The organism is Paenarthrobacter sp. E2MeOHC11, assembly GCF_058744955.1.
In genome coordinates this window covers 1,892,400-1,947,529 of the sequence record NZ_CP196673.1, presented here as the reverse complement: position 1 = coordinate 1,947,529, position 55,130 = coordinate 1,892,400, and the positions used below count along the sequence as shown (strand labels likewise).

Here is a 55,130-nt window from a genome sequence, read left to right as displayed (position 1 = left end):
GACTCCGACGACCGCCCCCACCCAGGCGCCGACTCCCACCATGCCTGCGGCGGCCACCACCGCACCCGTGGTACCACCGGTTCAGGTGCCGACGAGTCAGACATTCACCTTCCCGGACGGCCACCTTTCCTTCACGTACTCGGTCGGTTGGAGCGTCAAAACGGAACCGGGGCCATACGCGACGGAGGCGGACAAGGCTGCGTCCACCATCGCCAAGGTCTTGGACAGCTCTGGCACTGAGGTCGCCGTGATATTCAACGGCAATTATGGCGATGGTACCGGGGGGTTGGTGGACCGAACCATCCTCGACAGGGCAGTGGTTCCCGGTGTTCGCGCCACCTCAGGTGAGCTGGTGGAGTTCGGTTTCTCCTCGTACCAGTCGCAGTACGTTCCGTACGAAGGTCCCCCTTACGAGGGAATGCCCTCACCACAAACGGGACCGGTCGACGGTCCTCCGACGTACATCATGGATGCGCGGCTCTCGTCGGAACTCAAGGCCGGTCTCAGCTCCTCCGGGACTAACCAGGTCCGGGTTCCCAACGGCATCATGAGCGCCTACGTTCAGTTTGATGCCACCAAGAACCCCGCCTTCGCTACCCCTGCAGCCGCCAAGTCCTGGATGGGCACCACGCAGTACGCCCAACTGAAGAGCTTGCTCCTGAGCCTCAGCTACAAGTAGTCCACATAGGTGACAGTAAACGGCGCACTGACGGTTCAGAGCGACGTTTGCTGTCACCTACTTGGGTTAGCGGGGAAATGCCACTGTGCTGATGCATGGCGCTGCGCGAAAATGTTATGCATCCGTCCATAACAAAGCCGTTGTCACTTGCATAGGGTTGAAGAGATCTGCTTCACACCACGAATTGCCCCGATCTATCCCCAAGGATGAGTTTCAACGATGAAGAGCATCGCCCTCCTGCGCGAACGAGCCACCCGCACCATGCCAACCGGGTCCCACTGCCCGGCGTCGGGCCTGTGGAGCCCGGACTCCGATCCGGACGCTGTCCAGGTGTTCCCGGAAGGCCACGTGCTTCCTGCCCACAACGGAGTGGCAACTGTCTGGCGGCGCCGCACTGCCGCTGAAGTGTCAGCGTGACTAGCTCCATCCTGAACCGGCCCGCCGACTACCGGCACGTCCCGGCCGCGGAGTGGTCCGAGCTCAGCTCCGGGGATCCTGTGTGGATCTACGACGTCGCGTGGGGTGCCGGCACCGGCCGCGTTGACGACGTTTCCAAGCACCAGGAACTGCTGTGGGTTGTCATGGAACCCACGGGCCGCAAGTTGATCTGTGGCACGGACGACGTCCAGGTCTGGTCCGTCTAAAAAGACTCGCCGGGACGGCAAATAATGACAATGTCTGAGCGGATGATTGTCACTAAATGCCGTCTCGGCGGCATTTAACCGGCGGGAACCAGCACGCTGGGTGAGCCCGTCTCCACCCGGCTGAAGGGTCCGTCCGGCAGCCCGGTTGCGGGGTCGAGTTTGAAGCTCACGACGTCGTTGGACCGCTCATGCGCGATGTACAGCCAGTCTTCGCGGACGAGGTGGTGGCGTGGCCAGTCGCCGCCGCACGGGACGTCGGCGAGGGGCTCGAGTTCCTTCCCGTCGTGGGTCACCTTCAGCACGCAGATCCGGTTGGAGCCCCGGACGCCTACGTAGGCGAAGCGACCGTCCGGCGACAGTGCGATCTCCGCCGCTGAGTCGCCGTCGAACGGCTTGTTGATGCTGGCCGGAACCATTGCAGTGAGTTCGTAGGTGCCGTCCGGCTCCATCCGAACCGCTGCCACCTCCACAGAGTATTCCGTGTCCACGAACACCGTTCCGCTGCGGTGGCGCGCCATGTGCCGCGGTCCCGAGCCCTTGGGCAGCACCACCTGATGGTCAGGCTGCAGGCCCCCGCCCGGCACGTACTTCCACAAGCGAACCAAGTCATGCCCCAGGTCGGTTGTCATGACCCTTCCGTCGGGAAGCACCAGGCTCGAATGGGCCCGGCTGGGCCGCTCGTGGTCGGTGGGAGCAGTGAAGTGGGGATCGACGGCGGCTGCCGCGCTTGTGCGCGAGGCAATGGCGCCGTCGTCGTCCAGTTCGTAGAGGATGACCTGGCCATCGCCCCAGCACGTGGCCACGACAAAGCGGGCTTGGGGATCCACCGCAACGTGGCAGGTGGCGTCCCCTGCCGGCCAGGGTTCGCCGAACGCCTCCAGTTCGGCGTCGCCTTTCCGCCGATAGGCGCGCACTGTCCTGCCTTCTTCGGCGACGGCGTAGACCACCGGGAGCGTGGGGTGCAGGGCGAGGAACGACGGTGAATTGGCCTCGATGGCCAAGCCAGCGGTCGTCAGCTTGCCGTCCTCATCAGCCGAGAGCGCAGCGATTCCCTTTCCGTGGCCGTTTCTGTCGTCCGTGTAGCAGCCCACCCAGATCAGTGTTCCTTTATCTGTTGCCGCCATACGTCAGTGCCCCTGAACATCCGAGTCGACGCCTGCGTCCGGGCCGGCGTCGAGCGTCTGCAGTTTGCTGAGATCGTCCTGGTCCAGTTCAAAGTCGAAGACGTCCAGGTTCTCCTTCATCCGTTGCGGGTTGGCGGTCTTGGGAATCGCGACGAGTCCTTGTTGGACGTGCCAGCGAAGAACCACCTGGCCAGGCGTCTTTCCGTACTTTTCGCCGATACCAGCCAGAACTGGAGCATTCAGGAGATCGCTGCTGGCACCCAGAGGGCTGTAGGACTCCGTGACGATGCCGTGCTGCTCGTTGAAGGCCCGGGCGACCGACCGGGGGATGGAAGGGCTGACCTGGATCTGGTTGACGGCCGGAATGACGTCTGTTTCCCGGAACAACCGGTCAAGGTGCGCCGGTTTGAAGTTGGAGACGCCGATGGAGCGCGCCTTGCCCGAAGCCTGAAGTTCCTCGAAGGTCTTCCATGTGGACACAAACTCGTCGCGGCGGGGGAGCGGCCAATGGATCAGGAGCAGGTCAACGTAGTCCAGCCCCAGACGTTCCAATGAGCCGTCCAGCCCGGCGACAGCCTTTCCCGAACCCTGGAACCCGCCGTCCAGTTTGGTGTTGATGAAGAGTTCCGCGCGATCCACCCCGCAGTCGCGGATGCCGTTGCCCACACCCTTCTCGTTGCCGTACTTCACCGCAGTATCGATGTGCCGGTAACCGTGGGATACCGCCTCCACCACGGCCTCGGCAACTTCGGCATCGTTCAAAGGCCACGTGCCCAACCCGAGCTGGGGGATGTGGTTGCCGTCGTTCAGTTCGATGAGTGGGGCGCGTGTCATGGGCGTAGGTTCCTTTCATAAAGCCGGTCGCTGAGCTCCATAAAGTCTTCCTTCACCACTTGCAGCTCAGGATGCTGATCATGCCACGCCACGATCTCCCTGGCACCGTCCGCGAACGGAATCGTGGCCCGGTAATCAGGAACCAGCGCTTTGATCTTGGCGTTGTCGAACACCACGGAGTGCGAGCGGTCGCCCAGCAGGTTGGGGCCGAGTTCCGGACTGTGGGCTGCGATGGTCTCTGAGGAAACGTGGAACAGCTCGGGTTCAGGTACACCGGCCGCACGGGCAAACAAGCGGTAAATCTGGTTCCACGGGAGGAACTCGTCGGAGGTGATCGTGTAGCTCTCGCCCACGGCTTGCGGCCTGCCCAGGAGGCCAACGAAGGCCTTGGCGAAGTCACGGCTATGTGTCAGCGTCCACAGTGAAGTCCCATCCCCATGGACCATGATCGGCATCCCGGCGCGCATGCGGTGGATGTCGGTCCAACCGCCCACCATCGCGATCTTGGTGCGGTCATACGTATGGGACGGCCGCACCACAGTCACCGGAAAGTCCTCCTCCCGGTACGCCTCGAACAGGAGTTCCTCGCAGGCGATCTTGTCCCGCGAGTACTGCCAGAACGGATTCTTCAGCGGTGTCGATTCCCGGATCGGCAGCGTTGTTGGCGGCTTTTGGTACGCCGAAGCGGAGCTGATGAAGACGTACTGCCATGTTCGACCTCGAAACATTTCCAAGCCGGCCACCGCCTGGTCCGGTGTGAAGGAGATGAAGTCCGCAACGGCGTCGAACTCCCTTCCTTGCAGTACCCCGCGCACCGCCTCGGCGTCCCGGATGTCAGCGTGGAGGACCTCGGCGCCGTCCGGAACCGGCCGCCCGGCCGACCGTCCCCTGGTGAGGATGGTCAGCCGGTGGCCCAGCGCGACGGCGCGTTCAGCCGCCGCCGCACTGATGACCCCGGTCCCGCCAATGAACAAGATGTTCCGCGGCGAGACAGTGTCCGCCTGCGGCAGGAGGCTGCCCTCGATGAGGGTGCTCACCAGGCGTAATCCTCGGGAGCAGGACGGTGGCCCGGGAAGATGTCGTCGAGCCGCTTGAGGGCGTCCTCGTTCAGGGTGACGTCCAAGGCCCGGATAGCTGCGTCCAGTTGCTCCTGCGTGCGTGGCCCAACGATGGGGGCCGTCACCGCAGGCTGGTGAAGCAGCCATGCCAACGCGACATCACCGGGTGCGTGGCCGAGTTCGTCCGCAAAATCCTCGTACTGGCGGATCTGGTTCTCGTGCTTTTTGAGGGTTTCCAGTGCCCGGCCCTCGGCGCGGCGCACGCCCTGCTCTTCCTTCTTCAGCACGCCGCCCAGCAGCCCGCCCTGCAGCGGCGACCAGGGAATCAAGCCCAGACCGTACTGCTGGGCGGCGGGAATGACCTCAAGCTCCAGCTCACGCCTGAAGAGGTTGTAGATGGACTGCTCGCTGACCAGTCCGGTGTAGTTCCGCCTGCGGGCCGCTTCCTGTGCCTGGGCGATGTGCCAGCCGGCAAAGTTGCTGCTGCCCGAGTACAGGATCTTGCCCTGTTGAACGGCAACCTCGATTGCCTGCCAGATCTCGTCCCAAGGGGTATCGCGGTCAATGTGGTGGAACTGGTAGATATCGATGTAGTCCGTCTGCAGCCGCTTCAGGCTCGCGTCCAGGGCGCGGCGGATGTTCAGGGCCGACAACTTGGACTCGTTTGGACGGTCTGTCATGGTGCCGTACAGCTTGGTGGCCAGAACGGTCCGCTCCCGGCGCTCGCCGCCCTTCGCGAACCAGCGGCCGATGATTTCCTCGGTCCAGCCACGGTGCTCGACTCCGCCGTAAACGTTGGCGGTGTCAAAGAAGTTGATGCCGGAATCCAGTGCGGAATCCATGATCGAGTGGGCTGTTGCCTCGTCCGTCTGCGGGCCGAAGTTCATGGTGCCCAGGCAGAGACGTGAAACTTTCAGGCCGGAGCGGCCAAGGTGGGTGTACTGCATGTTTGTCCTTTACTGTTGTTCGGGAGCTTAGAGCTGCGTGAAAGCAGCGACGGCGGGATCGGAACCGATGCGGGCACCCGCCTCCAGTGCCGTGATGGCTGCCAGTTCGGAATCGGTGAGGCTGAGGTCGGCTGCCCCGAAGTTCTCGCGCATGCGGGTGGAGTCTGCGGACTTGGGGATCACGATGGTTCCCTGGGCGAGGTGCCAGGCCAGGATCACCTGTGCAGGGCTGGTGCCGTGGGCAGCTGCAACGAGTGCCACCTGTTCGGCATTCAGGTCCTTGCCCTGGCCGAGCGGGCTGTACGCTTCAACAGCGATTCCCAGATCACGGCACTTGCTGGCCAGTTCGCCCTGCTGGAAAGTCGGGTGGACTTCGATCTGGTTCACGGCAGGCACCACCTCTGCCTCCTTGAGAAGCGTGTCCACGTGGTCGGAGAGGAAGTTGGAGATGCCGATGGCCCGGATCTGCTTGTCCTGGTACAGCTTCTCCATCTCCTTCCAGGCCTGCGTGAAGAGGCCCTGCGATGGTACGGGCCAGTGGATCAAGTAGAGGTCGATGACCTCAAGGCCCAAGGCGTCCCGGCTGCGCTGGAAGGCATCATGCGCGTCGCCTTGCTCGCCGTTGCGGAGTTTGGTGGTGATGAAAAGTTCTTCGCGGGGAATTCCCGAGGCCGCGACGGCGGCGCCAACACCGGCTTCGTTTCGGTAGGCGGCCGCGGTGTCGATGTGACGGTAGCCGGCTTCCAAAGCATCTTCCACGACCTTCTGCGTTTCGTCGGCAGGTACTTGGAAGACACCAAATCCGAGCTGGGGGATGGTGACGCCGTTATTCAATGTCAGCTCTGGCATGACAGTCTCCTTCGACGGGATGGCTATGGCGGTGACACTCCGTCTTCCTGGTTTCCAGAAAGCGTTTTCGGAGGCTCTGTACTGAGCCTATGCAGTTTTGGCGGCAGAGTCAGCAATCCAACCTGATCCTGTTTTTCCTAGGTCTGGCAGTCCTACCCACAATGATGGTCTTTCACACACCTGCAACGGCAGAATAGACGGATGGGTCAAAGCGCCGAGTTCGGAAAATTCCTCAAAGTCATGCGTGCCCGCCTCTCACCCGAAGACGCCGGAGCACAGGAGTCCAGCGGCTCCCGGCGCGTGCCCGGACTCCGCCGCGAAGAGGTGGCACGCCTGTCCGGCGTGAGCACCGACTACTACACGCGCCTTGAACAGGGCCGCAACATCCACCCCTCCAAGGCAGTCCTGGATTCCGTGGCACGGGCATTGCGCCTGGACGCGGGGGAGCAGGCACACATGATGGACCTGCTGGAACACTGCGCCAGTTCTGCGGGCAACCCCGGACCCGTTCAAAAGGTGAGGCCGGCGTTGCGGCAGTTGCTGGACGCCGTCGGAGATGTTCCTGCCATGGTCTTGGGCCGGCGGGCGGATGTCCTGGCCGGAAACCGGCTGGCCTATTTGCTCTTTACCGATTTCACGGCGTTGCCTGCGCCCGAGCGGAACCTGACACGCTGGATCATCCTGGATCCCTCGGCCGGGGCGCTGTTCAGGGATTGGAAGACCGTTGCAGCCGAGGCCGTTGGCGCGCTGCGCATGGACGTGGGCCGGCACCCCAACGATCCCCAAACCAACCAGTTGGTGGGCGAACTCGCCGTCCACAGCGAACATTTCCGTCAGTGGTGGGCCGGGCACAGGGTAGCCACGCGTTCCGCGGGGACAGTCCGGCTGCACCACCCGGTGGTGGGCGACCTGGAACTGAACTTTGAAACCCTGAGTCTCCCGGACGACCCCGACCAGCTCCTCCGGGTCTATTCCGCGAAGGCCGGTTCGCCGTCGTCGGACGCTTTGACGCTGCTCAGCTTCGGTGAGGTTGGGGCCGACGCGCAGGCCCCCGAACCCGCTCGCCGAGATGGCACTTAATGCCAATGTTCGCGCGGCAAAGTCATAGGGTCGTTGCAACGCTCTGATTGATGGAGCGTTTCATGGTCAAGTTGTTTCCTTCGGGTGCGCGTGCCGAGTTTGTTGATTTGGTGTGTGCGGGGGTCTCGGTTCTTGAGGCTTCCCGGCGTGTCGGGGCGGTGCACGCGACCGGGGGAAACTGGTGGGCTCAGTCTGGCCTGATGATGACGTTGAACCGTGGCGCTGTCGGGGGTCTTGCCGATCCTGCGCCTTCGGCAGAGGGACCTGGCCGGGCCTTGGGTCTGGGCGAGCGGGGGATGATCCAGATGGGTGTTCTGCTGGGGCTCAGTTACGCCAAGATCGGTGAATTGATTGGCCGGGATAAGTCCGTGGTCTGGCGGGAGGTGAAGCGGCACAGAAGCGCGGACGGGAAGTATTACGCCTCGGTCGCCCACGCCAAAGCGCACCAGGACAGGCGCCGGCCCAAACCGTTCAAACTCGTCCAGGACGAGGACCTCTGCCGGCTGATCGGTGTGTGGATGGATGACGGGTGGAGCCCGAAATTGATCTCCTCAATGTTGGCGCACTACTTCGTCGACGATCAGACTATGCAGGTGAGCCACGAGACGATCTATCAAGCGCTGTATGTCCAAACCCGCGGGAACCTGCGGGCTGACCTGGCCGAAAAGCTCAGCCTGAAACGCAAGCAACGCGTTCCGCACACCAGTGACCGCCGTAAGAACAGCCCTTACGGTGAGGCATTCAAAATCAGCCAACGCCCGCCCGAGGTCCAAGACCGGGCAGTGCCTGGCCACTGGGAAGGGGACCTCATCATCGGGACCGACGGGACCGCGATCGGCACGTTGGTGGAACGCTCGACCCGGTTCACGATCCTGCTGCACCTGCCCGGGGACCACACCGCGGAGACCGTTGCCGCTGCGATGATCCGGGAGATGGCTTCCCTCCCGGATCACCTGCGACTCTCGATCACTTGGGACCGCGGAACCGAACTGGCCGACTACGCGAAGATCCAAACCGCACTCGAAACGACCCTGTATTTCTGCGACCCGCACTCACCCTGGCAACGCGGCACCAACGAGAACACCAACAGGCTCCTGAGGTTCTGGTTCGAGAAAGGCACCGACCTTTCAGTGCACACCCCCGAGGACCTCCGCCTGGTCGCAGCGAAACTCAACCGCCGACCCAGACCAACCCTGAACCTCGAAACACCAGCCAACCGACTAAACCAGCTGCTACAAGCGGCCTAACCCCCAGCGTTGCTCCCACCAGTTGACTTTGCCCGCGGAACATCCGCATTAAATGCCATCCCGCGTAGAGGGATTCAGCGCTCCAGGCGGAACCCAAGCTTGATGGTCACTTGCCAGTCGGCAACTGCGCCGTCTTCGAGGTGGCCACGGATCTCCTTGACCTCAAACCAGTCCAGGTTCCGGAGGGTTTGGGAGGCTGTCGCGATGCCGTTCTTGATCGCGTCGTCAACGCCTTCGGTGGAAGTTCCTACAATTTCGGAAACGCTATATGTGTGGCCAGCCATGGTGCTCCTCATCATCGGTCCCTGAATCTCTGGAAACCGGCCCGCAGGGCAGGCCGTCCATGCAGATTAGCCCACTGATGTCCGTGCGGCCAGAGTCCCGTTGGCCCGGCTTTCGCCCCAGTCCTTGCTGGTGAGTGTAGATTTCTTGCAGCAGCACCCAGCGAATCCCCACAACCAGGAGTACTCATGTCAGAAGTTATTGTCGTCGGCGTCGACAACAGTGAGACTGCCAAGCGCGCAGCAGTTGCAGCAGCGAAGCTCGCCACGGCTCTCGGTGCCGAGCTGCACGTGATCAGCGGCTTCTCCGATGACCGCATCGAAGAATTCGGCAGCGGCAGCGACCGCATCACCGTCTCGTCGGCCGACTCCGCAGAATACGTCGCCCGCAAGGTTTCCGAAGAGCTGGACGTCCCCGGTGGCAGCGTCAAGTACTTCGCGGCCCGCGGCACGCCTGCCAACGCCCTGATCAACTACGCAGAGACCAACAATGCCTCGCTGATCGTGGTGGGGAACAAGCGCATGAAGGGCCTGGGCCGTGTCCTGGGCAGCATCGCCAACAGCGTGGCACACGGTGCCCCGTGCGACGTTTACATCGTCAACACGGACGTGGACGCGTAGCCCACTCCCGGGAGGTAGCAGCAGGCGCCCTTTGAGCCTTCAAAAGGGCGCCTGCTGCTGCTCTGTTGGGCTCCACGGCACTTAGTGGCCCTGGAACGCCTCAGCCAGCCACCACGAGCCGCCGTCGGAAGCGATCTTGGCGTCGATCACCAAGGGGCGGTCCTGCGATCCGGCTTCGTAGGCGGCGATCCACGGGCGTACTGCTTCGAGGTCGGCTACGGTCCGGACTGTCAGCCCTTCGGCTCCGAATCCGCGGGCTATGGCGGCGATGTCTGTTTCCGGGAACACGACGCTGGAGAGTTCGGCATCCGAGTGCTCCGACGCGAAATGGTGGACCTCGGCCCCGTACGCTGCGTCGTTGTAGACGATGCACACCAGCGGCAGTTTCAGCCGGGCGGCCGTCTCCAACTCGCTGATGCCCATAAGGAATCCGCCGTCGCCCGCGCCGAGGACCGGCAACCGGTGCGGCTGGGCAAGCGCGGCGCCAATGGCCGTGTAAAGTCCCAGCCCGATCGCCTGGAACGCTTGGGTGAAGCAGAAACCGAACTCGTCCGGCACGGCGAGGTACTGGCTGGGATAGCCCATGAAGTTTCCCGAATCGACGGACACGATCCGCTCCGCGGGGAGCATGGAGTCGAGTTCGCGGCTGAGGACGCGCGGATCGATGGACGTGGCCGTGGACAAGTCTTCTGTCTCAACGTCCCGCCAGCGTGAGCCCTGCTTGATGGCCAGGGCGTTGGTTTCGGTGCGGTACTTCCCGGCGGGCTCCGGCTGCACGGCGCGCAAGGCGTCCAACGCGTCGGCGGCCGTCAGCGCCGAGTCACCCAGGAGCCCGAGGGTGATGGGCCGGTTGGCGCCCAACGCGGAATCCTCGACGTCGATCTGCACCACGTTCGCGTCGGCGGATATCAGCCGCCCATGCCGCATGGTCCACATATTCAGGGTGCAGCCCCACCCCACAATGAGGTCCGCGTCGCTGATCAGCCCGGCGGTCAGCGGGGAGGAGAAACCTCCGGAGATACCGAGGTTGTGGGAGTCGCCGTTGAACAGCCCGTTTGCCACCGCGGACGTTGCCACCAGCGCCCCCGCATGCTGCGCCAGCTCCAGGATTTCGTCCCGGGCGCCCCGTCCGCCGCGACCTGCCACGAAGACCGGCCGTTCCGCTTGCGCAATCATGGCGACCAGCTGCTCTACGGCGGCAGCGTCGGGGCGCACTTTCAGGGGTTGAGGCACGACGACGGCACTCACGTCGTCCGCGGCGGTGGCACTTTGGACGTCCAACGGCAGGCTCAGGACAACAGTGCGGCGCTCATTCACGGCGGTCCGGAAGGCCCTGACGGTGTCCGCGACAGCTGTGGCGGGGGAATGGATCCGTTCCGCGACGGCGCCGACGCTGCGGGCCAAGGCATCCTGGTCGATCTTGAAATTGGACCTGATCGCGGCAGCCTGGGTGTCGGCGGTCAGGACGATCATGGGCGTGCGGCTCTTCGCTGCCTCCCCGATTCCCGTGATGGCGTTGCTCAGCCCGCAGCCTTGGTGCGTGGTGACCACGCCAACCTTTCCTGACATCCGGGAGTAGGCGTCGGCCATGGTCGCCGCGCCGCCCTCGTGCCGCGTGGCGGTGAAAGGGATGCCCTCGGCCATGAGGGTGCCGGTGACGTCGAAATTGCCGCTGCCCACCACCCCGAAAACATGCCCGACGCCGAGCTTCGCCAGCGTCCTGCCCACCAGGGTGGAAACCCTCATCTGTTCACTCATGCTGTTTCCGCCGCGGACTTCTCCACCAGCGCGTACACGCGGCTCGGGCTGCCCGTGCCGCCGACGATCGGCAAGGGAGCAACCACCAGCGTGGCGCCCGTGGTGGGAAGCCGGTCCACGTTCCGCAGCGAGGTGACGCCGTACTTGTCCGCCCCGAGGAGGAATGAGTGGACGGGGAACATCGGGTCCAAGCCGCCCGCCTGGCCGGCGTCGATGCCCACGGTTTCAACACCGAAACCGCTGATCGAGGCGTTGCCGGCGAGCCACTTGGCACCTGCCGCGGAGACCCCCGGTGTGTGGGGTCCGGCGTCGTCCGCGTTGACGAAAGCCGCGGCGTCAGTGCCGCGGGCCGCCCAACCGGTCCGGAAGATGATCCAGCAGTTCCCAGGGAGGGCGCCGTGTTCTTCCTGCCACTGTTCGAAGTGCTCCGGTTCGAGCAGGAAATCCGGGTCCGCGGCAACTTCTGCTGTCTTGTCGATCACGACAACGGGACCAACCAAGCGCTGTGGCTCGATCTGGTCCACGGACTTGCCGTCCTTGCCCGTGATCCAGTGCACCGGAGCGTCCAGGTGTGTCCCGGCATGTTCGCCCACGGTGACGTCGTTCCACGCCCAAGCCGGTCCGGCGTCGTCGAAATTGCTCACCGGTGAGACGGACAATCCCACCGTGTTCGCGAACGGCTGCGGCAGGGTCAGGATGGGGGTTTCGGAACTCAGGGGAGTGGTGAGGTCGATGATCTCCACCGAACCGCTCGAAAGGGCTGCAGTGAGCCCGGCCAGAACAGACATTGTTCTCCTATCGCTTGCTTGGTTTCAGTGCTGCTTGAAAACGGGAAAATCGTGAGGGTTGCGCGGTCAGTTTTTGGGCCACCAGGTGCCCGGAACCGCCTGACAGTCCGGGGCCGGGGTGGGTTGAGGCGCCGATATGCCAGAGCCCCTGGATGGCAGTCCGGTGCCCCGCGGCCTGCGGGAAGGGCCGCCAGAGCAGGTTCTGGAACAGCTCCGCGGAGCCTCCGTAGGGGTCGCCGTTGACGGCATTGGGATTGGCGGCGGCCAAGTCCGTGGGAGCGATGATGTCCGAGGCCAGGACTGTAGCCCGGGTGCCAGGGGCGAACTGCTCCAGTCGGGCGAGGACCCGATCCAGATAGCCTTGTTTCAGCTCCTCGGTCCAGCCTTCCTGCACTGTCAGTTCGCCGGCCGCATCGCCCACGGGAGAGAACGGAACTTCCTGCAGTTGCAGCCACAGCGTGGCCTTGCCCTCTGGAGCGCGGGACGGATCCAGGACGCATTGCTGGCCCACCACCACCGTGGGCTCGCTGGGCAACAGGCCGGCCTCGGCCTGTGCGCACGCAATGCCTGTGCTGTCCGAGCCGTTGCTGATGTGAACCAGCGGAACCCGGTTGAGTCGGGGATCGAGCCACTCCACGGGCTTATCCAAGGCGAGGTGGATCTGCATCGCACCACGGCCGTTCTGGTAGCGTTTGGCAGCCGCGGCGGTTCCGGCCGGCGGCTGGCTGAGAAGGTGTCCGTAGAGTGCTTGGGGCGAGACATTCGCAAGCACGGTGCCTGCTGAAAGACTGCCCTGCGAGGTCCGGACGCCCGTGACAGTTGTGCCCGAAACCAGGATCTCCTCCGCTTCAGCGCCCAGCAGGATCCGCACCCCGTTGTCCCGCAGCAGTGACTCAAAGGCAGCCACGAACTTCGACGCCCCGCCCTTCACCACCGGGAGCCCGAAGCCGTGCATGCTCATGGCCATCACAGGCAACATCACCCCGCCTGTCGCCTGGTCAGGGCCCAGCCCTGCATGCAAGAGCCAAGGGGACCAGAGCTGGTCAGCTTCCCAGCCATCGAAGCGGCTCCGCACGTAGTTCCGTCCGCTCATCACCGAGTCACGGACAAAAGCCTCTGTCCCGGAGAAACGCCCTCGTCGGACGGCCCCGAAGGCAATTTTCGCGACCTCCCCAAACGATCGAAGTTCTGCCCCGAACGCCCCGAAAACCGTGCCGGAGTTCCGGCCCAGATCGTCAAGCATGGCCAGATAGGCCTCTTGGTCGCCAGGAATCTTCAACGAGGCGGCTGTTTGGGCCGGGTCCCGGTGCGCGATGACCACGCGTTGGGCTCCCGTGATCGGATCAGCACCAACGCTCGCCGTCACCTCGCTGGTGGTGTTGCAGTATTCCAGCCCCCTGGCATGAAGCTCCTTGCCCAGCGCCGAGTACGCACCGCCTGACACGAACAGAGGATGCCAGGAAGAGAAGGAGTCGTGGACAAAGCCCGGCAGGGTCCGCTCCGAGGAGTGGATGAAACCTCCCAGCCGGTCCGCGCGCTCGATGATGCACACCCGCTTCCCGTCCAGTGCCAGCTCGGCTGCCGCTACCAGGGAATTGATGCCCGAGCCAATGATCACGACGTCAACGGAATCGTCCATCTCCACTCCTTTCAAAATTAGAAGTCCGGGTGGCTGGCGGTTGCGTGGTATTTACCGCCGTGGAACACCAGGGGAGCGCCGCCGTCGTAGTTGTAACTCTCCACTTCACCCACGTAGATGACGTGGTCGCCGGCGTCATGCCGGGAGACCGTGCGGCACTGGAAAGTGGCCACGGCGCCGTCCAACAACGGGACGCCGGCGATGCCCTCGGTTGTCTCCGTCCCGGCGAATTTGTCCGTTGCCGGCGTTGCGAACTGGCGGGACAAGACGTGCTGGTCGCTGGCCAGGATGTTGATGGCGAAGTGCGTGGCGTCCTCGAAGTCACCCAGGCTGGGGGACCGTTTGCTGGGGCACCACAGCACCAGCGGCGGTTCCATGGAGACGGACGTGAACGAGTTCGCGGTCATGCCCACCTTTCGGCCGTCGGCGGCAACAGTGGTCACCACGGTAACGCCCGTGGCGAACTGGCCCAACGCGCCCCTGAAGTCCCGGAGGTCGAAAGCCGCGGTGTCGTCTTCTTTGCGGGCCTGCATGAAGTCCGCCGCAGCAGTGGGGTCGAACCACCAAGGGTACGACGTCCGCGGATCATCGAACCCGCCCACAATGCTTGCTGCCAAAGCCGGATGCTCCGCAGCCTCGCGCAGCAGTGTCTTCTGGTGGTCCCTGCGCGGCTTGAGGAGATCGTTGGTCCATTCAACCGCCCACTGACCCCAACCCCGCCAGAACTCGTCGAAGGTCCGCTCCATCCAGGCACGGTCAAAAGGCTGCTCGCCACGGCGAACGATCGAATCAAGGTAATACTTGGCAGCCAGCGTCGCGTTGTTGGAACCCTGTCCGGTAAGGGGATCGTTGAGGACCACGGCATCGCCCAGGCCGAACACCAGGGTCCCGTTGCCGAGTTCCCCGACGGCGGACCTCACCGTGGGGGTGATGCGCCCCAGGAGCGTGGCGCCGTCGTCTGTCAGTTCGGCGCCGGCAAAGTTCGCTGCTTCGTGGGGGAAATGCTCGCGCAGGATCTCCAGCGAACGCTTGAGCTGCTCTTCAGGGGTCCCGACGTCGGTCCAACGGTCCATGGGGCCGCCCACCACGCCTTCGAACACCATCATGCGGCACGGGCCGGAGACGGTCAGGCCCGGGAACGTAAAGAACTCGCCGACGCCGGGCGCCATGGACATGCGGATGGCGTCGCCGCCGCTGGTGTTGCTGTCGGGTGACGTGCCGGTCGCCGGTCCGGCGGCAGCGCCGCCGTCGGGCTTGACGTAGTTCAGTGCCAAGACCCGCTGCGGCCGGTCGAAGGGAGACTTTGCCTTGTCCCGCGGGAAGATTTGCCCGATTTCGCCCTTACCGGTGCTGACGATGACCAGTTCATAGTCGTGGGTGAGTTCTTCGAGCATGCGCGGGGTGACCTTCTCGATCCGGAAGTCGCCGCCGTTGGACACGAACGTCTCGATCCAGAGGGCACTCTTGATCCGCTGGTCGATGGAACGGGCGGGCCCGTCCAAGGGAGCCTGCCATTCGATGGGTTCGTCGGCTTCTACGCGCAACCGGATGGTGCCGATCTCCGGTACTGATCCGGACCCGTAGAATTCCGTGAGCGCTGTCCCCAATTGGGCTTCGGCGTCGAGGGCTGTGGAGAACATGCACTGGCTGGACATGACCTTGCCGGTGCGGATCTGGGCCGCGGAGCGGTCGGACAAGAGCGTTACCGCGTAGCCGTCCCGTTGCAGGCCCAACGCCAGCTGGGCACCGGATTCGCCGGCCCCCACGATTGCTATCTTTCGCATGATTGAGTCCTTATTAGCAGGGTTGTGCTACGAAACCTTGGCGGCAGAAAGGCTCGCAAGATAGTCGGCGGCTTTGTCCGGGTACATGAACCATTCCTGGAATTCCGGTGGATGGTTGAAGCCGTTGGCAAAGCGGTGCGCGATGTCCGGCTCGCTGTTCGCGGCGCCCAGGAGTTCAAGGACGTGGGGCGGCGGCGGGGCCAGGAGGGCATTCGTCCAGTGTGCAACGTGCTGCGCGTAATCCCAATAGCGCTCGAACGTCGCCTGCATGAAGCTTGCATCGAAAACACCGCCGTGCTGGATGATGCTGTCCAGATACGACGCCGCGCACTTGCTCGCGTTGTTGGACCCCTGTCCGGTGATGGGATCGTTCAAGACCACGACGTCGGCCAGGCCCAGCACCTGCCGGCCGCTCGGCAGCGTGGCAATCGGGTGGCGGACGGTCGGCGCGAACCTGCCTTGGAGAACGCCGTTGGCATCGGTCAGTTCCACGTCCGTGGCGCGCTCGGCTTCCCATGGCAGGAAGGTCTTCAGGATGTTCTTGGAATTCTCCAGGTGCTCTTCCGGGGTGAGGCCCTTCCACGAGTCCATTGGGCCGCCGGGCACGCCCTCGAAGACCATGATTTCGCACGGTCCGGTGGTGGTGAGCGCTGGGAAAACGAAGTACTCGCCAACGCCGGGGATGAGGTTGAAGGAGACCGCCGAGTAGTCTTCGCGAGGCTTGAGGCCCTTCACGTAGGTCAAAGCCAGGGCGCGTTGCGGGGCGTCGTAAGTGCTGCGTTCGGCGTCGCGGGTGAAGAGTTGCGCGATCTCGCCCTTACCGGCTGCCACGACGACCAGGTCCGAGTTCTGCGTGTACTTTTCCAGCTCTTCGACACCTGCGTCTTCGAAGACCAGCTCGCCGCCCCGCGCGGTGAACTCCTCCATGAACTTGGGGAACTTCACCCGCTGATCGATGGACTTGGCGTGGTGGTCCAAGCGGGAGGCCCAGCTGATGGCCTTCTCGCCGGGGAGCTCGGGATGGGGGATGGTGAACGAGATGCCGTCCACAGTGGGAGCGTCAGGCCAGAAGTCCAGCCCCAGCGCGCGCTCGTGCTCCAGCGCGTTGTGGAAGATGCACTGGCTGGAGGCAACTTTGCCTTCGCGGATTTCTTCCGGCGTGCGGTTGGAGATAGTGGTGACCTGGAATCCGGCGTCCAGCAGGCCGATGCCCAGCTGCAGCCCGGACTGGCCGGCCCCGACGATGGTGATGTGGCGTTGCGTCATGGTGTTGCCCTATTCTCTTGGTCTGTCGGTGGTTGTCAGTTGGCGGCCAGCAGCGGAATGGTTTCTTCGGCGCGTTCCGGACCCAAGGCGGAGTAGCCGCCGTCGACCGCCCAATCCGCTCCGGTAACGAAGCTGGCTTGGTCGCTCGCCAGGAACGCGACGACGTCACCCACCTCGTGTGGCCGGCCTACGCGCTTGAGGGCGTGGAAAGGGGCCGCGACGGCGTCGGTCTTTTCGAGGCTTCCGTTGCTGAGGGTGTCCATGATGTTGCTCCACACCCAGCCTGGGCTCACGGAATTGACCCGGATGCCGTCCGCGGCGAAGTCCACGGCCATGCTGCGCGTGATCTGGACCAGGGCAGCCTTGCTGGCCGGGTATAACCAGCGGCCGGTTTGGGCGATCGAGCTGGAGATCGAGGTGAAGTTGATGATGGCTCCGTGCCCCGATGCCTCGAGGTGGGGGCGGGCCGCGTTGGCCGCCATTACGGCGCTCACCAGGTTGACGTTGAGGGCTTCGAGCCAGTCCGCCCTACCGGAGGATGCGCCGTCGTCCTTGTAGGTGCAAGCGAGATTGACCAGGATGTCCAGGCCGCCATGCTGGGTTACGGTCTGGCCCACGAGTGCGTTCACGGCGGCATCGTCGGTGATGTCTGTGTGGGAGTAGTGGATTCCTTCGCCCAACCCGGCGGCGAGTGATTCGCCGTCGGGGTCTATGTCCGCCACCACCACTGTGGCTCCGGCGTCCCGCAGCGCGGTGACCACGCCTTGGCCCACCTTGGTTGCCCCGCCAGTGACGATTGCTGTCCTGCCTTCGAGTGCTGACATAACCAGACCCTTTCATTGCGGATTAGCTGTTACGAGAATATGACGTGCGTCACGCTTGTCTTATGGATGACTCTAGGCAGTCCCTGGAATCCGGACTATCCACTTGGCGCGAGGGTCATCCGAATTACGCAAGGTCCTCCTCTTCTTCATGCCAACCAACCCAAGCCGCTGAGGTGAGCCGGGCTTCCTTGGCCTGGAGCTCCGCCGCCCAAAGTTCGAAGTGGCTTCGGTCCCATTCATCCCTGCGGTCATGCACGAGCTTGATGTTCTTCACTGGTCCTCACCTCCCTTTCGGCACTGTTATGGTGATGTGAGCTGCGTCATACTTGTCTTAAAGCGACTCTAGGCAGTCCTTGAAATCCGGAATATCCACGTGGCGCTTGGATCATCCGAAAAGCGCAAAACAGTGGAGTGGGTGCCCAAATGGTGAGGATTCTTCCTCGTGACGTTCTGCGGGGACGGCCAACAACGGCAACAACTGACGTGGACGAGGCACATGCCAAGATCGCGGAGTTGTTCTGCAGCCATGAGCTCGCCCCGCGGACGCGGACGTCAGCCGTGGATATGAAGCTGCGCTCCCTTCACCGGGGCGACGTCGGGATCGAGTTCCTGGACTATGGAGCAGATGTCCGTATTGAGCCCGAGGGACTGCAGGATTTCCATTTGGTGCAAATTCCGCTGGCCGGGCACGCGTCCATGCAAGTGGGTGCGAGTGTTGTGGACTCAAGTCCGCGTTTCGCTACGGTTCCGCCCATCGACCGGCCATTTTCGATGAGTTGGGATGGCGGAAGCCCGCACCTCATCGTCTACGTACGGCGCACAGCGTTGGAGCGGGTGGCCGGGCAGTTGTACGGCGAAACCGCGGTGGACCTTGGCTATGGCATGGACCTTTCAGGTGCCGCCGGTCGAGCATTCTTGAGGTCCGTCGTCGAACTTCATGATGACCTGATCAGTCGGCCACAAGCCACGGCCCCCGTGTTTGTTCAGGGCTTGTTGGCGGACAGCATGGTGTCGCGGTTGCTGATGGCGATGGAACTGCCCGGCAGGCAGGCCGGGGACGCTGAGTCCGAAAGCCGCCTGGTGCGCGAGTGCCGTGAGCTGTTGGAGCGGCACGCCTCTGAAGAACTCACGGTGCCGGACATCGCCGAGTGCCTTGGCGTTTCGGTACGAACGCTGCAAACTGCCCTGCGGGCGGAAACGGGCGCGACGCCGTCGGAGTTGCTGCGGAGTATCCGGCTGGATAGGGCCCGGGAGATGCTGTTGGAAGCGAGCCCGCGGGAGCAGAGTGTCACGGCCGTTGCTGAGTTGTGCGGCTTCACGCATCAGGGGCGGTTCTCTGCCCTGTACGTCAAAGCCTTCGGCGAGTTGCCGAGCGAGAGCCTGCGCCGCTAGGGATCCCTTGTGCGTGCACAAGGTAGCGAAAACAGCTGACTATGTTGCTCCATTTGCTGTGCGAATCAGGGACCCTCCCCAAAGGAGGGTCCCTGATTCTTGTCTGGCATCACGTGCGACGGCCCCGACAGTTGTTAGTCCACCGCTGGTCTCCACGACGGCCGGTCGTGGCTCTGGCACAGCCGCGAGGTTCATGAACCCGCGAGAGGTCTCTGTACCGCCGCATTTTGCCGCGAGAGTGAAGCCCTCTAGCCTGTGCATCATGTCGTATGACCTTGCCGTGTACCTGCCCGAAGCCTTGGACGCCGAGGCGCTGACCGCTCTCGTGGATGCTTCTCCCGGTTTGCAGCTCGAGGCAAGCACCAGCGGCGACGCTGCTGGTCCTCAAAACTGGCACATCCTCAGAGGCAAGAAAGCAAACTACTGCTTCACCCTCGAAGGCCCGTATCTCGTCGAGCCGGAGGATGTTCCCCATGAGGTGACGGCTGCTGTCCTTGGCGCCTGCGTCATGTACAGCATCCTGGTTGAAGGCACCGATCCGGCATCCATTCCGCACGCTGTCCGGTTCGCCAAACGCCTGGCCAAGGAAGGCAACGGGGCGGCACGGGACCTGCAGACCGAAGAGATCTGGCCCAAGACCAGCAGCCGGGCGGCAGCCAGGCCAGATCGCGACACCATGATCGACATCGTGGAGGTCCGTTGGTATCACCTCATGGACGAAGTCCGGGACGACTTTCCGCAGCGCTATATGGACCTGGCCCGACAGTATCTGCCGGAGGCTCTGCCGAAGCGCTTCGGCAGTTACGAACCGCTCCAGGGAAACCTGGCACGTGATGGAGATCAGGCGTTCGTGAAGTTCTTCGCCGAGGACTACGACGTTTCGGCCGTAGGGAGTTTTCCGACCGCCGGAGCCTACTTCGAGGGCGTGTTCGGCGGCCACACGAACCAAGACCGCCCGACCAGGAAGGGCGACATCCAAGCTGTCTCGCTTAGTATCCACCGTGTTGCTTTGGAGAATCCACGATGGAGGGAGGCCTTGGAGCGCTTCTTCGTTGCCGTGGCCATCGAGCTTCGCAGCTTCTATGCCACCGCCGAAGTCGACTCCGGATGGGGATGGAACGGTCGCTCATTGTGGTGCTACGCCTCTAAACCCAGCCTCTACTCCCAGAAGGAAGCATGGGGCCAATGGCTGGGACTGAGCACCCACCCTGTCTGGCTGGCATGGTTCTCCCCGCTTTACGCAGACCTTGTCCGCCCGCACCTGCAAGGCGCTGTTCAGGAGTATTCGGAAGGTTTCGTGCATCGATTCGGTGACGGGCCGCTTGGCCCAAAGGAGATCATTGAACGCTGGCCGGCGGCTGAAGACTGGGTTCCTGCCGAGTTCACCGGTGCCACGGGACACCCTGAGAGCCGGTTCGCCGATGTCATACCCGAACGACTCACCCAGATGCTCGTCCCGGCACCGCCTAAGCCAGGCTAGGCCTGAGCGCAGCTAAGAGCAACCACACGATTGGCGCACTGCCAGTTCGGGAATGGTTTTATCGATTGATGTCGGTGTACCGGGTTCCTTGATGCGTTCGAGCAGCATACGGGCTGCCCGTCGTCCGAGCGCCTCGCCCTGTGTGGCCACGCTTGTAAGGGGCGGCTCCCAGAGCGCCGCCCCGCCGATGTTGTCGTAGCCGATGACGCGAGTGTTGTTGCCCAGACCATGGATTCTCAGAGCTCGGTAGAGCCCGAAGGCGACGCTGTCGCTGTGGCAGATGATGCCGTCCGGAAGAGGCCCTGACGCGATAAGCCGTTCGCCCAGTTCAAGCCCACCGGTCCCGGAGACCTCACCCGGCATGTCGATGAGCGCTGAGGTGTCCAATCCGCGATGGAGGAGTGCATCTTTCACGCCATTGGTCCTGTCACCACGGGAAAGGATGGCAGGCAGCCCGCCCAGATATGCGAGGGATTCGCATCCGTGGGTTTCGAGCAGGTGGGTTGCAGCCAACCGCCCACCGACGACATCGTCGGCCCCAACATAGGGTGCGTTGACGTCCTTGAGATAACGGCTGACCAGGACATGCTCCATTTTCCAGGCCCGAAGTTCATCGATCAGGGACGCGGTCGTCCCGGTTGCCGGAACCAGAGCCAGGCCGGCCACTTGGTGCTCGCGTAGTTTACGAATCGCTTCGTGTTGGCGCGCGGGGTCATCATCGGTGTTGACCAGGAGGGGAAGATACCCCGAATCAGTCAGTCCGGTTTCGAGCCCGTGGATGACTTCGCCGAAGAAGGGGCTGGCAATGTGGGTCACCACGACGCCGATGGTGCTGGCCGTTTGAGTGCGAAGGGACGCAGCCCCGCGGTTGTAGACGTAGCCGAGAGTGGTCATGGCCTCGGTAACCCGTTGCCGGGTCTGCTGGGAAACCCGTCCGGTCTCCCTGAGCACCAACGATGCCGTGGCCCGCGAAACACCGGCATGATCGGCGACGTCTTGCAGTGTTACGGGTCCGGCCACGAACGCCTCCTTGGGTTCTCTGAAGTGATGGTGAATATTCTCCCACGTCAAACACTAGAACAATGGTATATCGATCTATCGAAACCAGAAAGGATTAATAGCGAGCCCTTGCTGTGACAGCGACGTTGGTCAGTTGATGCTTGACAGTGATCGAAGGCACATGCTCCCATTGTTGCTAGATCGATTGATCAAATTTCCCAATCCAGGAGACCCATCATGAACGCAAAGAAGCGGCATATTGCAGCAATGGCTGTTGCGGGAGCCCTCGCACTATCAGTTTCAGCATGCAGTCCCGGAAGCGAACAACCGGCCGAGGACCAGAAGCTGACCGTTTGGACCTTGGAGCGTCAGCCCGATCGGGTGGAGATCCAGAAGCAGATCGCTGCGGACTACACCAAGCAGTCCGGCGTCGACGTGGACATCGTTGCCATTGACGAAGCGCAGTACAACCAGCTCCTGGTGTCCTCAGCGGCATCGGGGGAGCTGCCCGATGTCGTTGGAGGTCTGGGTCTGCCCGGGGTTGGGGCCCTTCAGGCAAACGACCTGCTGGACGGTGAGGCCGCAGCCCGTGTGGTCGACGAATTGGGCAAGGACACCTTTGCCCCGCGTGCCCTGGAACTGGCAAGCATCGACGGCCAACAACTCGCCGTTCCTTCCGACTCGTGGGCTTCGGTGCTCGTCTACCGCAAAGACATCTTCGACAAGGCGGGCCTGAAAGCTCCGGAAACCTATGACGACATTATGAAGGCGGCGCAGGCACTCACCGGCGATGGCCGTGTCGGCTTCTCCGGATTCACCACCAACCAGGAAACCTTCGAGCACCTCGCGCTGGGTAACGGCTGCCAATTGGTAGGGCAGGACAAGAAGATCGGCCTCGAAAGCCCTGAATGCGTTGAGTCCTTCAGCTTCTACCGCGAACTCATGACCAAGTACTCGGTTCCTGGCGAGCAGGACACTAACACCGCCCGGTCAAACTACCTCTCCGGACGTTCAGCCATGACCATGTTCTCCTCGTTCATCCTCGACGAGCTGGCTGGCCTGCGGAAGGACATGCTCCCATCCTGCGCCGAATGTGCCAGCGACATCGGCTACCTGGCCAAGAACACCGGCGTCGTGACCGCCATCAAAGGCCCCAGCGGTGAGACCCCGGCGCAGTTCGGTTCACAGGTCAACTGGGCCATCCCCGTTGAAGCCTCCCCCGCAGCATCGGACTTCGTGAAGTACATGATGAGCGACGGGTACGAGCGTTGGCTCGCCTTCGCCCCGGAAGGCAAAGTCCCCGCACGCCAGGGAACCAAGGACAAGCCATCCGCCTACGTGGACGCCTGGAAGGCACTCCCGTCCGGCACCACCACGAAAGCCCCGCTGTCCGATTTCTACCCGCAGTCCGTTATTGACCAGCTGAGTTCATCGCCCGAGAAAATGACCCTCTGGGCAGTGCCCCAGGGCCAAGGCGCATTGGCCGGGGCATTGCTCGCAGAGCAGCCCGTGGCAAAGGCCATCAACTCCATGGTGACCGGCAGCACGACAGGCCCGGAAGCTGCCAAGAGCGCAGCTGACACCGCACGCACCATCCAGTCGACCCTCAAATAACGGATCATCATGAGCACCACAACCACACTCCGGCGCAAGGGAAGCGTCAGCCGCCGCCAAGCCCGCGCGGGCATCGCCCTTGTCTCACCCAGCGTCATCATCGTCCTCGTCCTGGTTGTCCTGCCGATCCTCTGGACCGTCATGCTCGCCTTCCAGGACGTGCGCCTCATCCAAATCCGCAGAGCCAACCTCTTCGGCAACTACACGCTCGACAATTTCATCAATGTTCTGACCTCCGAAGCACTCTGGTCCTCCCTGGGCACCACCCTCACGTACTCGGTGCTCGGTACCGGCGGGGCAATCGTCGTTGGCCTCATGGCAGCACTTTCCCTCCGCAACGCCTTCCGCGGACGCACCCTGGTCAGGGCAGCCATGCTGCTTCCCTACGTTTCGCCCGTCGTCGCAGCAGCCTTCGTGTGGAAGACCATGCTCAACCCGCAGTTCGGCGTCGTCAACGCATGGGGGACCGGTGCACTGGGCTGGGACCAACCAGTCTCCTTTCTTACCACCCGCACGAGCGAGGTTGAGATCCTCGGATTGACCGTCCCTGTGCCCACCGCCCTGTTCACGGTCATCGCCTTTGAAATCTGGCGGACCTTCCCGTTCGTGTTTCTCTTCGTAACGGCCCGGCTCCAGGCAGTGCCGAAGTCCATCGAGGAAGCGGCACGCATGGACGGGGCCGTACCTACCCAGATGTTCCGGCACATCCTGCTGCCGCAACTGCTCCCCACCATCGCCGTGCTCAGCGTGCTCCGCTTCATCTGGACGTTCAATAACTTCGACGACGTCTACCTCCTCACCGGCGGCGGGGCAGGCACCGAAGTGGTGAGCGTGGGCGTTTTCAACTACCTGATCGGCCGCGGAGACATCGGCTCCGCCTCAGCCCAGGCGCTGGTTCTGGCAGCCATCCTGACCGTGATGGTCCTGATCTACATGAAGTTCGCCGTCAAGGACGAGGAAGTGGCCTGATGACCGTCATGAATGAAACCCCCGTACGCCGGAACACCGCGGCCGCCCGGCCGCCGCGAAAACGGCAGTTCTCACGGGACCTCGCGGAAACCAAACTCTTCCGGATCCTCCGCTGGCTCGTGATTATCGGGCTGCTGGTGGTGACGGTGTTCCCGTTCTACTACATGATCACCCTCTCCGTGCGGGACATCGGTTCGCTCATTGCCGACCCCGCCCGGATCTGGCCCAATCTCGCCGAGATCAGCTTCGACGCCTATACCAGCGTCCTCGCCTCCGTCGCCGACGGCGGCCAAGGCTTTACCGGTTTCATCATCACCAGTGGGCTGGTCGCACTGGGAACCGTTGCGCTCACCCTGCTGATCGCCATTCCCGGCGCCTACGCCGTGAGCCGTCTGCAGTTCTTCGGTCGCCGGCAAATCAGCGCCCTGTTCCTTGCCGTGTACCTGTTCCCCAGCATCTTGCTTGCCGTCCCGTTGTTTGTCTTCTTCACGAGGCTGGGGCTGCGCGGCGCTGTCGGTGTGCTGCTGGTCGTCTACGTCTCCCAAACCATTGCCGTCTCCATCTTCATGCTCCGCAACTATTTCCAGACCATCCCCGAAAGCCTCGAGGAAGCCGCGGCCCTCGACGGTCTTGGCAGGATAGGCACGATGCTCCGTATCAGCCTGCCCCTGGCGGGACCGGCCATCATGTCCAACGCGCTGTTCGTCTTTATGATCGCCTGGAACGAATTCCTCTTCGCACTGCTCTTCCTCGTCGAAGACCGCGACAAATGGACAGTATCGCTCGGCCTGGCACAGCTCTCAGGGAGCCTCGAAGTCCCCACGACGGTGCTCATGGCCGGCTCCGTGATCCTCACACTGCCGATCATCGTCCTCTTCTTCGGCAGCGAACGCCTCCTCAGTGAAGGCCTGACGGCAGGATCCGACAAATGACCGACACAATTCCGCTCGACTCAACCAGCCTGCCGACTGCCTACTCAGACACCGGCGACATGCCGGTGCGTTTTACCGACTACCGTGTTCCAGACCCGGGAATCCGGGACCTCTTCACCCTCGAAGCACGGTGGGAGAGCTGGCTCCACGTAGAAGCAGCCTTGGCCGGGGCACAAGCCCGGCTCGGCATCATCCCTACAGGAGCAGCCACAGAAATAGCAGCTCAGGCGCACCTATCCAGCCTTGACGTCGTCTCCATCCGTCGCGGCATCGCCGCCACTAGTCACCCACTGATGGCTCTGATCACAGAACTGAGCAGAGCCACCGGTGAGGAACATGGCGGCTGGGTGCATTGGGGCGCAACTACGCAGAACATCACCCAGAGCGGTGACGTTCTCCAGCTCAAGCAAGCCCACGTCATCCTGACGGGCCAACTGCAAACGGTTCTTTCCGCCGCCGCAGCGTTGGCCCGTAAAGGTGCTACGGCAGTGATGGCAGGGCGGACACACAGCCAACAAGCCGTACCCATCACCTTTGGATTCAAAGTCGCCGTCTGGATTGACGAGCTGCTCCGGCATCAGGAACGGCTCGCCCAGCTCGAACCACGGGTCTTCACTGCAATGGCAGGCGGCGCCGTCGGCAGTTTCGCCTCCCTCGGCCGGAAGGGCCCAGAAGTCCAACGTCTCATGGCCGCAGACCTGGGGCTCGGAAGCATGAGAATCCCCTCCCGAGGGATAGGCGATCAATTCGCAGAGTACGTCACTGTTCTGGCGCTTCTGGCCGCCACAGGCGGACGGATAGCCGGTGAGATTTACAATCTCATGCGACCAGAGATCGCTGAAGCCCGCGAAGCGTCACCGGGCGGAACAGTGGGGAGTTCGACCATGCCCCACAAGCAGAATCCCCAGCTGTCACAGGACGTGCTCACTATCTCGGCACAGATTCGAGCAAACGTTCCCCTCGCTCTGGAAGCCATGCTCCAAGACCAGGAAGTCAATGGCGCCAACACCGCCATGATGGACGACGCCCTCAGCCGCTCAGTGATCCTCACCGGGGACATGCTGGCACGGCTCCACATCATCCTCTCCCAACTCGACATCGACGAAGAGAGGATGCGCGCCAACCTCGAAATTACTCACGGCCTGATCTCCTCCGAAGCTGTCATGCTTTCCTTAGGCCACGTCATTGGCAGGCAGCACGCCCACGACGTCGTCTATGAATCGGCTCAGGAAGCGATCCGGACCGGACGGCAGTTCGGGGACGTCGTCCGGAACGACCCAGCCGTGACAGCCCATCTGGGGCCCGAACAGATTGATGAGCTACTTGATCCACTCAACCACGTTGGCTTGTGCCATGACATGGCACTTGAGGCAGCCGGGCGAGCGGAAAAATCCGGCTGACACCATGGCGCAGTGTCGGACAGATACGCTGGGGCCCGGTGGTGGCATTGAGTGGCACAGAGACTGAGATCGGCAGTGTTTGAAGTAGTCAAAGGGTACTCGATCCTCAGACAGACCGTGTTTCTGCCCCTCGCGGGGATCAGTCGGCCAGCCACTCCGGAAGCGGAATGTTGAGCCGTCCAAGAAGCCGGACAACGGTGTCCTCCACGAAGGTGTCGTCGGGCTCTTCAACAGCTTCGACCGCCATGAATGCCCTGAGCTCGTCGGCGGGGACAACCGCACCCGCCACTGTGGCGGCCCAGGCAGAGAAGCTTTCCGATTCGGTGATCAGGTCCACCGGCGCGCTGGCGTCAGGGTTTTCGAAGTAGTCCCTCGGCTGGAAACCTAAATAGAAACGCCCGGACGCTCCCTCATGGGGACGGTAGTCAATCGTGGCGATGTCGCTGTCGTGGACAGAGATCCGGAGCTGCCACTCGTCGGCGGCCTCGTTCCCTGACCATGATCCAGCGGTGTAAACGGACGTCTCAAAATTTCCCATGGTTTCCTTTCCAGCGGGGACCACCGTATCAAGGCGATCGCGGGCGGTGCGGTGTCATGGGTGAAAAGCCTTTATCGGTACGCCGTGGCTCCCGAGGCGATGCCGTGAAGTACACCGCCCCGTTCGGCGAAAGCAGTGATCATCAGTTCGATCTATGCAGTGCGGCTGACTATCTGACGTTTTGCGAGTCTCTTGTCGATTCGATTCAGGAGTACTTGAACCACCTTGAGGAGATGGGGAAGCTCCTCAGACTTGTAATGCTCGAGTCCGACACCAAAGCGTACAAACTGATCGTCGTCAAGCGTGATCTTGTTGATGAGGTTTGGCTGTGGGGCGCTCGTTAGAGCAATGTGGTTCCCTACTTCCAGCGAAAAGTCCTCAGGACTAACGAGAGAGCAACTTGACACGTCCTTGAGGCGAAAGAGCAGCGGCTGGCCATCATTGGTGTCCTCTAGAAGACGCTCTTCCGGGCAGCGACTTTACTGCTGTGTGTGCGTGTAGGGATAACGGGACCTGCTTGCCGTTGTCCTATTCCAAAAGTTTGTCGAGTGAGCGCTGCTTTATGGCCCTCGCGTCGTTAAGGTGTCCTCATGGAGGATACGGTCAAAGAATTCTGCCTGGCCAGCGGCAAAGCAACCCTGCGCTTGGATGCCGCCGGGGTCCTGCACCTCATTTGGGCAACGAACGTTCCGATCCTTGCTGCAGACGCCATGGAGGTCGCCGCCGCGAGCCGTGAGCTCACAGAAGGCCGCGTCATAGCTCTGCTAGTCGAAGCCAACGGGAACCATTTGGCGTCAGGAGTCAGGCAACACGCACTGTCTTCCGTTAGTCCCTCAGCAGTCGCGATTGTCGGTGCAACCAGTATCGACCGTGTCCAAGCAGCGCGAATGGGCCGTAACAGCGACATCCCCCAGGCGTACTTCAACTCCAGAGAGTCCGCTCGGGAATGGCTAGCAGGGTTCGCTCGTGCGGATAACTAGGGCAGAAAGCAGGCTCACAAAGATGCCCAGGGTGTTGCCGCCCTTCTGGCACGTCCGCTAAAACTTGGTAGCCCCTAGAACTCGATGAGGTCATCGATGGCCGAGTGCAACCAGGCATCGAAGTCTTCGAATTCGCCACGGGCCTCCCACCCGGGGGAGGCGAAGTCGTGAACTATCGCGACCTTGCCGGTGTTCAAATCCCAGCAGGCAGTGTCGTCATTGTCCTGACGCCTGGCGAAGAAGATCAGCTTCCGGTCCGGATAGCGTACGGCCAGGCCACGGTTGCGGTCCCGGAGCCGATCACCGGTGAGGATCCACCACGGTTCCAGTTCGAACAGTTCCAGTTCCACGAGCCGCAGCAGTCCCCGCGGGTAAACGAAACCCTCAGGGAGCTCTTCAGCCGTCAACAGCAGCGGCGTCGGTGCCACATCCTCGACTTCGACTGTGCTCGCCACTTCCACGGTGATTTCTGGTTCGACAGTGCCCGCCGCTTCTACGGTGCTCTCTGTTTCAACAGCCAGGGCAGGGCCGTGGGCCTTCTTCCGAAATAATCCCATGCTCAGAGGTAACCACAACTTGGCGATGGTTGCCGACTGCTACATTGTTCCCGATGGGGGCGCACTGGGTACTCCCTGCACTCTTAGAGGGAACCCGTATGAGCCTTCAACTGCCGCGCCCAAGCGACTTACCTGCAGCTGCTGCTCCAACCGCGGACACGAAACAACTCCGCAGGGGACGAACCAGTGTCGGTATCGCCCTTCTTATTGTTGGTGCGTTCAACATCTACAGCATGATCTGGGCGTACTCGACCTACGGGTATCTTCTCGAAACCCTTACCGCGAGCCAAAAGAGTGAAGTCGTCGTGGCGGATGCTCTCGTTGTTCTTCTCATTCTGGCGCTGATCGGGGTGGGAATCTGGAACATTGTCGCCCGGAGAAGCACGTCGGTGGTGCCGCTCATCGCTGCCCTGGTCATTGCGGTGGTCAGCCTGGCGTCCGATCTCTTTAGCATCGTCGATACGCTCGAAGTCAACGGCAGTTTCCCGTACTTCATACTGTTCCTCCAGTTCGGCCTCATCGTGCAGACGATCCGACTCCTGCGGCTCAAGCCGGACGCTACTGAACCGGACTCCGGCCGTGGACAGGCCAGCCAGAACGTTGGATAAGGAACTGCGGGTCTTCTTCCATACGGCACTAGGTGTCTGGGGAGGTCCGGCCAGAGCCGCCGACAACTTCGCACGGCAGCACGGCTTTGACGACGCCGATGCCTTCACCGCATGGCGCCAGGACCTCATGGTGCAGCTGGAGGTCGGTGCGGCCCTTTCCCTGGCCGAGCTGGGACGGTTACTCCGGATCGCACGCATTGCCGTCTATGACGACTACTACGGGGCAGGCTGGGAGTGGATCCACGTCACGCCTTACAGCCAGGAGGAAGCTGAGCGACTGCTGCAGCGAGCAGAGACGGAACTGCAGGCACTCGGCAGTCAAAACTGACGCAGGAAAGCCCGCCGATGGGGGACCGGCGGGTGGGGATCCAGACGGCTGGACTTGACGAAAGGCTCCGCCAAAACACGAAGGGGCCGCATCGCCTCATTCATCGTCTCGGTCATCACGGAGCAATCCTGCCATGCTCGGGACAGCTCCCGGTTCTAGGTTTCGACGGGAGAAGGCATCACGGAGAAGTGCTGCCGGGCATCTGCAGCAAACTCGGGTCCGCCGCTGCTGGGGAGCCGTCGGCGCCACCAGGGGACGGTTTCGTCTCGTATTGCTGGGCCGGAGTTCAGAACGGCGGCGAAACGGGCATCGATTTCAGCGACAGCATCCGCGAAGACGGCAACTGCAGCGTCTTCGACCGGACCAAGCGAAGTCATTACCTTCTCGATCACGCACCGGACGCTGATGTCGTTTTCGTATTCGTAGATGTTCCCTTGGTACCCGTTCTCGCAGTCCTCCGTGAAGGCCGCCCAAGCCTCCAAGTAGGCAGCCGGTGACCATCCGGACCGTAGACCCTCTTCATTGGTCGCTGCAGCGAAGCGTTCCAGGAAGGTACTCATGATGACACCTTTGGGCCGGTAGTCATGCCCTCCTTTAGCTCGGCACCAACTGAGGCGGCGCTGACCTCGAGTAGCCCAAAATCACCTTCCAAGCGGTAGACGTTGTCTTCGATTGTGAAGGAGTCGATTCCGCCGTAATCGATCTCGTCGTTGGCGTCGATCGGCGGGTTGATGCGGCCCTGACCGCTCCATGAAATTTCTTTGACGCCGCTGAACACTAGGCGGCCTTTTCGGTAGGAGTACTGTTCTCCCGGCAGGGGAGAGGCGTACTGCGGGTGGCCTTCCCGGAGGACAAAGTCGAGCATGATGGAAAACCTGCCCGGGGTGGCCCGGACGTCCAGCACGAAACTGTCCTCCAGGTAGTACTCGGTGAGTGGCTCCAGGTCCCAGTACTGCATCAACAATTTCGCCCCGGCTTTCTGTGGGTGGGCCGGCACCCGGCGTGGCACTTCGGGACATTGCCCATCGGTTGGTCAGTTCTGATCGTGCGACCGAGCCTCATGGTTGAGTCTCGCTCTCAGCAGTCCTGACCGAGATCGCCCTGAAGGCGTACCCGTCCTGCTCAACGGCCTCCCACTCCAACTCCACGTTTTCGCCGGCAGTGAGCGACCGATAGCCGGCAACCTCGACGACACTGAAATGGGCCCAGCACCCGCCGGGAGTCGGTGCGGAGTCGATGACGCCCCATCCGTGTTCGTCGCTCCAGAAACGGACGACCCCTTGAGTTTTCATCGCACCAGTCTAGGTGCGTCGTGAAAGCAGTTTCGGAGCAGGGCAATAGCTGAGTAGCCAACCTGAGCGGACAGCGCACGCTCCGGCATGGGCACCCCTTCCCATGTTCCATGCCCCGCCCACGCTGATAGTTTCGCTCTATCCATTCAGGACTATTTGGGGGAGTAAACATGAAACGCAGAATTGCTGCAGCATTGCTCGGGTTGGGCATCGCCGGATCCACACTCGTCAGCGGTGCAATTCCCGCCCAGGCGGCCACCCTCAGGGTGTACACCTACGAGTCGCTTTCAACATGCAACCAGGCCGCTGAGTACTACGCACAGCGCGGCATCATCGTCCAATACTGCACTGTCATCACCACCGTCAACGGTGTGCCGGTCAAATGGCGTCTGATGTTCAACATGTAGGTACCGTCTGGCCCGTCACTGACTGCCAAGATGCCTTGACAGTAGAGGCGGACAAGCTCACCACGAGCCATGGCACGATATAGCGGCGGGCCAACCGTCCACAGGGCCATGACCGGTCCTCGGAGCATTGTGGTGTCCTTGACGAGCCCGGAGGGGTGGAAGACGGAAGTGACGACCACCCTGACCGCCATCCAGCAGGTCCGTCAAGCGTGCTGACCTCACCGAACTCCGAACCGTGCGATACGCGCGGAAGGCCGGCCTGTCTTGGGCCGAGATCGCCACAGCCCTGGGGGTGACCCGCCAAGCAGCATGGGAACGATGGCATGAAGTCGACGAGACCCTGCCCAAGAATGATGCGTGGGGACCGTTCTCGCTCAACGACGAGGTTCCGGAGCGTTTCCTAGGAACGGGTCGAACGCCGCAAGGCGTTGAAGGCTACGTGTACTAACCCGGTAGCTTGGTGACGCGGCTGGCTGGGGAGGCGCCTTTGAGCGCGGTGTGTGGCCTGGTGTGATTGTAGTGCTCGATGAAACCGGGAAACAGGCTTGCCGGTCGGGTTTTGAGGTGTAAGGCCGGGCGTACGCCCATTCTTCGAGGAGGATGCGGTTGAAGCGTTCGACTTTGCCGTTGGTTTGGGGTCGGTAGGGCCTGGTGCGTTTGTGTCGGATCCCGGCTTCTTTCAGGACCTGGGCGAAGGTCTTGGACCGGTAGCAGGAGCCGTTATCGGTGAGCACCCTTTGGATCTTCACGCCGTGGGCGGCGAACGCGGCAATGGCGTTGCGCATGAAAGCTGAGGCGGTTTCCTTGGTTTCGTCGGGCAGGATTTCGGAGTAGACGTAGCGGGAGTGGCCATCGACGGCATGGTGGATGAACGTGTAACCACGGAGCAGGCCTCTGTTCTTGCGGGTTCCTTCAGCCAGATTCCGGGCCCGGGAGTTGGCCTCCCCGGCCACCCGGCCAAGGCTCTTATGGCCACCGCCATCGGGGATCCTGCCGAGCTTCTTCACGTCGACGTGGATCATTTCCCCGGGCCAGGCGTATTCATAACGGCGTGCGCGTTCTCGGCGGATCCTGATTCCGGTGGCACGGTCCGTGAAGCGCAGCGGTGGGCAGTGATAGCGGTGCAGGATCCGATGGACCGTGGAGATGTTCAAGTGCAGGTGGTAGGCGATCCTGGCCGGTCCCCAGCGCTTGGATGTCCGAAGGCCCACGACGCGATGTTCTGTCCGCACTGAACTGCGGTGCGGGCAGCTCAGCGGTCGGCTGGGACGGTCCTGCATGCCGGCTTCGCCGAGCTCGACATTGCGCTTGGCCCAGCGGGCAGCCGTTGGTACCGAAACGTTGAAGCGTTCAGCGGCCCGCCGCAAAGGTCAGTGGCCATCGACCACGCAGTGGGCGAGTTTTAGGCGGCCGGCAGGGGTAAGGATCGCGTTAGAGTGGGACACGACGACCTCCTGGTTTGTGTGTTTGCTCTCGACAAGCACCACACAACACCCGGAGGTCCTCTTATTGCGTCACATCAATCCGTGTCACCAACCTGCCGGGACACTACAGTTAGGCCTCCAGCACGTACGTCTTCAGGTCATCCAGCGTCTGCTGCATATGGGCGTCCATGGCGAGACGCGAGTCGTTGGGATTGCGTGACTCCAATGCGCCAGCAATTTTCCGATGATGGCCGATCGCGTGTTCCTGGATTTCCGGGAACGCCGAGGTCTCGGTGCGCCTGGCCTCGAGGACCCGGTGCAGCGGCTCAAACAGGACGGCCACGAACACGTTGCCCGAAGCGTGGAGGATCACGTCGTGGAAGGCGAGGTCTGCCTCCACAAAAGCTGCGAGGTCGTTGGCCTCATGGGCTGCCTGCATTTTTTCAACGTGTTCCTTAAGCGCAACCAGCTCGTCGTCTGAGATGCGCTCCGCCGCGAGTTCGCACGCACCGGTTTCGAGCATCCGACGGAGCTCAATGAGCTGGATCGCCGCAGCAGCGTCCTTGGTTCCCTCAGACGCAGCACGCAGCACAGCTTCCAGCGATGCCCACTGGTTCAGGGGATTCACAAAGGTTCCGCGGCCCCGCTCGACGCTCAGGATTCGCTGCGCCTCAAGGGTTTTCATGGCCTCACGCACGGTCATGCGGCTTACCTCGTGCTTGGCGCTGAGCTCCAACTCTCCAGGGACCACCGTTCCAGGCGGAAACTCGCCAGCGATGATCCGGTCCAGCAGCTCATCAGCCACGACGCCGACCAGCGACTTGCGTGCCATGTATCCCCATTTCCTGTACTCCGGACCGCCCGACGCCCCGTGGATCTTCCCCCGGGGCGGGATGGTTGTCAGACATCTTACGCTGGCGGTGGCCAGCTCGTTCTCCAAAATTCATGCAGTGTGTCGGCGCATTCTTGCGGCTGCTCCCAGTGGACGCTGTGACCCGCTCCGGAAATGGCCTTCAGGTGCCGATGTGGGCCGGCATCCACGAAGGCAGCCATTTGGTCGATGGACCGCACACGGTCCGCGGTCCCGGCAATGACCAGCAAGGGCGCGTGGACGCGCCCGGGCACTGAAGGCTCGACGCCGGTCATTGCCGCCAACGCGCTCGCGGCCAGAACCTCGAACGGCGCGTCGAAGCCCTTGCTGAGCTGCTCCATCTCGTCCCCGGCCAGTTCCCCGTACCAAGCGTTCATCAACTTCGCCCTCGTGCCGGCGTCGAAGAATCCCTGCTCCAGCTGCGAGACCAGCAGGTTCTTGAATCCCTCGTTTGGTGGCGCCGGGACCATGCCCACCAAGGTCACTGTGGCAACCAGTTCGGGACGGGCTGCCGCCAAGGTCAAGGAGACGCTTCCGCCCATCGAGTGCCCCACGAGATGCACTGGGCCGGTTCCCCGGGCATCAAGTGCCGCTGCAACCGAGGCTGCTGCGGAGTCCAGCGTCCACTCATGGTGACCGGGTAATTCCTCTCCGGGGTGGTAGCCCGGGAGGTCAAGAATCCAGGCCGGCCTGCCGTCGTCGAGTAGTTTCCCTGCCAGTGGTTCCCAATACACCGAACCCGAAGCCCAGCCATGGATCAGCACCGCCGGGACATCGTCCGCAGCATTCGTGGGCATCCGCACATCAACGAAGGGAAGCGGAACCGCGCTGTCAGCCATGCACCCAGCCTAGTGACGGCGGGCACCTTGCGCAGCGAAGAGCCGTGTGTCACACTAGCATTCAAATGTTAGATGTCTGACATCTTACATTCACTAAACCGCTACACAGATTTCCCACGATGGAGTGCACAGTGACCCTTGAAGCAGACGTTCTGGCCGCCTTCCCGGCGGAAGTCCAGATTCCCGCTCACCTGGTGGCCGACGCCGTAGCAGCGTCCGCAGCCACCACCCCGCGCGTGCTGGTTGTCCTCGACGACGACCCCACGGGAACGCAGTCCGTGGCGGATCTCGCCGTGCTCACCCGCTGGGAGGTGGAGGACTTCACCTGGGCCTTCACCCACATCCGCGAGAACCAGACCAAGCCCGCCGTCTACGTCCTCACCAACACCCGCAGCCTGGACCCGGCCGAAGCCGCAGCGCGCAACGAGGAAATTGTGCGCAACGCCCTGGCCGCAGCAGCCGCCGGCGACGGTACTGGTCCTCGGCTGCGCCTCGGCTTCGTCAGCCGCAGCGACTCCACCCTCCGCGGCCACTACCCGCTGGAACCGGACGTCATCGCAGCCACTGTTGCTGCCCAAACCGGCGAAGCAACCGACGGCGTGGTGATTGTTCCCGCTTTCCCCGACGCCGGCCGCGTCACCATCGGCGGCATCCACTACATGCGCGGCACCGGAGAGGATTCCGGCTCCCTCACTCCCGTTGCCGAGACGGAATTCGCCAAGGACGCGAGCTTCGGCTTCAAGAACTCCGAGATGGCCAAGTATGTGGAGGAGAAGTCGCAGGGCCGGTTCCCGGCCAGCGACGTGATCGTCCTGGACCTGAACATCATCCGCGCCGGAGCCTCCGCGCAGGACCCCACCATCTCCGCCAAAGCCATCGCCGACGCCCTGGAATCCGCCACCAACTCCACGCCGATCGTGGCCGACATCGTCACCGAGAACGACTTCCGCGCCCTGGCTCTTGGCCTCGAGGAAGCCGAACGCCGCGGCAAGAAACTCCTCTACCGCGTGGGCCCGCCGTTCGTCCGCGGCCGCATTGGCCAGGAAATCCGCACCGCGCTGACCTCCGAAGAAGCCTTCGCGGGCAACACCCCGTCCACAGCGGGCGGCTTGATTGTGGTCGGTTCCCATGTGGGTGTCACCACGCGCCAGCTCAATGACCTCACAGCCGCGCATGGCTCGGCCCGGACCATCGAGATCGACGTCGAGAAGCTTCTCGAAGCCGAAGCCGATGCCTATATCGAAACCGTCGTGTCCGACGTCGTCGATGCCCTCCGCCAGGGCGACGTGATCGTCCACACCAGCCGCCTGCTCATCAAAACCGACGACGCCGCAGCGAGCCTGAAGATCGCCCGCACCGTTTCGGCCGCCGTCGTCGCCGTGGTGAACCGGACCTTGAAAACCTTCCCGCCGCGGTTTGTTATCGCCAAGGGCGGCATCACGTCCTCGGACGTCGCCGCACACGGCCTGGAAATCCGCCACGCAATTGTCCGCGGACCCATGCTGCCGGGCATCGTCTCGCTGTGGGAGCCGGTGGACGGCCCCGCCAAGGGCATCCCGTACATCGTCTTCGCGGGCAACGTCGGCGACGACCAATCCCTGACCCAGGTCACCCGCAAGCTCAGCGCCACCTTCTAGAACTCCCGGCCCCAAAAAATTCAATGGAGAACACCATGACCAGCAGCAACTACACCGTCACCGTCCTGGGCCTCGGCGCCATGGGCCTGCCCATGGCAACCCGCCTCGCGTCCGAGCTCACGGTCCACGGCTTCGACATCGCCGAGCCGCGCCTGGAACTCGCGGCAGCAGCAGGCATCAAGACTTTTGCTTCCGCCCGCGAAGCTTCGAATGGCGCTGATGCGCTGCTCCTGGCCGTCCGCAACGGCGAACAGCTCAACGATGTCCTCTTCGGCGAGAACGGCGTGGCCTCGGTCCTGAAGCCGGGCGCCGTCGTGATCCTTGGCAGCACCGTCGGCACGGAAGCAATCCCGGCCACGGTGGAAAAGCTTGCAGAATACGGAGTGGCCCTGGTGGACGCTCCGCTGTCCGGCGGCCCGAAGCGTGCCGGCGAAGGTGACCTGCTGATCGTTGTTGGCGCCGAGCCGGAAGCACTCGGGAAAGCCCGTCCCGCGCTGGAACTGCTGGCCTCCACCCTCAGCATCGTGGGCGACAAGCCCGGCGACGGCCAGGCACTGAAGACCGTCAACCAGCTCCTGTGCGGTGTGCACATCGCTGCCGCTGCCGAGGCCATGGCCCTCGCCGACGCCCTCGGCCTCGACCAGGCCAAGACCCTCGCTGCCCTCGAAGCCGGAGCCGCTGGTTCCTTCATGCTCTCCAACCGCGGCCCGCGCATCCTCGAGGCCTACACCGAAGACGGCGCCGAGGTGCTCAGCCGCCTGGACATCTTCGTCAAGGACATGGGCATCGTGGGCAAAGCCACCCGCGCCGCAGGACTTGCCGCTCCCGTCGCCGCCGCCGCTGAACAGCTTTACCTTCTCGGCCAGGCCCAGGGCCTCGCCGCTGCCGACGACTCCGCCGTCATCAAGGTTGTTGCGCCCTCCAAGCGCACCGCCTAACCACCCCCAACAAAGAACCCGCGACGACGGCGGTCCCCCCTTCGCCGTCGTCGCCACCTCCGCCGGTCTTCTCTAGACTGGTATGTCAAAGGAGACACCCCCAATGAATCCCCTCGTCAACTCGCTGATGGTTCGGGCGGCCGATGCCCCCGCCATCAAGCCCGCAGTGGAGCTGGGAACACCGCTTCTGCTGACCATCGCCGCGGCAGGGATCGCCCTGTTGCTGGTGCTGATCATCCGATTCAAGATCCAGGCTTTCGTTGCCCTGCTGGCCGTCAGCATCCTGGTGGGCGTCGCAGCCCAGATCCCGCTCAAGGACATCTTCACCGTGGTGACCACCGGCGTTGGCAGCACCATGGGTAAGGTCGCTCTGCTGATCGCCCTCGGTGCCATCCTTGGCCGCATGATCGAGGTGTCCGGTGGCGTCCAGTCGCTGGCCACCCACTTCACTGACAAGCTCGGCGCCAAGCGCGTTGCTGTCGCCTTGACGGCGGTGGGCTTCCTGGTGGCCATCCCTGTGTTCTTCGAAGTCGGCGTGATCGTCCTGGTCCCGATCGTCTACGCCTTCGCCAAGATCGCGAATGTCCACCCGATCAAGTTCGGTTTGCCCATGGCCGGCATCATGCTGTCCATCCACGTCGCGGTCCCGCCGCACCCGGGCATCGTGGCCGGTGCCGGCGTCTTCGGCGCGGACATTGGACTCATCACGATGATTTCGCTGATCATCTGCATTCCCCTCGGGTTCCTTTCCTACTGGGTTGCCAGCATCATGAACCGCAAGGATTACGAGCTTCTCCCGGGCGTCAAGCAGCAGGTGGAAGAATTCGGTTCCGAATCCCTGGTCCACGTTGGCCACGACGGCCCGGGCGCCCGTGCCATCGCTCCACCCCGTCCCGGCCTGATCATGTTCCTGATTGCCGCCCCGATCGTCCAGATCCTCCTCGGCACCGTCGGTACGCTGACCATCGCCAAGGACAACTATTGGTACGGCGTGGCCGCGTTCATCGGCAACCCGTTCTTCGCGCTCCTGGTCGCCGTCGCCCTGTCCTTCTTCCTGCTGGCGGTCCGCCGTAACTGGTCCCTCAAGGAAACCGGGGAGATCTTCGAAGGGGCCCTGCCTCCCATCGCCTCCATCCTCATGGTGGTTGCCGCAGGCGGCGTCTTCGGCGAAGTCCTCCGTACGTCTGGCATCGGTGCCGCACTTTCGCACACCCTGGACAGCCTTGGGCTGCCGGTGATCGTGCTCGGCTTCATCATCTCCCTGGCTCTGCGCGCCGCGCAGGGTTCGGCCACCGTCGCCATCGTGACGACCACCGGCCTGCTTACGTCCGCGGTCATGGAGGGTGGCTACTCGCCGGCCCAGATCGCCGTGATCGTGATCGCCATCGGCTTCGGCTCGCTGGGCCTGTCCCACGTGACTGACGCGGGCTTCTGGACCGTTATCCGGTACTACGGCCTCACGGTTTCCGACGGCCTCAAGACCTGGACCGTCCTCACCACCATCCTGGGCCTGGCCGGCTTCGCCCTGACGTACGTCGCCTGGATCCTGGTGGGAGGCCTGGCCCACTGATGCGCACCAAACTCGACCAGCTGGTCACCTCTGCACTGGCCTCCGGCTCCGCCGTTCCGGCCTTCACCTGCTACGACTTCACCACCGCACTGGCTGTTGTTTCGGCTGCGGAGGAAGCCCGGCTTGGAGTCATCCTGCTGGTGGCCCCGAAGACTGCCTCCACTCCGAACGGGCTGCGTCTCATCGCAGCCCTCCGCGGCCTTGCCGATGACGCCGGCGTTCCGGTCTCCGTGCAGCTCGACCATGCCTCGGACCTGCAGGTCATCCGTGATTCCGTGGCTGCCGGTGCGGACGCGGTGTTGGCGGACGGCTCGTCCTTGCCCTACGAGGACAACATCGCCCTGGTCCGCGAAGTCCGTGCCGTGCTGGACGCGCAAGGTGCCTCCGACGTCGTGATCGAAGCGGAGCTTGGCGGCCTTGCGGGGGATGAAGACAAGGCGTTCGGTACCGATGATTCAGCGCACGACGCCGGCGCTTCAGTTGCGGGGCTCACTGACCCGGCGCAGGTGGCGGACTTCGTTGAACGAACCGGCGCGCAACTCCTGGCCGTTGCGGTGGGGAACGTGCACGGCAAGTACAAGGGAGTGCCCAACATCCGCTGGGACGTGCTGCAGGACGTTGCCGCGCGCACCGACGTGCCGCTGGTGCTGCACGGCGCATCGGGAATCCCCGCCAGCGAGCTTGCCAAGGCTTCGTCCCTGCGGGTTGGCAAGGTCAACTTCAATACTGAGCTCCGGACCGGAATCCTCTCGACTCTCGAAGCTGAAACTGCGGCGCACCGCGCGGACGGCGAGAATCTCCAGGGTCTGCTGGCGCGCTGGAACGGTTCGGCCGCGGCATTCGCGGGCGCCACGCTGGAGCTGCTCAGCGCCTGAGTCCCGCCGCATCACCGGCACTGTACGTCAGGGAGGCTAGGATCAAACCATGATCCTGGCCTCCCTGATTTTTGCCCTCTTTGCGGCATTGCTGCACGTGTATATCTTCACCATGGAGTCCATCACATGGACCAAGCCCAAGACCTGGAAAACGTTCAGCATCACTTCCCAGGCCGACGCGGAAACTACCAAGCCGCTCGCGTACAACCAGGGTTTCTATAACCTGTTCCTCGCCATTGGTGCACTGATTGGCATCATCGCCGTCTGGGCTGGGTCACCCCAGGTCGGCTGGACCCTTGTCTTCAGCAGCTGCGGTTCCATGCTCCTGGCAGCCTTGGTGCTCGCAGCGAGCGGCAAAAAGTATCTCCGGGCAGCGACGCTGCAAGGCACCACTCCGCTGCTCGCGGTCGTGCTCGGGGTGCTGGCGATAACGCTGGGCTAGTGCTCCGGGGGACCGGCCTGCGCTGCGGCTTCGTCCATCCAGAGGACTTCCCAGTGGTGGCCGTCCAGGTCGCGGAATGCCCGGCTGTACATGAAGCCAAGATCCTGGGCGTCGTACGTTTCGGATCCGCCGGCCTCAAGGGCCTTGCTGGCCAGAGCGTCCACGGATTCGCGGCTGTCGGCTGAAATGGCGACGATTGCCGCCGTCGAGTTCTTAGTATCTGCGATGGGCTGTTTGGTGAACTGGCTGAATTTGTCGTGGGTCAGGAGCATGGCGTAAATGGTGTCGCTGAAGACCACGCAGGCGGCTGTCTCGTCGGTGAAGTTCGGGTTGATGGAGTAACCAAGTGCTGTGTAAAAGGCCTTGGAGGCCTCGAGCTCGCTGACGGGCAGGTTGACGAAAATGGACGTAGTCATGCGTCTGATCCTGCCGGTGTTTTTGCGCCCCGTCCAGACCCCAAACACCAGTTGTGGATTCCGCTAAGGTGCTTCCCTCCACAGCGGAAGGGGCACCACGGACAAACTGCGTCCGCTTCCATCAAGCAGGTGGCCCAAGCGCTTGTAGGTTCGGACTACCGCCTGCCGGGAGATCACTGTGCTGCCCGGTGCGCGCTCTGCCAGTTCCCGTTCGAACGCCTGGGCCTCCAAGTAGTCGCGCACCCACAAGGTGACCACCAGATTTTGCGTGCCCAGCACTTGGGCACAAAGACGACAGTTGCTTTGTGCCGCGAAATAGCGGCCCACTTCGTCAACGAATTGCGCCGGGATGTTGAGCATGAGCGTGACCTCCCGCAGGCCCCTGTTCGCTGCAGTAGAGGCATCGCACCTCAGCGTGACGTAGCCGGACGCCAGAAACCGCTCCACCCGGCGTCGTGCTGTTTGCGGTGAAACGCCACAGGCGACGCCCAGGTCGGCCCAACTGGCGCGGCCGTCCTTGGCGAGTTCCTCCAGCAGCGCGGCGTCCAATCGATCGAATGAGTAGCCTGCGGGCGCGGCCTTGGACTGCGACGAGACCTGTCGAGCGCGAGCGGGTTCCAGCGTTCCACTGCGCCATTCAGAGGCCTGCCGGTACAGCTTGGTGACGAAAACGACCTCGCGGTGCGTAACCCCCGGAAGCTTCGGAAAGGAGTCGGTGACAATGTCCATCAGTTCGTCGTGGCTCGACGCGAAGCAATCAATGAACACATCGTGCGAGCCGCTGACCATCGAAACCGTGCCGAAGGCCGGCTCCGCGCACAGCCGTTGGATCAGTGCCTCGGTTTCGCCGGGCAATGACGAGAGTTGGATGAAAGCGGACCAACCTGCGTTGAGGTAGCGCTGCCCGGGAGACGGTGTGATCCATGCCAGCCGGTCCCCGGCCAGGGCTTGCCAGCGCCGCGCAACGGTTGGGCCGGACAGCCCCAGCGCATCCGCCACCCGGCTCCATTCCGCACGCGGATTGATCTGGAGTGCATTGAGGATTTCCAGGTCCAACTCGGTGATCATGGATGATTCGTTCAATATTCGCTGCCTCGTGTTGTTTTCAAACAATCTGGAGGTCAGTGTAATCGACCGCCCTAACGTTGTGACTCGCATCACCACCAGCGAATCCGGCTGAACCAACCGGCACAACACCAAGGAAACACATGGCAAGCAACACAGCACCTCCTGCGGCAGCGGCCACCACCCGCAGGGCCATAGCGGGCATGATCCTGGCAATGGCGCTCATCGAGTCGCTCAGTGGCGTCACCCAGGGGTACTTGAACCCCATCCTGCCCGCGCTGGGACCGGTCTTTGAGATTGACGACCCCACCATCAACGGCATTTTCCTCATCTCCAACGTCAGCTTCGCTGTCCTGACCCCCATCATTTCCAGGCTCGGCGACAGCTACGGTTACCGCCTTGTGCTCCGTTGGTCCACCGGTGTGGTGACTGTCGGCGTGCTGCTCATGGCGTTGTGGCCATCGCTGTGGACAGTGACCCTGGGCGTCGTCATGCTCACCTGCGTGGTGGGCTTCATCCCCCTGATGATGGGAATCCTCCGCGTTACGAGCCCCGCCGACACCCGCACGGGTGTCAGCGTCATGATCGGCATGCTCATGATCATGGTGGGTGCTGGTGGCTTGCTCGCCGGGATTGTTGGCGTCACGGATCCCACCCTGGGGTTCTGGGTCGCTGTGCCATTCGCGGTGATCGCCTTGGTTTGTTCCTTCTTACTGCCCGACGCGGGGATCCCGACTCGTGAGGGCATCGCCCTGGCCCCGCTGTTGGCGTGTTCGCTCGGTCTCATAGCCTTTGTTGTAGCGCTCTCCATGGCTCCTGAATGGGGATGGCTGGACGTCCGCACGCTGGGGGCCGGCTTGCTGGGACTGGCACTGCTGGCCTCTTGGGCCAGGCGCGACTACAGCGGTGGTGCCGGCAGCCGGTTCATGGACCTGCGTATGCTCGCCAATCCCCGGATCCGGGTCATTTCCCTGGCAACGTTCTTCTTCGGCTTTGCCTCCATCAGCTACTTCGGCACCAACGGGATCTTCCTGCATTCCAACCCGGACAAGACCGGCTACGGGTTTGGCCTCAGCCCCCTGATGATTGCGATCGTCCTGGCTTTGGCTTCTGTTCTTTCGCTGGTGTCCTCATTGTTGACGGCACGTGCTTTGCGGCGTTTCGGTGAGCGGGCCACGCTCGTTCTTGCCGGGGTCATGCTCGCAGGCGGATTCCTGGTCATGATGTTCGCCCATGGTTCCTTTGCCGGCTACTGCTTCGGCTTCGCGATGTTCAACCTGAGCCTGGGGATGTACCAGGCGGGAACCCGCTCCCTGTCGGTGGAAGGCGTTCCCTTGGAGGAGACCTCCACGGCCGCGGGGCTCAACGAGCTGGCGTTGTCGGTAGGCATCGCAGTGGGAGCGGCAGTCGTCAAACTGTTGTCATCAGCGTCCGTCGAGTCCGGGCGCATCACCGAAGCCGGGTTGTTGTCTATCTGGGGAACCTTGGCCTTCGCCGCCCTGATCGCTGCAGCGGCCAGCGCCCGCTACCCGAAGCTACAGCCTGCCGGGGTGACCGCATGAACGCCGGGATGGACAGCCTTCACGCAACTCTGGACAGCACAGTGCAGCGCTGGAGGACGGAAATTCTGGACCTCAGCCACGCCATCCACGCTGATCCGGAGCTTGGCGGGGAGGAGTACCGCGCCGTCAAACGCGTACAAGAGTTGCTCCGAAAAGCCGGATTCACTTTCGATGAAGAGCAGCCTGCCCAGCCAACGGCCTTCAGCGCGAGATACGGCAGCGGCGAACTGGTGGTGGCGCTCTGTGTTGAATACGACGCCTTGCCGGACATCGGGCATGCCTGCGGCCACAACGTCAACGCGGCCGGCGCGGTGGGGGCAGCTTTGGCATTGGCCGCTGTGGCCCGGGAGCTGGACATCACCGTCAAGGTGTTGGGGACGCCGGCGGAAGAAACCACCGGAGGCAAAGTGGACCTGATCGAGGAGGGCTTCTTCGACGACGTATCGCTCGCCATGATGGTCCACGCCGGCGCTGCGGATGTAGTGGGTGGCTCCTCGTTGGCGATGTCCATGTGGGAAGCGCTTTTCGAAGGGCGCCCGGCACACGCTGCAGCGGCACCTTCTGAGGGTGTCAACGCCTTGGACGCGCTGGTGGTCGCGCAGCTGGCCATCGCTTTGGCGAGGCAACAACTCCCGGCTGGATCGGTCGTGTCCCTTATCGTCACCGAGGGTGGCAGCGCGGTCAACGTCATCCCTGAGCGGGCACGGGCGAGCGTGGAAATGCGGGCTCCCGGAATCGGCCAGCTGCGTCTGATCCAGGACAAGGTCCGGCGATGCTTGGAAGCCGGCGCCCTCGCGAGCGGTTGCACAGTGCAGGTGACCCCGAAGGGCAACGATTATGCCGAGTTGCGACAGGATCCGTTCCTGTCCCAGGCCTACCGGGAAGCGATGCAGGCCAAGGGAAGGGATGTTGCCTTCAACGCCGATCCTGTGGCTTCCACGGACATGGGCAATGTTTCGCAAGTGGTGCCATCCATCCACCCGGTTGTCGGCTATGACGTACGTGGCGCCGTGCACCACACAGCGGAGTTCGCCGCATTCGGTGCGTCGGCAGGGGCGGACGCGGCAGTCTTGGAAGGGTCGTTCGGGTTGGCGGCAGCGGCAACCGCGGCGGCCCGGGACCCGGAACAGAGGAGGCGGCTGCTCCGGGGTGGGCGGGACAACTAGTCCGGTCCGCTTGCTGGCCCCGGCCCATGACCGGGCGGACAATGGACTCAGCACGCGGGTGCGTGCCTCGTAGGGAGAGCCATGGAGAGGGACACGTATCCTGCGGTCAGCGCAGTAGCGGCTGCGCGAAGGGATCCGGCGATCGATCTTGTCCGTTTCACCTGCCTGCTGGTGGTGGTGGCATGCCACTGCATGATGGTCAGTTCTGTTCTACACAAGGACGGGACGGTCACCACGGAGAACGTCCTCATGGATCAAGGCTGGTTTGTTCCCGTTGCCTGGGCGCTCATGATCGTTCCATTGTTCTTCGTCCTTGGCGGTGTGACGGGGCTGCAGTCGTGGCGGCGGTTGAAGGCCCGCGGCGGTACCGGGTTCGACTTCACCCAGCTTCGGCTCCTGCGCCTGGTCCGTCCTGCCATGGCACTGCTCGCTTTCATGTGGGGAGGGCTGTGGGTGGCGCTGCTGCTTGGTGTCGATCCCCAAGTCATCCAGCTCATGACCGCCGGCGCGGCCATGCCCCTGTGGTTCCTGGCGGCGTATCTCACCGCGCAGCTCAGCGTTCCCCTCATGGCACGGTTTCACCAACGCGCACCGATCCTGACCTTCGCGGCCTTGGTGGTCCTCATCGTCACCGTCGATTCCCTACGCGGCACTCTTCCCGTGCTCGCGTTCAGCAATCTGGTCTTCGTGTGGTGCGCGGTCCAGCAGCTGGGATTCCTCATGGCCGACGGCTTCTTCGAACAGCGCAGCCGCACCTGGCTGGTAGGTGCCGTTGTTTCCAGCAACTTGCTCCTGGGCCTCGTGACCGGCGTGGCTGTCTATCCAGGGAACATGGTGGTCAATATCAACCCGCCCAACCTGTGCCTGCTCTTGCTGGGCATCTCGCAGGCCGCATCACTCCAGCTGCTGAAAAACGTCATTGGTTGGCTCGCAGGAGTTCGCTGGATCCAGTCGATGATTGCTGTCGCCGGGCGCCGATCCATGACCGTCTACCTGTGGCATCTGCCGCTGCTGGTAGGTATGTCAGGGCTGCTGTTGCTCACCAACGTCCCCAAACCCTTGGCCGGGACCGCGGAGTGGTGGTGGGCCCGAATCCCCGTCTTCCTCGCCGTCGTCAGCCTGCTCGTTCCGGTGGTGTGGCTTTTTGGCCGCCTGGAGAACCGTCCGACGGCGGCCAGCCACGCCCGTGGTCCCTCGCGTATCGCTGTGGTGACGGCCGCCGTCGTGGTCTTCATTCCGGTGGCGGACGCAGCGTTCAACGGTTTGACGCTGGCGCTGCTGGGTGGGGGAGCGGCATGCTTTGCCCTTTCAGTCCTTTTGCTTGGCAGGGTTCCGACGCCCGTATTGCCGCCATCGCCCGACGTTAACCTCCTGAAGCGTCAGGAGGGTCAGTCGCCCACGTTGCCAGAGCCAGGTTTAAGTGCCAATCTCGAACCATGACCGAGTACACGGATTCACTGGCAGAGTCTTTTCGCCCTGGCGTCACTACGGTGCGCAATGACAAATTCCACCGCTATGAGCTGCACGTAGACGGCGAACTGGCCGTGATTTCCCAGTTCCTGGACCGGCCCGGTCACATCGATTTCATCCATACCGAAACGAAGCCCCAGTTCAATGGCCAAGGCCTGGCTAAGGTGCTGGCCCATTTTGCTTTGGACGATGTGGTGGCGTCCGGCAAGCGCATCATTCCGCATTGCCCGTACATCGCTGCGTACCTGAAAAAGCACGAAGGCTACGAGCAGGATGTCGACTGGCCCGCCGAGAAGCCGGTGGGCGAACCGGACAACGAGTAGGGCCTAGGCGGGCACCGGCTGCCCGGGGTCCTTACTGCGCCTTCGCGGTTGTTCGGCCCTGTCGGACGGGAACGGCCAGTCCCTCCGCGTACCGCTGAGGGAGACGATTGCGTCGTGCTCATCGGAAACTACCTGGCCGCGGCATGTCGCGCGGACCTGCATTGCGCTGACCAGGCTGCCGCCATGGACGTGGTCGGCGTCCGTAACCAGGTAGGAAAAGCTCCGCATCACGGATTGGCCGGGAGCCAGGCGGCGGATCCGTAAGTCACGCTCGACGGGTTCTGCCGTGTAGGACAGCATCTCCATGCCCTCGTTGGTGAAGGAACGGGGTACAAGCGTCACGTCCCGCAGGTGGCTTGGGGAGTCGTTGGTGATCCACGCTGTGAAGATGACGGTATCGCCCGGAATGGCCACGGGCCTGTCAGCTCCATAGACCAGGGCAACATGTCCCGCATTGATCTTCCTGGCGAGGACGGCCGAGCGGAGGGGCGGCACTACGCGAACGATGGTGTTCTGTTGCTGCGCGGCGTCCTTATGGATGGCACGCATCAGTTTCAGGAAGGGGCGGGGGCGCTGGATGTCCATGGTTCCTCGATTCGCACCAGGGGGATTGGAAGGTCACGTCATATACGTGGGGCGCGAGGCGGAATCGTGATGCGAAAGCAGGAGTTCTCTACAGGCAGGGAACGCTCGATTCAAGTCAAACAGTTTCTGATGTCACACTATTGTTTATGGATCAAGTATTTGCGGTAGGCGCTGATGGGGCGTCACCAACTTTGGCGATGGCCTCCGACAGCGATCCCCAGATCATTTCATTGGTGCGCCAGGGCGTCACGAACGCCTTCGATGTGCTTTATGAGCGGCATGTGAAGGTCGCCCACTACGTGGCCCGTGCCCAATCGGACAACCCCAGCGATGCCGATGACGTCGTCGCCGAGGCTTTTGCCTCCATCTTCCAACTGCTGACAGAAGGCAAGGGGCCCAAGGAGTTCTTCCGGTCCTACCTCCTGACAGTTGTGCGGCGTACCGCCCACGATCGGAACCGCAAGGCCCGCCGCATGCCGGTGGCGGATGATGAGACGCTTCTCGATGTGGCTGTCCTGGATGACGATCCCGTCCTCAGCGACCTCGAGTCGAGCATCATGGCCAAGGCTTTCAAATCATTGCCTGAGCGTTGGCAGGCCGTTCTTTGGCACTTGGACATCGAAGGCCTGAAGCCCGCAGCGGCTGCCCCCTTCGTGGGGCTTACCCCCAACGGTGTTTCGGCATTGGCGCTAAGGGCCCGGGAGGGCCTGCGCCAGGCTTACCTGCAACAGCACATCAGCAATACGGTTGACGAAGCCTGTGACGAATATGCCAGCCAATTGGGGAAGTACGCCCGCAATGCGCTGAAACGGACGTCGAAGGAAAGGGTCGGCAGTCACCTGGAAGGCTGCGCCAAATGCACGGCTTTGTTGCTTGAACTCAATGACGTCCAAAGCGGCATGCGCGCCATCCTGTTCCCGTTGCTCACGGGGATCACTTTCACCCCGGCTGTTGCTGCAGCCATTGGCTTCGGAGGAACGGCTGCAGGCACGGCCACGGGCGCAGGAAGCGCTGCGCCGGGCAACGTCGCCACGCACGCGTTCGGCAGCGTCAGCAAAGTATGGAAGTTGACCGCTGCCATTGTGCTGGGTGTGGTCGCGTTGGCTGCAGCTCTGGCATGGATTCTTCAGCCAGACCCGGCTTCGCAGTCCACTGTCACTTCCGAAGCGACGTCCGACGTCCCGCCGGTGAAGGAATCGGTTCCCACGGCGACGCCCAGTCCCACTGCGTCGCAAGCGCCAGAGCCGGCACCCCAGCAGGCGTCGAGCCCTCCCGTGGAAGCGGCACCGCAGCTTCCCGCCGTCGTGGTTCCTCCGGTGGCGCCGTCGCCGCGAAGTGCCGTCGTAGTCGACTCCGGGACCGTAGTGTCGACGCCCGGAGCCACGGCCTCGACGCCCACGGCGCCCACAACCCAAACGGTTGACGCCGCGTTCTCGGCCTCCCAGGGCTCGATTCCAACGGAACGGGAACTGCAGGTGCAGTTTTCGCTTCAAGGTGAGGGCGTACCGACAAGCGGTGACGTGCTGTTCACCCTTCCGGACCAAGCGACCTTTGTGGCGGGACAGACCGTTGCCCCAGCTGGATGGACATGCGCCAACGATTCTTCGAGCGTCCGCCAGGTTCGTTGCGCCACTGATTCCCTGGCCAACAACGGCCTCGCGTTCACGCTGGGAATTGCCATGCCTGCTTCCGCCGGGAGTGGAACGTTGAACTACCGGTTCACCGGGCAGGGCATCGTCACCAAGAACTTCACCAACACCTTCCACTAGGCGCCTTCCGCGTGGTGCAGGTGACCCGGTTTTCGCTACGCCAGCGGGCTATGACCGGCACTTTCACGAGCCCGCGGTTGGCATTCCAGGCCCGGCAGAACCTGCCCGGGAGTCGCCTGGCCAGAATTTCTTGAATATTTTTTGAAATTTCTCAGATTTTCGCGTCACGAACACGCGACTTCTTCCACTGGAGTACTGGCGAGAAGCCTAGCTCGATGCCGGTTCATGCTGTGGACCGGCCTCTTGCGTGACCACTAGAAGCGAGAAAACCCGTGAAACACGCACGTTCACAGAAGCTGTTGGCGGCAGTTGCCGCCGCAGCGATCATGTCGCTGTGGATGGGTGGCGCCGTAGCGCCGCCAGTCTTGGCCACCACGCCCGGCACCCCTGGCGTAGCCCAGCCAGGCACCCCCGTCTACACGGAAGACTTCTCGAACCAGAATGCCACCGCTGGTGCCGTCAGCATTCTCAACTACGCGGGCGGCCCCGCCGCAGCCAACGAGATGTACACGGCTGATACGCCCTACACTCCCGCTGGCGGACAATGCGACGGCTGGATACTGAACTCCCTGACCCCGCTGCCAACCTCCGATACCGGCTGCCTCAGGAACCAGCCCGACGGCTGGGGCCAAATCCAGCAAATGTCGACTGCCCTTGGCTTGGCGCAAGGGCAAACGGCAGCGCAGGCCGCCAGCAACCAGTCGCTCTCCGAGTACACCAACAGTGCCTCGGGAATCATTGCGCCGGGTGTCCAGTTCCGGACCAAAGCCAACACTATTCCCGCGATCGCGGGCCACTACTACGCCGTATCCGGCTACTTCGCCCAAGTCAATTGCCACGCGGCACACGCCAGTGAGACCTTCAGCCTTCTCATCAACGGCACACGGCAAGTGCTCAGTACAGGGCTTGACCCCTGTGGCGGCAGCAATCTGGCAAAAGTGCAGGTCACCAAGCTCCAATCGGCTGCCTACCAGATTCCCGCAGGCACAACCCCCTCCCTCGGCCTTGAGCTAAGGAATGAGGCCACCACCGGATCCGGTAACGACGTCGCCTTCGACCTCCCGCAGATCGTGGACGTCACCCCCCAAGTGGACAAGTCCTTCCTGCCCTCCCTCATCGCACCTGGCGGGACCTCCACCGTTACCCTGACGGTGACCAATACGGATGACCTGAAGGCCAAGAACGACTGGTTTATCACGGACACCCTCCCGGCAGGAGTGGTTGTCGCCGGTACTCCCAACATCGGGGGCACCTGTGTGCAAGCCTCGGGAACCAATCCCTTGGTGCGGACGGCGGTGGCTGGAAGCAACACCATTTCTGTCGCCGGCGGTGACATGGCGTTGGGGATGACCTCATGCACCATCACCGTAGATGTCACGGCCGCCGAGGAAGGAACGTATGTCAACGGTCCCGCCAACATCGCGACCAACCTCAATCCTCCGGCAAACGCCACTCTCATCGTTCGTGCACCTCGCCTCCAACTGACCAAGGCACTGGACGCCCCGAGACTGCTGGATTCGGATCAATTCACCGTTGAAATCCGTACGGGTTCAGCCACAGGACCGATTGTCAGCAACACCGCCAACGCGACCACCACGGGTACGGGTTCCACCGTTACTGCCGGTACGGGCATGACCGGCGAATACGTGGCCAACGCAAACGCCACCTACTTCCTGACCGAGTCGGGTGGCGCCAACCTGGCCAGCTATGACAGTGCCATCACGTGCCTCGACGCCAACGGGCTGCAGGCCGAACTGCCCAACGGTGATGCTTTTGATGGTTCGCTGGATCTGGTGCCCGTTGCCGGCGCCGATATCAGCTGCGTGCTCACCAACACCGCCGTCCCGGCACCGGAGATGGAGTTCAGCAAGTCCGCCGACTCGTCCGGCATCCGGAATCCGTCGGTTGTGGGTGACCGGATCACGTACACCTTTACGTCCAGGAACACCGGAAATGTGCCGCTGACCGGCGTCACCATTAATGACCCGCTGGATGGCCTGTCCGCACTGACTTACACCTGGCCGGGCACGCCGGGTACATTGCTGCCCGGGGAGACCGTCACCGCCATGGCGACCTACGCGATCACCCAGGCGGACATTGGCGCGGGTCATATAGCCAACCTGGCAACCACCACGGGTAATCCTCCGACAGGTCCCCCAGTCACCCCGCCGCCCGCAGCAACCGATACTCCGTTGACACCTGGTCCGGCCATGGAGTTCAGCAAGTCAGCCGACGCTTCCGGCATCCGGAATCCGTCGGTTGTGGGTGACCGGATGACCTACACGTTCACGTCCGCGAACACCGGGAACGTGAAACTGACGGGTGTGGTCATCGATGATCCGCTGGCCGGTCTCTCGGCGCTGGTTTATACGTGGCCGGGAACTCCCGGCGAACTGCTCCCCGGCCAGGCCGTCACGGCCACGGCAACATACGCGATCACACAGGCTGACATTGAGGCCGGCCACGTCGCGAACAGCGCCACGACCACTGGTACTCCACCCACCGGTCCGCCAGTCACCCCGCCGCCCGCAGGAACCGATACTCCGTTGACTCCTGGTCCGGCCATGGAATTCAGCAAGACTGCTGAGGCTTCAGCGATTCAGAATCCCTCTGTTGCGGGCGATCTGATGACCTACACGTTCACGTCCGCGAATACCGGGAACGTTGCGTTGACCAACGTGGCCATCGATGATCCGCTGGTGGGTCTCTCACCGCTCACTTACGCATGGCCGGGCACCCCGGGCGAGCTCCTCCCCGGCCAGGCAGTGACTGCCACCGCAACGTACGCGATCACGCAGGCTGATATTGACGCCGGCCATGTCGCCAACAGCGCCACGACCACTGGCACTCCACCCACCGGTCCGCCAGTCACCCCGCCGCCCGGAACGACGTATACCCCGTTGACCCCGAAGCCGGCGATGGAGTTCAGCAAGTCTGCAGACGCTTCGGCAGTCCAGGACCCTTCAACGTCTGGCGACGTGATCACGTACGCCTTCTCCACGAAGAACACCGGAAACGTCACGTTGAAGGATGTTGCCATCACCGATCCGCTGGCTGGCCTGTCTGCGTTGACCTATACCTGGCCTGGTGTTGCAGGGACCCTGTTGCCCGGTGAAACCGTGACGGCTACGGCAACGTACGCCATCACACAGGCTGATATCGACGCCGGTCATGTCGCCAACAGCGCCACGACCACTGGCACCCCGCCGACGGGTCCCGCCGTCACGCCTCCTCCGGGCGAAACGGACACCGCGCTGATCACGGCTCCTGCGATGGAGTTCAGCAAGACCGCTGTGGCACCGGCAATCGACAGGCCGTCGAAGGTGGGTGACGTGATCACCTACGATTTCACGGCCAGGAATACCGGCAACGTGAAGCTCGCCAACGTGTCCATTACCGATCCGCTGGCTGGTCTCTCGGCGTTGACCTACACTTGGCCTGGTGTTGCAGGGACCCTGATGCCCGGTGAAACCGTGACGGCTACGGCAACATACGAGATCACACAGGCTGATATCGACGCCGGCCATGTCGCCAACAGCGCCACGACCACGGGCACTCCGCCCGCCGGTCCGCCGGTAGGGCCTCCTCCGGGCGAAACGGACACCCCGCTCACGCCGGATTCCGGCGTGGAGTTCACCAAGACAGCGGATGCTTCAGCAGTGGGAGACCCCACCCAAGTGGGTGACATCATCACCTATAAGTTCAAGGCAAAGAACACTGGGAACGTGCCCATAACGGACGTTGCTGTCAACGATTTGATGCCCGGCCTGTCGGACTTGGCTTACGTGTGGCCCGGTGCTGCCGGGACCTTGCTGCCCGGCCAGATGGTCACTGCCACGGCTACGTACGCAATCACCCAGGCGGACATCAACGCCGGCAGGGTCGCCAATTCGGCGACCGTGACGGGTACGCCTCCGACGGGACCCCCTGTCACCACTCCACCTGCAAGTGTTGTTGTGACGTTCCCGCCGGTGGTTCCGAACCACTCTGGAGGCCCACTGGCCAACACGGGAGTTGTCCTCACCGTGCTGCCGATCAGCCTCCTGGTTGTTGGCTCGGGACTGTTCCTGTTCCTCGTTGGACGTCGTCAGCGTTCCGAGGCGTAGGACAAGAGTGCGCGGCGCCCGGGGCCCCAACCCCGGTTGCCGCGTATTTTCCTTGAACTCAAAAACGTGAACCCACAAAACTGGAAAGAACCAGGTAGTCATCACATGAAGAAGACAGTCGCGTGTATTGCGGGGGTGCTTGTTTCTGCAACTGCACTTGCAGGTTGCTCGTCGTCCTCAAGCAGCGAGGCGGGGACGCCGCCGTCGTCAACGACAACCCAGGCCGCTACGACAGGCGAGGCAAGACCGGCCAACCCCGGCACGGGCATCATTGGGGCCACCAAGATGACCTCCTGCGATACAGCGCCTGGAAAGGTGACGGCAAAGGGGACCGTGACTCCTCCTGAGGGAACCAAAGGCACGGTCAAGATCACTGTCAGCTGGGTGGATCCGACAACCTCGGCCGTCCTGGCCCGGGGTGAGCAGACCTTCGAGGACGCCGCAGCAGGCGAGGCCCTTGACTGGGTCGCGAACGCAGAGGTGACCAGGCCTGCCACGGCGCTTAAGTGCGTTCTGGGGGCCACGGTCCTGTAACTGGAACCAGGAAGGCGCGGCCGATCGGGTATCTACTACCTGGTCGGCCACTTTTTTTGCCACTGAACCGCGTGCCACAAGAGGAGAGCAGCGGTGATCAGGATGGAGCCCAAGAGCGCATATGGTGCGTTGGAGAAGATCATGAAGTTCAGTTGGGCCGACTCGGCGGACTGGACTGGTATAGGACCCGCAACCGCGCTCATCGCCGCAGTAAGTGCCCACATTCCGAACCACGCAAGGCCGGCGTCCAGAACCCACAACGCAATGATGAACGGGTTGACCGGGAAGCGCTTGCGTTCCGGGCCTGCGGTCTCCGGCACATGGGGACTGACGGCCTGCACGGCGTTGCCATGTTCGTCGATTTCGCGGAAGCCGATGCGCTCGTGAACGTGGTCCTTCATGTGGTCCCCCAACCGTTGGCAGTGGATAGTCCTTGCACTCTACTACTCCATGCCCCCTGGGAGGCGGGGCCCAGCACATGGCCCGAGGGCGACACTCCGTGGCCGAAAAGAGTGCCATATTTTGCACCCAAGAGGGCCCGAAGAAAAGTCAATGACGCGCTACCGGGCGGTACAAGCGCGAGAAACCGCCTTCTAAGCGAAATAGGTCACAAAAGTTTGACGGAAAGGCTTGCCTAAGTAAGGCTTGCCTTTGCTAATAAGCGCCCCAACGCAATGGAAGGAAGCTGACGTGACGTCACCTAGTGTCGAAGAGCGGATCGCTCAGGAGCAGGATTTTGGCTCCAAGGTGGAACTGGCCCTCGCTGCCACCAACCAGCTGTTCAACGCACGAAATTCGCCCAGCTACGTCGCGCAGGTTCTTCAAGGAGTCAATGCTGTCTCTACCAAAGTCCAGCGGACCACCCAGCCGTTCACCGGCGTCGGGCATGCTGAACTGAAGGCCAAGGTGGGTGCCGTCGATCTTGAGCGTCCCTTGCCGGACACAGCCGCCGCCCTCGAGGAGCTGGACGAGCTCTACCTCAAGGACGCCATCTACTTCCACGATTCCCGCTACGCCGCGCACCTTAACTGCCCGGTGGTCATTCCCGCGTTGGTTGGCGAAGCGGTGCTCTCGGCCGTGAACTCCTCCTTGGACACCTGGGACCAGAGCGCCGGAGCCACCATGATCGAGCGCCGACTCATCGATTGGACCGCAGAGCGCATCGGTTTCGACGCCGATGCCGACGGCGTGTTCACTTCGGGTGGCAGCCAGTCCAACTTCCAGGCATTGCTGATTGCCCGCAACCATGCCGTTGCCAAGCTGCGGGCCGCGAAGGGGGACGCGCGCCTGCCGCACCTGCTGGACCGGCTCCGGATCTTCACCTCCGTGGACAGCCACTTCAGCATTCAGAAGTCCGCGTCCATGCTGGGCCTGGGCTTCGACGCCGTTATTGCAGTGCCCACGACCGAAGACCACCGCATGGACCCCACCGCACTTGCGGCTGCTTTGGCCGAAGCGCACGACGCCGGACTGGTGCCGATGGCGGTAGTGGCCACTGCCGGGACAACGGACTTCGGTTCGGTTGACCCGCTGTCCGAAATGGCCGCCTTGGTTCGTGCTTACGATTCCTGGCTGCACGTGGACGGCGCCTACGGTGGAGGACTCATCGTTTCCGGCCGCCATCGCCACCTCCTGAACGGGATCCACCTTGCGGACTCCGTTACCGTCGACTTCCACAAGACCTTCTTCCAGCCGGTCAGCTCCAGCGCAGTCCTGGTCCGCAACGGCTCCATGATGGGCCACGTCACCTATTACGCGGACTATCTCAACCCGGAGAGCGCCGCGAAGGCCGAGATCCCCAACCAGGTGGACAAGAGCATCCAGACCACCCGCCGCTTTGACGCCCTGAAGCTGTGGCTCACGCTGCGCATTATGGGTGCCGACGCGATCGGCGCCCTGTTCGATGAAGCGATCGACCTCGCTGCCCGGGTGGGGACGCTGCTGGCTGACGACGCCGAATTCGAGCTCGCCGCCGAGCCCCAGTTGAGCACCCTGGTGTTCCGCTACCGCCCGCTGGTTGATGGCGCGACCCTTAACGACGATGCTGCAGACGTCCTCAACCCGGCCATCCGCGCAGCCATCTTCGCCTCCGGTGAGGCCGTGGTTGCCGGCACCAAGGTGGCTGGCCGCCACTACCTCAAATTCACCCTCCTCAACGCCGAGGCGAGCCTGAGGGACATCCAGGAAATCATCGAACTTATCCGCCGGACGGGCCACAGCCTGCTTGCGGACACCACGGAGGCTGCAGCGTGAGCACCCAAGACAACGGCAGGATCTACGACGTCGCCGGAATCGGCGTCGGGCCTTTCAACCTGGGCCTGGCCGCGCTGAGCGAACCGGTGGAGAACCTGGACTGCGTGTTCCTGGACCGCCGTGAGTCCTTCGACTGGCACCCTGGCATGATGCTGGAGCCCGCGCACCTGCAGGTCCCGTTCATGGCGGACCTCGTGACGCTTGCCGACCCGACGTCGCCGTTCTCGTTCCTGAACTTCCTGAAGCAGACAGGCCGCCTGTACCGCTTCTATATCCGGGAGAACTTCTACCCGTTGCGCGCCGAGTACAACCAGTACTGCCAGTGGGTGGCCGGCCAGCTTGAATCCGTTCGTTTTAGCACGGATG

At 62.9% G+C, this 55,130-nt stretch carries 57 protein-coding genes and 1 pseudogene (2 of these 58 cut by a window edge); 31 read left to right on the top strand and 27 right to left on the bottom strand.

Annotation, left to right across the window (positions count from 1 at the left end; translation table 11 throughout):
* The 3 genes from ACSSVG_RS08990 to ACSSVG_RS08980 all read left to right on the top strand — a co-directional run.
* Positions 1-679 carry the 3' portion of a hypothetical protein gene (locus tag ACSSVG_RS08990; RefSeq protein ID WP_492418503.1) on the top strand. 359 nt of this gene lie to the left of the window's left edge, so only the last 679 of its 1,038 coding nucleotides appear in the window; its start codon lies off the left edge, out of view; it ends in the stop codon at positions 677-679.
* A 219-nt stretch (positions 680-898) separates the two neighbouring features.
* Entirely contained in the window at positions 899-1,096 is a 198-nt protein-coding gene (locus ACSSVG_RS08985) for a hypothetical protein (RefSeq protein ID WP_207595847.1), read from the top strand.
* The gene (locus tag ACSSVG_RS08980) at positions 1,093-1,323 is read left to right on the top strand and encodes a hypothetical protein (protein WP_492418501.1); all 231 of its coding nucleotides are present in this window, start codon (positions 1,093-1,095) and stop codon (positions 1,321-1,323) included. Before ACSSVG_RS08985 ends, ACSSVG_RS08980 begins: the two co-directional genes overlap by 4 nt.
* Positions 1,324-1,397: 74 nt before the next feature.
* Here the strand turns inward: ACSSVG_RS08980 and ACSSVG_RS08975 are convergent, their stop codons facing one another.
* From ACSSVG_RS08975 to ACSSVG_RS08955, 5 genes are read right to left on the bottom strand one after another with little or no spacing between them, the layout of a single operon-like run.
* Entirely contained in the window at positions 1,398-2,447 is a 1,050-nt protein-coding gene (locus ACSSVG_RS08975; protein ID WP_492418499.1) for a lactonase family protein, read from the bottom strand.
* Positions 2,448-2,450: 3 nt separating this feature from the next.
* Positions 2,451-3,281 (bottom strand): aldo/keto reductase, encoded by an 831-nt coding sequence (locus ACSSVG_RS08970; protein WP_492418497.1) that lies wholly within the window; start codon positions 3,279-3,281, stop codon positions 2,451-2,453.
* A complete protein-coding gene (locus tag ACSSVG_RS08965; protein ID WP_492418495.1) occupies positions 3,278-4,318 on the bottom strand; it encodes an NAD-dependent epimerase/dehydratase family protein in 1,041 nt (346 codons plus the stop codon). Before ACSSVG_RS08965 ends, ACSSVG_RS08970 begins: the two co-directional genes overlap by 4 nt.
* Positions 4,315-5,286 carry an aldo/keto reductase gene (locus ACSSVG_RS08960; protein ID WP_231339637.1) on the bottom strand — a complete coding sequence of 324 codons (972 nt, stop codon included), beginning with the start codon at positions 5,284-5,286 and terminating at the stop codon, positions 4,315-4,317. Before ACSSVG_RS08960 ends, ACSSVG_RS08965 begins: the two co-directional genes overlap by 4 nt.
* Positions 5,287-5,313: 27 nt before the next feature.
* On the bottom strand, positions 5,314-6,135 hold the full coding sequence (locus tag ACSSVG_RS08955) for an aldo/keto reductase (RefSeq protein ID WP_231339636.1): 822 nt from the start codon (positions 6,133-6,135) through the stop codon (positions 5,314-5,316).
* 201 nt (positions 6,136-6,336) lie between these two features.
* Between ACSSVG_RS08955 and ACSSVG_RS08950 the strand changes: the two genes are divergently transcribed.
* The gene (locus tag ACSSVG_RS08950) at positions 6,337-7,215 is read left to right on the top strand and encodes a helix-turn-helix transcriptional regulator (RefSeq protein WP_253465666.1); all 879 of its coding nucleotides are present in this window, start codon (positions 6,337-6,339) and stop codon (positions 7,213-7,215) included.
* Positions 7,216-7,277: 62 nt separating this feature from the next.
* Positions 7,278-8,462 (top strand): IS30 family transposase, encoded by a 1,185-nt coding sequence (locus ACSSVG_RS08945; protein WP_374110765.1) that lies wholly within the window; start codon positions 7,278-7,280, stop codon positions 8,460-8,462.
* A gap of 74 nt (positions 8,463-8,536) precedes the next feature.
* On the opposite strand, the gene ACSSVG_RS08940 is transcribed toward ACSSVG_RS08945, so the two are convergent.
* Complete coding sequence (locus tag ACSSVG_RS08940) at positions 8,537-8,746, bottom strand: dodecin (RefSeq protein WP_011773002.1); 210 nt, start codon at positions 8,744-8,746, stop codon at positions 8,537-8,539.
* A gap of 186 nt (positions 8,747-8,932) precedes the next feature.
* Here ACSSVG_RS08940 and ACSSVG_RS08935 point away from each other — a divergent pair, with 186 nt between their 5' ends.
* Positions 8,933-9,364, top strand: a complete 432-nt coding sequence (locus ACSSVG_RS08935) for a universal stress protein (RefSeq protein ID WP_159704332.1) — start codon at positions 8,933-8,935, stop codon at positions 9,362-9,364.
* Between the two features lie 81 nt (positions 9,365-9,445).
* Here ACSSVG_RS08935 and ACSSVG_RS08930 read toward each other — a convergent pair whose 3' ends face one another.
* From ACSSVG_RS08930 to ACSSVG_RS08900, 7 genes are all read right to left on the bottom strand, one after another.
* On the bottom strand, positions 9,446-11,122 hold the full coding sequence (locus ACSSVG_RS08930) for a thiamine pyrophosphate-binding protein (RefSeq protein ID WP_492418491.1): 1,677 nt from the start codon (positions 11,120-11,122) through the stop codon (positions 9,446-9,448).
* On the bottom strand, positions 11,119-11,910 hold the full coding sequence (locus ACSSVG_RS08925) for a cyclase family protein (protein ID WP_492418489.1): 792 nt from the start codon (positions 11,908-11,910) through the stop codon (positions 11,119-11,121). The genes ACSSVG_RS08930 and ACSSVG_RS08925 overlap by 4 nt, the downstream gene beginning before the upstream one ends.
* A gap of 7 nt (positions 11,911-11,917) precedes the next feature.
* Entirely contained in the window at positions 11,918-13,549 is a 1,632-nt protein-coding gene (locus tag ACSSVG_RS08920; protein ID WP_492418487.1) for a phytoene desaturase family protein, read from the bottom strand.
* A 17-nt stretch (positions 13,550-13,566) separates the two neighbouring features.
* Positions 13,567-15,333: a flavin reductase gene (locus tag ACSSVG_RS08915; protein ID WP_492418486.1), complete on the bottom strand. Its 1,767-nt coding sequence runs from the start codon at positions 15,331-15,333 to the stop codon at positions 13,567-13,569.
* Between the two features lie 27 nt (positions 15,334-15,360).
* On the bottom strand, positions 15,361-16,599 hold the full coding sequence (locus tag ACSSVG_RS08910; protein WP_492418484.1) for a styrene monooxygenase/indole monooxygenase family protein: 1,239 nt from the start codon (positions 16,597-16,599) through the stop codon (positions 15,361-15,363).
* Positions 16,600-16,634: 35 nt separating this feature from the next.
* A complete protein-coding gene (locus ACSSVG_RS08905; RefSeq protein ID WP_492418482.1) occupies positions 16,635-17,423 on the bottom strand; it encodes an SDR family oxidoreductase in 789 nt (262 codons plus the stop codon).
* Between the two features lie 124 nt (positions 17,424-17,547).
* Positions 17,548-17,697: a hypothetical protein gene (locus tag ACSSVG_RS08900; RefSeq protein WP_231340790.1), complete on the bottom strand. Its 150-nt coding sequence runs from the start codon at positions 17,695-17,697 to the stop codon at positions 17,548-17,550.
* A gap of 209 nt (positions 17,698-17,906) precedes the next feature.
* Between ACSSVG_RS08900 and ACSSVG_RS08895 the strand changes: the two genes are divergently transcribed.
* A complete protein-coding gene (locus ACSSVG_RS08895; RefSeq protein WP_492418480.1) occupies positions 17,907-18,815 on the top strand; it encodes an AraC family transcriptional regulator in 909 nt (302 codons plus the stop codon).
* A gap of 262 nt (positions 18,816-19,077) precedes the next feature.
* Positions 19,078-20,295 carry a hypothetical protein gene (locus ACSSVG_RS08890; protein ID WP_492418478.1) on the top strand — a complete coding sequence of 406 codons (1,218 nt, stop codon included), beginning with the start codon at positions 19,078-19,080 and terminating at the stop codon, positions 20,293-20,295.
* 12 nt (positions 20,296-20,307) lie between these two features.
* On the opposite strand, the gene ACSSVG_RS08885 is transcribed toward ACSSVG_RS08890, so the two are convergent.
* Positions 20,308-21,315, bottom strand: a complete 1,008-nt coding sequence (locus ACSSVG_RS08885) for a LacI family DNA-binding transcriptional regulator (RefSeq protein ID WP_253465690.1) — start codon at positions 21,313-21,315, stop codon at positions 20,308-20,310.
* A gap of 216 nt (positions 21,316-21,531) precedes the next feature.
* Between ACSSVG_RS08885 and ACSSVG_RS08880 the strand changes: the two genes are divergently transcribed.
* From ACSSVG_RS08880 to ACSSVG_RS08865, 4 genes are read left to right on the top strand one after another with little or no spacing between them, the layout of a single operon-like run.
* The gene (locus ACSSVG_RS08880; RefSeq protein ID WP_492418476.1) at positions 21,532-22,908 is read left to right on the top strand and encodes an ABC transporter substrate-binding protein; all 1,377 of its coding nucleotides are present in this window, start codon (positions 21,532-21,534) and stop codon (positions 22,906-22,908) included.
* Positions 22,909-22,917: 9 nt separating this feature from the next.
* Positions 22,918-23,877 carry a carbohydrate ABC transporter permease gene (locus tag ACSSVG_RS08875; protein WP_231340795.1) on the top strand — a complete coding sequence of 320 codons (960 nt, stop codon included), beginning with the start codon at positions 22,918-22,920 and terminating at the stop codon, positions 23,875-23,877.
* A complete protein-coding gene (locus tag ACSSVG_RS08870) occupies positions 23,877-24,809 on the top strand; it encodes a carbohydrate ABC transporter permease (RefSeq protein ID WP_231340796.1) in 933 nt (310 codons plus the stop codon). Before ACSSVG_RS08875 ends, ACSSVG_RS08870 begins: the two co-directional genes overlap by 1 nt.
* Positions 24,806-26,209 carry a class-II fumarase/aspartase family protein gene (locus tag ACSSVG_RS08865; RefSeq protein ID WP_231340797.1) on the top strand — a complete coding sequence of 468 codons (1,404 nt, stop codon included), beginning with the start codon at positions 24,806-24,808 and terminating at the stop codon, positions 26,207-26,209. The genes ACSSVG_RS08870 and ACSSVG_RS08865 overlap by 4 nt, the downstream gene beginning before the upstream one ends.
* Positions 26,210-26,348: 139 nt before the next feature.
* Here ACSSVG_RS08865 and ACSSVG_RS08860 read toward each other — a convergent pair whose 3' ends face one another.
* Positions 26,349-26,747 (bottom strand): hypothetical protein, encoded by a 399-nt coding sequence (locus ACSSVG_RS08860; RefSeq protein ID WP_231340798.1) that lies wholly within the window; start codon positions 26,745-26,747, stop codon positions 26,349-26,351.
* Positions 26,748-26,851: 104 nt separating this feature from the next.
* Between ACSSVG_RS08860 and ACSSVG_RS08855 the strand changes: the two genes are divergently transcribed.
* Together ACSSVG_RS08855 and ACSSVG_RS08850 are read left to right on the top strand one after the other, a co-directional pair.
* Positions 26,852-27,091, top strand: a complete 240-nt coding sequence (locus tag ACSSVG_RS08855) for a hypothetical protein (RefSeq protein ID WP_231340799.1) — start codon at positions 26,852-26,854, stop codon at positions 27,089-27,091.
* Positions 27,092-27,337: 246 nt separating this feature from the next.
* Positions 27,338-27,727, top strand: a complete 390-nt coding sequence (locus ACSSVG_RS08850; RefSeq protein ID WP_231340800.1) for a hypothetical protein — start codon at positions 27,338-27,340, stop codon at positions 27,725-27,727.
* A gap of 74 nt (positions 27,728-27,801) precedes the next feature.
* Here ACSSVG_RS08850 and ACSSVG_RS08845 read toward each other — a convergent pair whose 3' ends face one another.
* Complete coding sequence (locus ACSSVG_RS08845) at positions 27,802-28,284, bottom strand: hypothetical protein (RefSeq protein ID WP_231340801.1); 483 nt, start codon at positions 28,282-28,284, stop codon at positions 27,802-27,804.
* Positions 28,285-28,382: 98 nt separating this feature from the next.
* Here ACSSVG_RS08845 and ACSSVG_RS08840 point away from each other — a divergent pair, with 98 nt between their 5' ends.
* A complete protein-coding gene (locus tag ACSSVG_RS08840; RefSeq protein WP_231340802.1) occupies positions 28,383-28,892 on the top strand; it encodes a hypothetical protein in 510 nt (169 codons plus the stop codon).
* Entirely contained in the window at positions 28,864-29,220 is a 357-nt protein-coding gene (locus tag ACSSVG_RS08835; protein WP_231340803.1) for a hypothetical protein, read from the top strand. The genes ACSSVG_RS08840 and ACSSVG_RS08835 overlap by 29 nt, the downstream gene beginning before the upstream one ends.
* A 155-nt stretch (positions 29,221-29,375) precedes the next feature.
* Here ACSSVG_RS08835 and ACSSVG_RS08830 read toward each other — a convergent pair whose 3' ends face one another.
* The 3 genes from ACSSVG_RS08830 to ACSSVG_RS08820 form a co-directional block, all read right to left on the bottom strand.
* Complete coding sequence (locus ACSSVG_RS08830; RefSeq protein WP_492418472.1) at positions 29,376-29,780, bottom strand: hypothetical protein; 405 nt, start codon at positions 29,778-29,780, stop codon at positions 29,376-29,378.
* Positions 29,777-30,178 carry a hypothetical protein gene (locus ACSSVG_RS08825; RefSeq protein ID WP_253465693.1) on the bottom strand — a complete coding sequence of 134 codons (402 nt, stop codon included), beginning with the start codon at positions 30,176-30,178 and terminating at the stop codon, positions 29,777-29,779. Before ACSSVG_RS08825 ends, ACSSVG_RS08830 begins: the two co-directional genes overlap by 4 nt.
* Before the next feature lie 100 nt (positions 30,179-30,278).
* Positions 30,279-30,512, bottom strand: a complete 234-nt coding sequence (locus ACSSVG_RS08820) for a cold shock domain-containing protein (RefSeq protein WP_231340806.1) — start codon at positions 30,510-30,512, stop codon at positions 30,279-30,281.
* Between the two features lie 170 nt (positions 30,513-30,682).
* On the opposite strand from ACSSVG_RS08820, the gene ACSSVG_RS08815 reads away from it, so the two are divergent.
* Positions 30,683-30,919 (top strand): hypothetical protein, encoded by a 237-nt coding sequence (locus ACSSVG_RS08815; protein WP_231340807.1) that lies wholly within the window; start codon positions 30,683-30,685, stop codon positions 30,917-30,919.
* 444 nt (positions 30,920-31,363) lie between these two features.
* Here ACSSVG_RS08815 and ACSSVG_RS08810 read toward each other — a convergent pair.
* From ACSSVG_RS08810 to ACSSVG_RS08800, 3 genes and pseudogenes are all read right to left on the bottom strand, one after another.
* Positions 31,364-32,364: pseudogene (locus tag ACSSVG_RS08810) on the bottom strand (IS481 family transposase).
* A gap of 109 nt (positions 32,365-32,473) precedes the next feature.
* Entirely contained in the window at positions 32,474-33,175 is a 702-nt protein-coding gene (locus ACSSVG_RS08805; protein WP_492418469.1) for a FadR/GntR family transcriptional regulator, read from the bottom strand.
* Between the two features lie 77 nt (positions 33,176-33,252).
* On the bottom strand, positions 33,253-34,053 hold the full coding sequence (locus ACSSVG_RS08800) for an alpha/beta fold hydrolase (protein ID WP_492418467.1): 801 nt from the start codon (positions 34,051-34,053) through the stop codon (positions 33,253-33,255).
* Between the two features lie 131 nt (positions 34,054-34,184).
* Here ACSSVG_RS08800 and ACSSVG_RS08795 point away from each other — a divergent pair, with 131 nt between their 5' ends.
* The 5 genes from ACSSVG_RS08795 to ACSSVG_RS08775 all read left to right on the top strand — a co-directional run bounded on the left by ACSSVG_RS08795 (position 34,185) and on the right by ACSSVG_RS08775 (position 39,515).
* Positions 34,185-35,690 carry a four-carbon acid sugar kinase family protein gene (locus tag ACSSVG_RS08795; protein WP_492418465.1) on the top strand — a complete coding sequence of 502 codons (1,506 nt, stop codon included), beginning with the start codon at positions 34,185-34,187 and terminating at the stop codon, positions 35,688-35,690.
* A 35-nt stretch (positions 35,691-35,725) separates the two neighbouring features.
* A complete protein-coding gene (locus ACSSVG_RS08790; RefSeq protein ID WP_231340811.1) occupies positions 35,726-36,628 on the top strand; it encodes an NAD(P)-dependent oxidoreductase in 903 nt (300 codons plus the stop codon).
* 103 nt (positions 36,629-36,731) lie between these two features.
* Positions 36,732-38,198: a GntP family transporter gene (locus ACSSVG_RS08785; RefSeq protein WP_231340812.1), complete on the top strand. Its 1,467-nt coding sequence runs from the start codon at positions 36,732-36,734 to the stop codon at positions 38,196-38,198.
* Entirely contained in the window at positions 38,198-39,073 is an 876-nt protein-coding gene (locus tag ACSSVG_RS08780; RefSeq protein ID WP_492418462.1) for a class II fructose-bisphosphate aldolase, read from the top strand. The genes ACSSVG_RS08785 and ACSSVG_RS08780 overlap by 1 nt, the downstream gene beginning before the upstream one ends.
* Positions 39,074-39,122: 49 nt before the next feature.
* Positions 39,123-39,515, top strand: a complete 393-nt coding sequence (locus ACSSVG_RS08775; RefSeq protein ID WP_231340814.1) for a DUF1304 domain-containing protein — start codon at positions 39,123-39,125, stop codon at positions 39,513-39,515.
* On the opposite strand, the gene ACSSVG_RS08770 is transcribed toward ACSSVG_RS08775, so the two are convergent.
* On the bottom strand, positions 39,512-39,931 hold the full coding sequence (locus ACSSVG_RS08770) for a VOC family protein (protein WP_492418460.1): 420 nt from the start codon (positions 39,929-39,931) through the stop codon (positions 39,512-39,514). The genes ACSSVG_RS08775 and ACSSVG_RS08770 overlap by 4 nt on opposite strands.
* Positions 39,932-39,994: 63 nt before the next feature.
* Positions 39,995-40,999, bottom strand: coding sequence for an Lrp/AsnC family transcriptional regulator (locus tag ACSSVG_RS08765; RefSeq protein WP_492418458.1), 1,005 nt, complete (start codon positions 40,997-40,999; stop codon positions 39,995-39,997).
* A 140-nt stretch (positions 41,000-41,139) separates the two neighbouring features.
* Here ACSSVG_RS08765 and ACSSVG_RS08760 point away from each other — a divergent pair, with 140 nt between their 5' ends.
* From ACSSVG_RS08760 to ACSSVG_RS08745, 4 genes are all read left to right on the top strand, one after another.
* Entirely contained in the window at positions 41,140-42,558 is a 1,419-nt protein-coding gene (locus ACSSVG_RS08760; protein WP_492418456.1) for an MFS transporter, read from the top strand.
* 8 nt (positions 42,559-42,566) lie between these two features.
* On the top strand, positions 42,567-43,724 hold the full coding sequence (locus tag ACSSVG_RS08755; protein ID WP_492418455.1) for a M20 family metallopeptidase: 1,158 nt from the start codon (positions 42,567-42,569) through the stop codon (positions 43,722-43,724).
* Between the two features lie 81 nt (positions 43,725-43,805).
* On the top strand, positions 43,806-45,164 hold the full coding sequence (locus ACSSVG_RS08750; protein ID WP_492418453.1) for an acyltransferase family protein: 1,359 nt from the start codon (positions 43,806-43,808) through the stop codon (positions 45,162-45,164).
* The gene (locus tag ACSSVG_RS08745; protein ID WP_231340820.1) at positions 45,161-45,517 is read left to right on the top strand and encodes a GNAT family N-acetyltransferase; all 357 of its coding nucleotides are present in this window, start codon (positions 45,161-45,163) and stop codon (positions 45,515-45,517) included. Before ACSSVG_RS08750 ends, ACSSVG_RS08745 begins: the two co-directional genes overlap by 4 nt.
* 3 nt (positions 45,518-45,520) lie before the next feature.
* On the opposite strand, the gene ACSSVG_RS08740 is transcribed toward ACSSVG_RS08745, so the two are convergent.
* Positions 45,521-46,102 (bottom strand): hypothetical protein, encoded by a 582-nt coding sequence (locus ACSSVG_RS08740; protein WP_231340821.1) that lies wholly within the window; start codon positions 46,100-46,102, stop codon positions 45,521-45,523.
* A gap of 146 nt (positions 46,103-46,248) precedes the next feature.
* Here ACSSVG_RS08740 and ACSSVG_RS08735 point away from each other — a divergent pair, with 146 nt between their 5' ends.
* Together ACSSVG_RS08735 and ACSSVG_RS08730 are read left to right on the top strand one after the other, a co-directional pair.
* Complete coding sequence (locus ACSSVG_RS08735; RefSeq protein WP_253465718.1) at positions 46,249-47,871, top strand: sigma-70 family RNA polymerase sigma factor; 1,623 nt, start codon at positions 46,249-46,251, stop codon at positions 47,869-47,871.
* 326 nt (positions 47,872-48,197) lie between these two features.
* Positions 48,198-51,977 carry a DUF7507 domain-containing protein gene (locus tag ACSSVG_RS08730; protein ID WP_492419170.1) on the top strand — a complete coding sequence of 1,260 codons (3,780 nt, stop codon included), beginning with the start codon at positions 48,198-48,200 and terminating at the stop codon, positions 51,975-51,977.
* 101 nt (positions 51,978-52,078) lie between these two features.
* On the opposite strand, the gene ACSSVG_RS08725 is transcribed toward ACSSVG_RS08730, so the two are convergent.
* Entirely contained in the window at positions 52,079-52,261 is a 183-nt protein-coding gene (locus tag ACSSVG_RS08725; protein ID WP_492418450.1) for a hypothetical protein, read from the bottom strand.
* Positions 52,262-52,310: 49 nt separating this feature from the next.
* Here ACSSVG_RS08725 and ACSSVG_RS08720 point away from each other — a divergent pair, with 49 nt between their 5' ends.
* Positions 52,311-52,511, top strand: coding sequence for a hypothetical protein (locus ACSSVG_RS08720; RefSeq protein WP_492418448.1), 201 nt, complete (start codon positions 52,311-52,313; stop codon positions 52,509-52,511).
* Positions 52,512-52,546: 35 nt separating this feature from the next.
* Here the strand turns inward: ACSSVG_RS08720 and ACSSVG_RS08715 are convergent, their stop codons facing one another.
* A complete protein-coding gene (locus tag ACSSVG_RS08715; protein WP_253465724.1) occupies positions 52,547-52,912 on the bottom strand; it encodes a hypothetical protein in 366 nt (121 codons plus the stop codon).
* Positions 52,913-53,201: 289 nt separating this feature from the next.
* On the opposite strand from ACSSVG_RS08715, the gene ACSSVG_RS08710 reads away from it, so the two are divergent.
* Positions 53,202-54,764 carry a pyridoxal phosphate-dependent decarboxylase family protein gene (locus tag ACSSVG_RS08710; RefSeq protein ID WP_492418446.1) on the top strand — a complete coding sequence of 521 codons (1,563 nt, stop codon included), beginning with the start codon at positions 53,202-53,204 and terminating at the stop codon, positions 54,762-54,764.
* Positions 54,761-55,130, top strand: partial view of a lysine N(6)-hydroxylase/L-ornithine N(5)-oxygenase family protein gene (locus tag ACSSVG_RS08705; protein ID WP_492418444.1) — the beginning only. 974 nt of this gene lie beyond the right edge of the window; 370 of the gene's 1,344 nt are visible here — the first part of the coding sequence; it begins with the start codon at positions 54,761-54,763; the stop codon falls past the right edge of the window. The genes ACSSVG_RS08710 and ACSSVG_RS08705 overlap by 4 nt, the downstream gene beginning before the upstream one ends.

Coding starts and splice junctions, on each gene's coding strand:
- ACSSVG_RS08785 (WP_231340812.1), top strand. CDS start 36,732: ATGAATCCCCTCGTCAACTCGCTGATGGTTCGGGCGGCCGATGCCCCC.
- ACSSVG_RS08755 (WP_492418455.1), top strand. CDS start 42,567: ATGGACAGCCTTCACGCAACTCTGGACAGCACAGTGCAGCGCTGGAGG.
- ACSSVG_RS08950 (WP_253465666.1), top strand. CDS start 6,337: ATGGGTCAAAGCGCCGAGTTCGGAAAATTCCTCAAAGTCATGCGTGCC.
- ACSSVG_RS08960 (WP_231339637.1), bottom strand. CDS start 5,286: ATGCAGTACACCCACCTTGGCCGCTCCGGCCTGAAAGTTTCACGTCTC.
- ACSSVG_RS08935 (WP_159704332.1), top strand. CDS start 8,933: ATGTCAGAAGTTATTGTCGTCGGCGTCGACAACAGTGAGACTGCCAAG.
- ACSSVG_RS08905 (WP_492418482.1), bottom strand. CDS start 17,423: ATGTCAGCACTCGAAGGCAGGACAGCAATCGTCACTGGCGGGGCAACC.
- ACSSVG_RS08800 (WP_492418467.1), bottom strand. CDS start 34,053: ATGGCTGACAGCGCGGTTCCGCTTCCCTTCGTTGATGTGCGGATGCCC.
- ACSSVG_RS08865 (WP_231340797.1), top strand. CDS start 24,806: ATGACCGACACAATTCCGCTCGACTCAACCAGCCTGCCGACTGCCTAC.
- ACSSVG_RS08715 (WP_253465724.1), bottom strand. CDS start 52,912: ATGAAGGACCACGTTCACGAGCGCATCGGCTTCCGCGAAATCGACGAA.
- ACSSVG_RS08830 (WP_492418472.1), bottom strand. CDS start 29,780: ATGAGTACCTTCCTGGAACGCTTCGCTGCAGCGACCAATGAAGAGGGT.
- ACSSVG_RS08740 (WP_231340821.1), bottom strand. CDS start 46,102: ATGGACATCCAGCGCCCCCGCCCCTTCCTGAAACTGATGCGTGCCATC.
- ACSSVG_RS08735 (WP_253465718.1), top strand. CDS start 46,249: ATGGATCAAGTATTTGCGGTAGGCGCTGATGGGGCGTCACCAACTTTG.
- ACSSVG_RS08780 (WP_492418462.1), top strand. CDS start 38,198: ATGCGCACCAAACTCGACCAGCTGGTCACCTCTGCACTGGCCTCCGGC.
- ACSSVG_RS08750 (WP_492418453.1), top strand. CDS start 43,806: ATGGAGAGGGACACGTATCCTGCGGTCAGCGCAGTAGCGGCTGCGCGA.
- ACSSVG_RS08745 (WP_231340820.1), top strand. CDS start 45,161: ATGACCGAGTACACGGATTCACTGGCAGAGTCTTTTCGCCCTGGCGTC.
- ACSSVG_RS08890 (WP_492418478.1), top strand. CDS start 19,078: ATGTCGTATGACCTTGCCGTGTACCTGCCCGAAGCCTTGGACGCCGAG.
- ACSSVG_RS08940 (WP_011773002.1), bottom strand. CDS start 8,746: ATGGCTGGCCACACATATAGCGTTTCCGAAATTGTAGGAACTTCCACC.
- ACSSVG_RS08970 (WP_492418497.1), bottom strand. CDS start 3,281: ATGACACGCGCCCCACTCATCGAACTGAACGACGGCAACCACATCCCC.
- ACSSVG_RS08975 (WP_492418499.1), bottom strand. CDS start 2,447: ATGGCGGCAACAGATAAAGGAACACTGATCTGGGTGGGCTGCTACACG.
- ACSSVG_RS08945 (WP_374110765.1), top strand. CDS start 7,278: ATGGTCAAGTTGTTTCCTTCGGGTGCGCGTGCCGAGTTTGTTGATTTG.
- ACSSVG_RS08985 (WP_207595847.1), top strand. CDS start 899: ATGAAGAGCATCGCCCTCCTGCGCGAACGAGCCACCCGCACCATGCCA.
- ACSSVG_RS08875 (WP_231340795.1), top strand. CDS start 22,918: ATGAGCACCACAACCACACTCCGGCGCAAGGGAAGCGTCAGCCGCCGC.
- ACSSVG_RS08910 (WP_492418484.1), bottom strand. CDS start 16,599: ATGACGCAACGCCACATCACCATCGTCGGGGCCGGCCAGTCCGGGCTG.
- ACSSVG_RS08915 (WP_492418486.1), bottom strand. CDS start 15,333: ATGCGAAAGATAGCAATCGTGGGGGCCGGCGAATCCGGTGCCCAGCTG.
- ACSSVG_RS08760 (WP_492418456.1), top strand. CDS start 41,140: ATGGCAAGCAACACAGCACCTCCTGCGGCAGCGGCCACCACCCGCAGG.
- ACSSVG_RS08840 (WP_231340802.1), top strand. CDS start 28,383: ATGAGCCTTCAACTGCCGCGCCCAAGCGACTTACCTGCAGCTGCTGCT.
- ACSSVG_RS08870 (WP_231340796.1), top strand. CDS start 23,877: ATGACCGTCATGAATGAAACCCCCGTACGCCGGAACACCGCGGCCGCC.
- ACSSVG_RS08730 (WP_492419170.1), top strand. CDS start 48,198: ATGTCGCTGTGGATGGGTGGCGCCGTAGCGCCGCCAGTCTTGGCCACC.
- ACSSVG_RS08850 (WP_231340800.1), top strand. CDS start 27,338: ATGGAGGATACGGTCAAAGAATTCTGCCTGGCCAGCGGCAAAGCAACC.
- ACSSVG_RS08770 (WP_492418460.1), bottom strand. CDS start 39,931: ATGACTACGTCCATTTTCGTCAACCTGCCCGTCAGCGAGCTCGAGGCC.
- ACSSVG_RS08825 (WP_253465693.1), bottom strand. CDS start 30,178: ATGCAGTACTGGGACCTGGAGCCACTCACCGAGTACTACCTGGAGGAC.
- ACSSVG_RS08880 (WP_492418476.1), top strand. CDS start 21,532: ATGAACGCAAAGAAGCGGCATATTGCAGCAATGGCTGTTGCGGGAGCC.
- ACSSVG_RS08930 (WP_492418491.1), bottom strand. CDS start 11,122: ATGAGTGAACAGATGAGGGTTTCCACCCTGGTGGGCAGGACGCTGGCG.
- ACSSVG_RS08955 (WP_231339636.1), bottom strand. CDS start 6,135: ATGCCAGAGCTGACATTGAATAACGGCGTCACCATCCCCCAGCTCGGA.
- ACSSVG_RS08775 (WP_231340814.1), top strand. CDS start 39,123: ATGATCCTGGCCTCCCTGATTTTTGCCCTCTTTGCGGCATTGCTGCAC.
- ACSSVG_RS08805 (WP_492418469.1), bottom strand. CDS start 33,175: ATGGCACGCAAGTCGCTGGTCGGCGTCGTGGCTGATGAGCTGCTGGAC.
- ACSSVG_RS08765 (WP_492418458.1), bottom strand. CDS start 40,999: ATGATCACCGAGTTGGACCTGGAAATCCTCAATGCACTCCAGATCAAT.
- ACSSVG_RS08925 (WP_492418489.1), bottom strand. CDS start 11,910: ATGTCTGTTCTGGCCGGGCTCACTGCAGCCCTTTCGAGCGGTTCGGTG.
- ACSSVG_RS08790 (WP_231340811.1), top strand. CDS start 35,726: ATGACCAGCAGCAACTACACCGTCACCGTCCTGGGCCTCGGCGCCATG.
- ACSSVG_RS08860 (WP_231340798.1), bottom strand. CDS start 26,747: ATGGGAAATTTTGAGACGTCCGTTTACACCGCTGGATCATGGTCAGGG.
- ACSSVG_RS08920 (WP_492418487.1), bottom strand. CDS start 13,549: ATGGACGATTCCGTTGACGTCGTGATCATTGGCTCGGGCATCAATTCC.
- ACSSVG_RS08845 (WP_231340801.1), bottom strand. CDS start 28,284: ATGGGATTATTTCGGAAGAAGGCCCACGGCCCTGCCCTGGCTGTTGAA.
- ACSSVG_RS08815 (WP_231340807.1), top strand. CDS start 30,683: ATGAAACGCAGAATTGCTGCAGCATTGCTCGGGTTGGGCATCGCCGGA.
- ACSSVG_RS08820 (WP_231340806.1), bottom strand. CDS start 30,512: ATGAAAACTCAAGGGGTCGTCCGTTTCTGGAGCGACGAACACGGATGG.